Below are 57,303 nucleotides of genomic sequence, written 5' to 3' on the forward strand. Positions count from 1 at the left end.
GGACCTGCCCCGCCGGGCAGGTCCTCGGCGCGTTCGCGGCCCCTCAGCCCCCGTACGGCGCGACCACGCGCTCCCCGCCGCGCCAGACCTCGTGGACGAGCGGCACCCCCGGCCGGTAGGAGAGGTGGACATGGCTGGGCGCGTCGAGCACCACCAGGTCGGCGCGGGCGCCGGGGGCGATCCGCCCGACGTCCTCGCGCCGCAGCGCGGCCGCGCCGCCCGCGGTGGCGGACCAGAGCGCCTCATCGGGGGTCATGCCCATGTCGCGGACGGCGAGGGCGATGCAGAACGGCAGCGAGGAGGTGAACGAGGAGCCGGGATTGCAGTCGGTGGAGAGCGCGACGGTGGCCCCGGCGTCCAGCAGCCGGCGGGCGTCGGGCCAGGCGGCCCGGGTGGAGAACTCGGCCCCCGGCAGCAGCGTGGCGACGGTGGCCGACTGGGCGAGCGCGTCGACGTCGGCGTCCGTGAGATGCGTGCAGTGGTCGGCGGACGCGGCGTCGAGCTCCACGGCGAGCTGCACCCCGGGCCCGTGGCCGAGCTGGTTGGCGTGCACCCGGGGGTGGAGCCCCCGGGCCCGGCCCGCGGTCAGGATCTCCCGGGCCTGGTCCCCGTCGAACGCGCCCCGCTCGCAGAAGACGTCGATCCACCGGGCGTACGGGGCGCAGGCGTCGAGCATCGGTCCGGTGACCAGGGCGACGTACCCGGCCGGGTCGTCGGCGTGGTCCGGGGGCACGATGTGCGCGCCGAGGAAGGTGACCTCGTCGGTGTGTCGGGCCGCGATGCGCAGCGCGCGGGCCTCGTCCTCGACGGTGAGGCCGTAGCCGGACTTGGTCTCGAAGGTGGTGGTGCCCTGGCGCAGCGCCTCCGCGAGGTAGCGGGCGACGTTGGCGTCGAGCGCCTCGTCGGTGGCGGCGCGGGTGGCGGCGACGGTGGTCCTGATCCCGCCCGCGCTGTAGGGCCGGCCGGACATCCGGGCGTGGAACTCCCGGGTGCGGTCGCCCGCGAAGACCAGATGGGAGTGGGAGTCGACGAAGCCCGGGATCACGGCCCGGCCGCCGGCGTCGACGGCGTTGTCAGTGGCGGGTGCTTTGCTTGACTCACCGGTCCAGACGACGCGGTCGCCCTCGATGACGACGGCCGCGTCCCGGATCGGCGCCAGGGGGGAATCACCGCCGAGGGAGGGGTCGTTGGTGATGAGTTCCGAGATGTGGGTGAGGGCGGTCGTCGTCATCGGGGGTCTGCTCTCCTTGCGGACGGTCGGCGGGGCCGGACGGCTGCTCAGCGGTGCAGGGCCGCGACGGCCTCCGCGAGTGCCCGGGGGACGTCGGGGACCAGCACGTGCCGTCCGTCGCGCACGAGGTGGCGCCCCCCGACCACGGTGTGGCGCACATCGGCTGCGGAGGCGGCGAATACGGCCGCTTCGGGTGCCAGCCGGGGCGCCGGTCCAGCCGTTCTGACGGAGTCCATGGCCACGGTGACCAGATCGGCGGGGGCGCCCGGTTCGAGGACGCCCGCGTCGGGCCGGCCGAGCGCGGCGTGGCCGCCGGCGGTGGCCGCGCGCAGCAGGGCGGCGGCGGTCCAGTGGCCGCGGGTCCGGGTGCGCAGGCGTTCGTTCAGCTCCATCGCGCGGGCCTCCTCGAAGAGGTCGATCACGGCGTGGCTGTCGCTGCCCAGCGAGAGCGGGGAGCCCGCGCCCTGGAGGGCGGTGGCGGGGCCGATGCCGTCGGCGAGGTCCCGTTCGGTCGTCGGGCACATGCAGGTGCCGGTGCCCGAGGAGCCGATGAGCGCGATGTCCTCGGGGGTGAGATGCGTGTTGTGGACACCGGTGGTGCGCGGTCCGAGGACCCCGTGGTCGGCGAGGAGCCGGGCGGGGGTGCGGCCGTGGGCGGCGAGGCATGCCTCGTTCTCCGCGGTCTGCTCGGAGAGGTGGACGTGGAGGGGGGCCTGCCGTTCCTCGGCCCAGGCGGCGACGGTGGCGAGCTGGTCGGCGGGGACCGCCCGCACGGAGTGCACGGCGGCGCCGATCAGGGTGTGGTCGTCGCCCTTGAGGAGCGAGGCGCGCTCCGCCCATGCCTCGGCGGTCCCGTCGGAGAAGCGCCGCTGGTGCGCGTCGGGTTCGAGGTGGGCGGAGGGCCGGGGGCCGAAGCCGGCGGAGAGGTAGGCGGTGTCGAGCAGGGTGATGCGGATGCCGGCCGCGCGGGCGGCGGCGATCAGCGCCTCGCCCATCGCGTTCGGGTTGTCGTAGGGGGTGCCGCCCGGCGCGTGGTGCAGATAGTGGAATTCGCCGACGGCGGTGATGCCCGCGAGCGCCATCTCGGCGTACACCGCGCGGGCCAGTGCGTAGTACGTGTCGGGGCTGAGCCGGGACGCGATCCCGTACATGGTCTCGCGCCAGGTCCAGAAGGTGCCGGAGCCGACCTGGACGGTGGAGCGCAGGGCGCGGTGGAAGGCGTGCGAATGGGTGTTGGCGAGGCCCGGCAGGGTGAGACCGCGCAGCGCGGTGGCGCCGGGCGGCGGCGTGGCGACGCCGGTGCGCACACCGGCGATCCGGCCGCCGGCCACCTCCAGGAGGACGTCCGGTTCGGCATGGGTGCCGAGCCATGCCTGGGAGAGCCAGTACGTCTCGGTGACGGGCCTGGCCGTCGGGTGGGTCGTCAGCGGCACGCGAGACCTTCCAGTACGTCGGCGAGTGCGGTGACCCCGGCGGCGCAGTCGTCCTCGTCGGCGTGCTCGGCCGGTGAGTGCGAGATCCCGGTGGGGTTCCGTACGAACAGCATGGCGGTAGGGACCGAAGCGGACAAAATACCCGCGTCGTGTCCGGCGCCGGTGGAGAGGACGGGGATGCCGCGCCCGGTGTCCCGGGCGGCGGAGCCCTGGAGGAGGGCGCCGATCTCGTCCCGCAGCGCGTGGCCGAAGGCGATCTCCGGGGTGAAGGACTCGCGGACGACGTCGAGGTCGACGCCGGTCCGGGCGGCGTGCTCCCGGGCGGCCTCCTCGATCGCGGCGACGACGGTGTCCAGGGTGTCCCGGTCGGCGGCGCGGGAGTCGAGCCAGCCGCGCACGAGGGAGGGGATGGCGTTGACGCCGTTGGGTTCGACGGCGACCTTGCCGAAGGTGGCGACGGCGCCGGCCAGTTCGGCCTCCCGGCGGGCGGCGAGGACGGTCTCGGCGTACGTGAGCATGGGGTCGCGGCGGTCGGCCAGACGGGTGGTGCCCGCGTGGTTGGCCTCGCCCCGGAAGTCGAACCGCCAGCGGCCGTGCGGCCAGATCGCGGAGGCGATGCCGACCGGGTCGCCGGTGAGGTCGAGGGCGCGCCCCTGCTCGACGTGGAGTTCGACGAACGCGCCGATGCGGGCGAGCCGTTCGGGGTCGGGGCCGAGGGCGCCGGGGTCGTGTCCGGCGGCCTCCATGGCCTGCGGCAGGGTGACGCCGTCGGCGTCGCGCAGCCGGTGGGCGGCCTCGACGGTCAGCTGCCCGGCGGTCAGCCGGGAGCCGACGCAGGCAAGACCGAACCGGGCCCCCTCCTCGTCACCGAAGTTGGTGATCGCCAGCGGCCGGACGAACTCCGCTCCCCTGCGGCGGAGTTCGTCCAGCGCGGCGAAGGAGGACACCACGCCGAGCGGCCCGTCGAAGGCGCCGCCGTCGGGCACGGAGTCCAGATGCGAGCCGGTGACGACGGCGCCGGTGGCCAGCGGGTCGCCGAGCCAGGCCCACTGGTTGCCGTTGCGGTCGGTCTCGACGGCGAGCCCGCGGGCCTCGGCCTGCGCGCGGAACCAGGCCCGGCAGTCGGTGTCGGCGGAGGTCCAGGCGTAGCGCCGGTAGCCGCCGCTGTCCTTGTCCCGGCCGAGGGGGGCCAGCTCGCGCCACATCTCCTGGAAGGAGGCGGGGGCGTACGGGACGGGGGCCGCCCCGCCGTCCGCCCGTGCGGAGCGCGTCACGCCGTGGCCTCCGCCGCCCGGTCCCCGTCCTCCGCCATCGGGACGCGGACGCCCTTCTCGGCGGCGACGGACTCCGCGATGTCGTAGCCGGCGTCGACGTGCCGGATGACGCCCATGCCGGGGTCGTTGGTCAGGACCCGCCGGATCTTCTCGCCGGCGAGCTTCGTGCCGTCGGCGACCGTCACCTGCCCGGCGTGGATCGAGCGGCCCATGCCGACGCCGCCGCCGTGGTGGAGGGAGACCCAGGAGGCGCCGGAGGCGACGTTGACCATGGCGTTGAGCAGCGGCCAGTCCGCGATGGCGTCGGAGCCGTCGCGCATGGCCTCGGTCTCGCGGTACGGGGAGGCGACGGAGCCGCAGTCCAGGTGGTCGCGGCCGATCGCCAGCGGGGCGGCCAGTTCGCCGCTCGCCACCATGTCGTTGAAGCGTTCGCCGGCCCGGTCGCGTTCGCCGTAGCCGAGCCAGCAGATGCGGGCGGGCAGCCCCTGGAAGCGGACGCGCTCGCCGGCCATCGTGATCCAGCGGTGCAGGGACTCGTTCTCCGGGAAGAGGTCGAGGATCGCCTTGTCCGTCTTGTGGATGTCCGACGCCTCGCCGGACAGGGCCGCCCAGCGGAAGGGGCCCTTGCCCTCGCAGAACAGGGGCCGGATGTACGCGGGCACGAAGCCGGGGAAGTCGAAGGCGCGGTCGTATCCGGCGAGCCGGGCCTCGCCGCGGATGGAGTTGCCGTAGTCGAAGACCTCGGCCCCGGCGTCCATGAAGCCGACCATCGCCTCCACGTGGCGGGCCATGGACTCCCGGGCGCGCAGGGTGAAGTCGGCGGGCTTCTCGGCCGCGTAGGAGGCCATGTCGTCGAAGTCGACGCCGACGGGGAGGTAGGCCAGCGGATCGTGGGCGCTGGTCTGGTCGGTGACGATGTCGACCGGGGCGCCCTCGGCGAGCAGCCGGGGCAGCAGTTCGGCCGCGTTGCCGAGCAGGCCGATGGAGAGCGGGCGGCGGGCGTCGCGCGCCTCGACGGCGAGCTGGAGGGCGTGCTCCGGGGAGTCGGCGCGGACGTCCAGGTAGCGGTGCTCGATGCGGCGCTCGATGGCGCGCGGGTCGCAGTCGATACAGATCGCGACGCCGTCGTTCATCGTCACGGCGAGCGGCTGGGCGCCGCCCATGCCGCCGAGCCCGGCGGTGAGCGTGATGGTGCCGGCCAGGGTGCCGCCGAACTTCTTCGCGGCGACGGCGGCGAAGGTCTCGTAGGTGCCCTGGAGGATGCCCTGGGTCCCGATGTAGATCCACGAACCGGCGGTCATCTGGCCGTACATGGTGAGGCCGAGCGCCTCCAGGCGGCGGAACTCCTCCCAGTTCGCCCAGTCCCCGACCAGGTTGGAGTTGGCGATGAGCACCCGGGGCGCCCACTCGTGGGTCTGCATGACGCCGACCGGCCGCCCGGACTGCACGAGCATCGTCTCGTCCTGCTTGAGCGTGCGCAGCGTGCGGACCATGGCGTCGAAGGAGCGCCAGTCGCGGGCGGCCTTGCCCGTGCCGCCGTAGACGACGAGCTTGTCGGGGTGCTCGGCGACCTCGGGGTCGAGGTTGTTCTGGAGCATCCGCAGTGCGGCTTCCTGCTGCCATCCCAGGGCGCTCAGTTCCGTACCGCGCGGTGCCCGTACGGGGCGGGGTCCTGACATGGCGGTGCCTCCTCGCGACTGTGAATTCCGTATTCACATCTTGGGTGGCTGAATAGATCCAGTCAACAGGGCGGGGCGGGCGGTCCTGGGGCATCCCGTGGGCGGGACAGGGCGGGGCATTCTCCACGACCTCGCGCATGTACCGATGGAAAATGCCAGAAGCCCCACCTGGAGTGAGCACGTTGCGTAACCTCGGGCTCACAGCCGCACGCAGCGTCGGAGGGGAGTCGGGCGTGCCCGGAATCGACGAGTGCCTGCTCGATGTCATGAGACTGCCCGGTGCCCGGGGCGCCGCCGTGGTCGACTGGACGAGCGGTCTCGCCCTCGGCACCATCGGTGACGCGCCCCACGGCGATCACGAGGCCACCGCCGCGGAGACCGCGGAGGTGGCACGGATGGCGGCCGAGCAGCCCGCCTTCGCCCTCGGCTCGTCCGGCACGACGGACCCCCCGCAGGACCCGGCGGCCCCGCCCGTCGAGGACGTCATCGTCACCGCCCGCTCCGGCTACCACATCCTCCGTTTCGTGGAGACGGACTTCGACAGCAGCGTCTTCCTCCACCTCTGGCTGGACCGCGCGGAAGGCAATCTGGCCCTGGCCCGCATCCGGCTCGGCGAGATGGCCGAGCGGCTGGTCCTGGCATGAGAGCGACCGCCCCCGCCCCGGCCGGTGTCCTCTCCCCGATGCTCCAGCGCCTCGCCGCCGAACGCGCCACCGGCGCCCTGATGCGCGACCGCGGCACCCTCTACCTGGCAGACGGCCAGGTCGTGCACGCCGAGTCCCCGGCCACCCCCGGCATCGACGTCCTGCTCACCCGCGGCGGTTCACTGCGCCGCGAGGGCTGGTGGGACGCGGTCGCCGAGGCCGGCGCCGGACAGCGGGTCGGCCGCCATCTCGTGGACAGCGGCCGGGTGCCGGGCGGGGCGCTGGAGCTGTGCCACCTGGGAGCGCTGTACGACGCGGCGTTCTTCGCCCTCGCCCCGACCAGGACCCCGGCCCGCTTCCGGTACGGGGTCGCCCACTGGATCGGCCCGGTGCGCCCCGTGCCCGTGGAGGCCGTCCAGCGCGAAACGCTCCGGCGACGGGAACTGCTGGACCGCATCTGGCCGGAGGCCGTCACCGACAGCGCCCCGCTGACCCGGACGGGCCACCCGGCCGACACCCCCGTGCCACCCCGCCAGCGCCGCGTCCTTGACCGCGTGGACGGCGTGCGCACCGCCACCGACATCGCCCAGGAGCTCGGCCGGTCCGCGTTCCACATCCTGGTGGACCTGCGCCGGCTCGCGGCGGCCGGACTCGTCGCCGCCGTGACCGGGCCCGCCGGACCGCACGCCTCCGCCCGGGTCGCGCTCCCCGAGGTCACGCCCGACCCCGACATCGCTCTGCTGCGCCGGCTCCGAGACGCATTGGAGGCCCTGTGATACGCGCGCTCAGACAGCGTGCCGGGAGGAGACAGCTGATGGTGCCCGAGGCCGAAGTCCAGGACGTCCTGGCCGAACTCCAGCGGTTACGGGCCCGCGTCCCGCTCCTCTCGGGCGCCCTGGCGGCCAGTACCGACGGCCTCGTCCTGGCGCACGACACCCCCGGCGTGGAGGCGGAGGGCGTCGCCGCCCTCACCGCGGCCGCCCTCGGCGTCGCGATCCGGATGACGGAGGCGACCGGCCGCGGCGGCTTCCGCGAACTGCTCGTCCGCGGCGAGTCCGGCTACATCGCGACGTACGCGGCGGGATCGCAGGCCGTCCTCACCCTGCTCGCCGAGGACCGCATCAACGTCGGCCGGCTCCATCTGGAGGGCCGCAGATCGGGCGCCCGGATCGGCGCCCTCGTCGACACCGCCCTGGACCGCGCGCCGCAGCCCGCCGCCGGGCACCGGCCCCCGCAGCCCCGTACCGCACCCCAGCAGCCCGGCGCCCTGCCGCACCGCCCGACATGACCCCCGCGCACCCCCCGCAGCCGTCCGGCACGCCCCAGAAACGGAACCGGTCCTCCCGACCGGTCAGGGAAAGGAAACGAGCAAGCATGGCGAACACCGAAGCGTCACTGAAGGAAGCGATGTCGTCCATCGAGGGCACCACCGGTGTCGCCCTCGTCGACTACACGAGCGGCATGGCGCTGGGCACCCTCGGCGGCGGCAAGGACTTCAACCTGGAGGTCGCCGCCGCGGGCAACACCGATGTCGTCCGGGCCAAGCTGCGGACCATGGAGCACCTGGGCATCAAGGACGAGATCGAGGACATCCTGATCACCCTGGGCACCCAGTACCACCTGATCCGGCTCCTCAAGTCCCGCGGCAACAACGGCCTGTTCCTCTACCTGGTGCTGGACGCGGGGCGGGCCAACCTGGCGATGGCCCGCCACCAGCTGAAGAAGATCGAGGCCGATCTGGAGGTCTGAGCGGGGCGCGCCCCCTGCCCGGCGGGTGGTCCGGGGTCCCGGACCCCGCCGGCCCGGGGGCCCTCACTCGACGAACAGCCCCCGCGCCGCCGCCGTCGCGTCGAACTCCTCCAGCCTCGCCTGCGCGTCCGGCAGGTCGTCGCACATGGCCTCCAGCAGCACCCGCCCGAGCAGCATCGGCGCGCAGGCGGTGTCGAAGGCGAGGCCCGTGCCGACGGCGGCCGGAATCAGCAGATCGCTGTGGGCGGCCACGGGGGCGAACGCCGAGTCGGCCACGGACACCACCGTGAGCCCCTGCCCGCGCGCGTGGGCGAGGGCATCGACGGCCTCGCGGGGATGGCGGGGCAGCGCGAAGCAGATCAGGGCGGTGGCCCCGGCCCGCCGGCCCGCGTCGATCCGGTCGTGCAGCATGCTGCCGCCCTCGTCGAGCACCCGGACGTCGGGGTGGACCTTGGCCGCGAAGTACCCGAAGCCCCGGGCCTGCGAGGAGGCCGCGCGCAGCCCGAGGACGAGGAGCGGCCGGGAGGCGGCCAGCAGCCGGCCGGCCCGTTCGACGGGTCCGGGGTCGGCGAGCAGATCGGCGAGGTGGCGCAGGTTCTCGATCTCGCCGAGCACGGCCTGCTGGTATGCGTTGGGGGTGTCGGCGGCGTCCTGGTCCGGGTCGTCGGCCGGTCCGGCGGGGGCGTACGCGCGCAGGTGGCGGCGGAGCGCCGGGTAGCCGTCGAAGCCGAGGGCGACGGCGAAACGGGTGACGGAGGGCTGGCTGACCCCGGCCAGCTCGGCCAGTTCGACGCTGGAGAGGAAGGGGGCGTCCCCGGCCCGGCGCACCATGGAATGGGCGATGCGCCGCTGGGTGGGTGTGAGCCGGCGCCCCTCGAACAGCTGCTGCAACCGCGCGCCCGCGCTGCTCCCGCTCATCCTGTCCCCTCGCTGGATCCCGGGGCCGAGAACCGGCACCGCCGGATCCATTCAGCCAGCCGGTCGTCTGCATGTCCATATGCAGCCGGGCGGGCCGGGCCTCCGCACCCGCCTCCCGGCCCCCGGAAACCGGGGGGTTAGCCCCACTGACGCGACCGCCCCCGCTTCGTACGGTGGTCAGCATGGACGCACCCGACACCGAGCTCAAGAAGGAGCTCAACGCCACCCTCCGGGCCCGCGGGGAGCTGGGGGACGAGTACGAGTCCGCGCTCGTCGACTCCTTCCTGGAGAAGGTCGAGCAGCGGCTCGACACCACGCTCGACCGACGGGTCCGGCGCCATCTCGCGGAGCAGCGGGTCGCCGTGGCCCGCGGGGCGCGCGCCCCGGAGTCGCCGCTGGGCCACTTCGGCGAGCGCTACGGACTGGCGATCATCTCGCTGGTCCTGGCGATCCCGCTGTCCGCCATCGCCGTGGCGAACGCGGGCATCGGCGGGCTGCTCGTCGCCTGGTCCGGCATCGTCGGGGTGAACGCCTTCCAGGCGGCCGGCAGCGGCGGGCTGTTCCGGAACAACCGGGAGCGGCGGCGGGCGGCGTCCGACTGGGAGGAGTGAGCCGGGAGCGCGCGAGGCGGCACGGTCTCAGGCCTGCCGGGTCGGCAGGACGACCAGCTGGCGCAGGTTGACGTGGCGGGCCCGGCTGGTGGTGTACGCGATCAGGTCGGCGATCTCCTCACCGGACAGTCCCCCCAGGGCGTCGAACATGCCGCCGAGCGCCCCGCTGAGCCGCGGGTTGTCGATGTGGTCGCCGAGTTCGGTGGCCGTCAGACCCGGTTCGATGTTGGTGACGCGCACGTCGCGGGGGCCGAGTTCGGCGCGCAGCGAGGCCGAGAGGTGGGTGAGCGCGGCCTTGGTGGCGCCGTAGACCGCGTAGTCGGGGAAGACGACGTGGGCGCCGATCGACGAGATGTTGACGAGGTCGGCGGTGCGGCCCTCGGCGGCGGCCGCGAGCAGGTCGGCGGTGAAGGCCCGGGTGATCCGCAGGGCCCCGGTCACATTGGTGTCGATCATCCGCTGCCATTCGTCGGCCCGGCCCGCGTCGAGCGGGTTCGGCAGCATCACCCCGGCCGCGTTGACGACGAGGTCGACCGGGCCGAGTCCGGTGCGTACGCGGGCGGCGGCGGCGTCCACGGAGGTCTGGTCGGTGACGTCGGCGGGGACGGCGAGCGCCCGGCCGCCGTCGGCGGTGATCCGGGCGGCCAGTTCCTCCAGCCGCTCGGCGCGGCGGGCCAGCAGGGCCACCCGCACTCCGTGGGCGGCGAGCAGCCGGGCGGTCGCCCCGCCCATGCCGCTGGCGGCTCCGGTGACGACGGCGGTGCGGTCCGCGAGCGTGGCGTACGACATGGTGGGTGCTCCTCCGGCCGGTTCCCCCGGGGCGCATCCCCGGGGCCGGTGACCACTCTGGGGCGGGGCGCGGGGGCTACCCAGGGGTGCGTCCTTCCTGGGTCCGGCAGTACCAGGCTCGGCGGGCGCCGCTCTTCTACGATCGACCGCATGGACGGCGATCTGGGGGACTTCCTCCGCTCACGGCGTGCCCGCATCCGGCCCGAGGACGTGGGGCTGAGCTCCTACGGCCGGCGGCGCGTCCCCGGGCTGCGCCGGGAGGAGGTGGCGCAGCTGGCCGGGGTGAGCGTCGACTACTACATCCGGCTGGAGCAGGGGCGCGGCCCCAGCGTCTCGGACGCGGTGCTCGACGCGATCGCCCGGGTGCTGGGCCTGGACGAGACGGAGCACGCGTATCTGCGCACGGTGGCCCGTCCGGCGTCCCGGGTCGGCGCGGCGGCCCCGGCACGGCGGGTGCGGTCGGGGGTGCGGCTGCTGCTGGACGCGTTGGAGGGGGCGCCCGCCTTCGTGCTGGGGCGCCGGCTGGACGTGCTGGCGTGGAACGCGCTCGGGGACGCCCTGAACGGTTTCTCCCGGATGGCGCCGGACGAACGGAACATGCCGCGCCAGGCGTTCCTGGACCCGGGGGCGCGCGCGCTGTACCCGGACTGGCCGGCCGTGGCGGCGGAGACGGTGGCCCATCTGCGGCTGGACGCCGGGCTGCACCCGGACGACAAGGTGCTGGCGACCCTGATCGGCGAGCTGTCGATGCGGAGCGAGGACTTCCGCCGGCTGTGGGCGGACCACGGGGTCAAGGCGAAGACGCACGGCGTGAAGCGGATCGCCCATCCGGTCGTGGGCGAGCTGACCCTGCCCTACGAGACGCTCGCGCTGCCGGGAGACCCCGGGCAGTCGCTGGTGGTCTACACCCCGGAGCCCGGTTCCGCGACGGCGGAGCGGATCGCCCTGCTCGCGAGCTGGGCCGCGCCGGACGGGGAGTCCCGGCGGAGGAACGTCCGGGGGGACGGCACGGGGAACGGCAGCGGGGGCGGCAGGGAAGGCGGCGCGGGGAGCGGCCGGTAAGGCGGCGCGGAGAGCGCCGGGGAAGGCGGCGCGGGGAGCGGCCGGTAGGGCGGCACGGGGCGGCCGGTAAGGCGGCCCTGAGAGCGCCCGGGATCGGCGCGCGTAGATGTGTCGCGGGGACCGCCGCACCCCCGGTTTCCCAGGGGGCGGGACGACGGCGGTCCCCGCGAGGGACGCGGTCCGGGTCAGGGCCGGTCGCGCGTCCGGGCGACGGTGGAGGTCCGGGAGCCGCTCCGTAGTCCGGTGTCGCCGTATCGGTGCCGGCGGTTCTCCCCCGCCGACATCCACCACTGTGCCCGAGCCGTGTTAAGCGGGTGCTGCGTGGACGTGTCGCGCTCGTACCGTTTCCGGAAAGACCGCCATCACGGGGGACGGGACCGGACGGCCCCGCCCCCGTGGCGCCGGGCGGCTGCTACGCGCCGTCCTTGGCGGTGTCCTTGGCGAGGAAGGCCAGCAGGTCCTGGCGGCTGACGACGCCCTTGGGCTTGCCCTCCACCAGGACGATCGCCGCGTCGGCCGCGCCCGTACCGCCGAGCACCGCCATCAGGTCCTCGACCGGTTCGCCGGAGCCGACCTGCGGCAGCGGCGGCGACATGTGCTTCTCCAGGGGGTCGGAGAGCGAGGCGCGCTGGGCGAAGAGCGCGTTGAGCAGTTCGCGCTCGACGACCGAGCCGATGACCTCGGCGGCCATCACGTCCGGGTGGCCGGCGCCGGGCTTCACGATCGGCATCTGCGAGACGCCGTACTCGCGCAGCACGTCGATGGCCTCGCCGACGGTCTCCTCCGGGTGCATGTGGACGAGGGTGGGGATCGGCCCCTCCTTGTGGTTCAGGACGTCCGCGACCCGGGCCGAGGGGCCGGTGTCCTCCAGGAAGCCGTAGTCGGCCATCCACTCGTCGTTGAAGATCTTCGAGAGGTAGCCGCGTCCGCTGTCCGGGAGGAGGACGACGACCACGTCGTCGGGGCCGAGCCGCTTGGCGACCTCCAGGGCGCCCACGACCGCCATGCCGCAGGAGCCGCCGACGAGCAGTCCCTCCTCCTTGGCGAGGCGGCGGGTCATCTGGAAGGAGTCCTTGTCGGACACCGCGACGATCTCGTCGGTGACCGTGCGGTCGTAGGCCGTCGGCCAGAAGTCCTCGCCGACGCCCTCGACCAGGTACGGGCGTCCGGAGCCGCCGGAGTAGACGGAGCCCTCCGGGTCGGCGCCGATCACCTGGACGGCACCGTCGCTGACCTCCTTCAGATAGCGGCCGGTGCCGCTGATGGTGCCGCCGGTGCCGACGCCCGCGACGAAGTGGGTGATCCTCCCCTCCGTCTGCTCCCACAGCTCCGGACCGGTGGTCTCGTAGTGGGAGCGGGGGTTGTTCGGGTTCGAGTACTGGTCGGGCTTCCAGGCACCGGGCGTCTCACGGACCAGCCGGTCGGAGACGTTGTAGTACGAGTCCGGGTGCTCCGGGTCGACCGCCGTGGGGCAGACGACGACCTCGGCGCCGTAGGCGCGCAGCACATTGATCTTGTCCGTGGACACCTTGTCCGGGCAGACGAAGATGCACTTGTAGCCCTTCTGCTGCGCGACGATCGCCAGGCCGACGCCCGTGTTGCCGCTGGTGGGCTCGACGATCGTGCCGCCGGGCCGCAGCTCGCCGCTCTGCTCGGCGGCCTCGATCATGCGCAGGGCGATGCGGTCCTTGACCGAGCCGCCGGGGTTGAAGTACTCGACCTTGGCCAGGACCGTCGCCTGGATGCCGGCCGTGACGCTGCGCAGCCTCACCAGCGGGGTATTGCCTACGAGACTGATCATCGAATCGTGGTATCGCACCGTGTCACTCCGGGGTCTCCGAGATGGTGCGGCCAGCGTATGCGCACCGGCACCGGATTGGGCGACGCGATTGAACGACGGTCGGTTGGGGGCAGGTAGCACTGTGTACGGCGGTACGGCGACGAGGAGGTGGACCGGACTGTGTCGAGGGCACGGGTGGCACGGCGGATCGCGGCGGGCGCGGCCTACGGCGGTGGCAGCATCGGGCTGCTGGGCGCAGCGGCCGCAGGCGTCTTGCTGGCGGAGGTCCAGCTGGCGAAGCGGCAGGTGGGCGGCGGTATCGCCCCGGTCCCGCCGAGCGCGGACGGGCGGTACGGAGTGGCGTTCGCCGGTCCGGCGGAGCCCTTGCGGTTCGGACTCCTCGGGGACTCCACGGCGGCCGGGCAGGGGGTGCGGCGAGCCGGGCAGACCCCGGGGGCGCTGCTCGCCTCGGGGCTGGCCGCGGTGTCCGAGCGCCCGGTGGACCTGCGCAACGTGGCACAGCCGGGGGCCCGCTCGGACGATCTGGAGCGGCAGGTCTCGCTGCTGCTGGCGGACCCGGCCCGTACCCCGGACGTCTGCGTGATCATGATCGGGGCGAACGACGTGACGCACCGGATGCCCGCGACCCAGTCGGTGCGCTGTCTGACGACGGCGGTTCGGCGGCTGCGCACGGCGGGCGCGGAGGTCGTCGTGGGCACCTGCCCGGACCTGGGCACGATCGAGCCGGTCTACCAGCCGCTGCGGTGGCTGGCCCGCCGGGCGAGCCGGCAGCTGGCGGCGGCGCAGACGATCGGCGCCGTGGAGCAGGGCGGGCGGACGGTGTCGCTGGGCGATCTGCTGGGACCGGAGTTCGAGGCGAACCCCAGGGAGCTGTTCGGCCCGGACAACTACCACCCGTCGGCCGAGGGGTACGCGACCGCGTCGATGGCGGTCCTGCCGACGCTGTGCGCGGCGCTCGGGCTGTGGCCGGAGTCCGATCATCTGGACGGGGCGCGCCGCGAGGACATGCTGCCGGTGGCCAAGGCGGCCTCGCAGGCGGCCATGGAGGCCGGTACGGAGGTCACCGGGGCGCGGGCGCCGTGGGCGCTGCTCAAGCACCGCAGACGGCGGCGGCTGCCCGCGGCCACGGAGCCGCATCCGCACGAGGAGCCGCGGAAGGCGGAGGGCGGTTCGACCCGCGTGGAGCGGCACTCCGGGACCGGCACGGACGCCTCGCCCCGGCACGCGTGAGGGGACCGGAGCCCCGCGCCGGCCGGGCCCCGGGGCGCCCCGGCGCCGAACTGAGCGGTTGCTTAGAAAAGAGTCGGGCATCACATGCCGCGTCGGGTGACCTCGGCAGTACGTCCGGGTAACTTCCAGAGCAGTCCTGCCTGACAGCCTTCCAGCCCTCATGGAGCCGCGTGATGCCCGAAGCCGTGATCGTCTCTGCTGCCCGTTCGCCCATCGGCCGGGCCTTCAAGGGTTCGCTGAAGGACCTGCGGGCGGACGACCTGACCGCCACGATCATCCAGACCGCCCTCGCCAAGGTCCCGGAGCTGGACCCCGAGGACATCGACGACCTGATGCTCGGCTGCGGCCTGCCCGGTGGCGAGCAGGGCAACAACCTGGGCCGCATCATCGCGGTGCAGATGGGGATGGACCATCTTCCCGGCTGCACGGTCACCCGCTACTGCTCCTCGTCGCTCCAGACGAGCCGCATGGCGCTGCACGCGATCAAGGCGGGCGAGGGCGACGTCTTCATCTCGGCCGGCGTCGAGATGGTGTCCCGCTTCGTGAAGGGCAACTCCGACAGCCTGCCGGACACGCACAACCCGCTCTTCGCCGAGGCCGAGGCCCGCACCGCGGCCCGTGCCGAGGAGTCGGGCGCGAGCTGGCACGACCCGCGCGAGGACGGGCTGGTCCCGGACGCGTACATCGCGATGGGCCAGACCGCGGAGAACCTGGCGCGGCTCAAGGGCGTCACCCGCCAGGACATGGACGAGTTCGGCGTACGGTCGCAGAACCTCGCCGAGGAAGCCCTGAAGAACGGCTTCTGGGAGCGGGAGATCACCCCGGTCACCACCCCCGACGGCACCGTCGTCTCCAAGGACGACGGCCCGCGCGCGGGCGTGACGCTGGAGGGCGTGCAGGGCCTCAAGCCGGTCTTCCGCCCCGACGGCCTGGTCACCGCGGGCAACTGCTGCCCGCTCAACGACGGCGCCGCCGCCCTCGTCATCATGTCCGACACCAAGGCGCGCGAGCTGGGCCTGACCCCGCTGGCCCGGATCGTCTCCACCGGCGTCTCGGGCCTCTCCCCCGAGATCATGGGGTACGGACCGGTCGAGGCGAGCAAGCAGGCGCTGAAGCGGGCCGGGCTGACGATCGACGACATCGACCTGGCCGAGATCAACGAGGCGTTCGCCGCCCAGGTGATCCCCTCCTACCGCGACCTCGGGCTGCCGCTGGAGAAGGTCAACGTCAACGGCGGCGCGATCGCCGTCGGGCACCCCTTCGGCATGACCGGCGCCCGGATCACCGGCACGCTGATCAACAGCCTCCAGTTCCACGACAAGCAGTTCGGCCTGGAGACCATGTGCGTCGGTGGCGGCCAGGGCATGGCGATGGTGATCGAGCGCCTGAGCTGAGCGAACGCCGCACGGACCGGGCCGGGGCCGCGCACCCGGCCGGGATGGCCGGTTCCGAGCCCCGTCCGTGACCGAATCTCCCCCAGGATGTGACCTATCTCCTGGGGGAGAGCCATTTCCGCAGGTCACACCAGGAACAGGGGTAGACCCCGGGCACAAAGACCTGTCCAATTCGTGACGTAATGCACTGACACATGGTGCCGGTAGAGCACAAGCTGATGTAGGAAGTCGGGGGATCGATTGAAACCGGGAGTATGTCAGTGAGCGCCATGCCTCTTGCCCTGTTGCTGACCACCGCCGCTGCCACGGCCGTGGGCGCTGCCGCGCTGCACGCCGCTCACGGGCTGCGCCGCCAGGTGGCCGCCCTCCGCCGGGAGCTGGCCGACGGCCACGCCCGTACCGCTGCCGTACCCGCCCAGAACCGTCATGACACCACCTCGGCCTCCGCCGCCGAGATCCGCGCGGCCGTCGCCGAGGCGCTGGCCGAGGAGCGGGAGCGCGAGCTGGCCGAGGCCCGTGCCTTCTGGGCGACGCAGGAGGCACGCGACGCCGCCGACGCCCCGTCCCTGCTGGGCGGCCTGGCCGGGCTCGGGGAGGACGCCCCCTTCTTCATGCCGCGCCAGAGCGATCTGGCCGGGCTGGACTCCCTGGACCTGGACGCCACCGAGGCCCTTGAGGAGCTGACGGAGCTGGCCGGGCTGACGGACCTGCCCGACATGGCCGACCTCCCGGAGACCGCCGAGTTCGCCGAGGACTCCCCCGAGCTGGCGGCGGCCCGCCGCCGCCACCCCTCGCACCCGGACTTCGTCCCGGTGCAGACGCCCGTCGTCACCGACCACGAGCGCACCGTGAACCGGCTGGAAGAGCTGGCCGACAGCCGGACCGAGCTGTCCGACGTCCGCCCCGGCCCGCTGGGCACGCTCGACGTCTACGTGTTCGCGGACGGCACCACGCTCTGTATGACCCCCGGCCACCGCGAGACGGCCGAGCAGCTGGCCGCGTCGCTGCGGGCCGGTGAGCACCCGGTGCTGCTGGGCGGGTCCGGCGTCTCCGGCGCCTACGCGCTGACCTTCTCCTGCGGCAAGGAGAACGTCTACATACTGGCCGACCGCGTCATAGCGAGCTTCTAGCCCGCGACGACCGGTCTCCGGCCCCACCGGGGCACAGCGGCCCTCACCGGCCGCCGCCGGGACACCGCGGGGCGCACCCGCGGACCGGCAGCACCACGACCGCACCCGCGCCGGCCTCAGGCGAACGCCCGGCCGGCCGCCTCCTCCACGTAGCGCACGGCCTCGTCCAGCTCCTCGGACGGGGCCGTTTCCAGTGCCGCGGCCAGATCCCGGCCCGCGACGGCGAGCTGGTCCCCGACGGCGAAGATCCCGGCGTCCGGCATGATCCGGGGCTCCCGGCCGGGCTCCTCGGCCCGCTGGGCCCGCACGGCCAGCTCCCGGGCGGCGGCCAGTCCCCCGGCGGCCGCTCCCCGCTGGAGCCTGCTCTGCGGGGCGGCGCGCAGCCGGTCGGCGAATCGGTCCACGGCGATGATCAGGGGCGTCGTATCGAGCACCCCGCGACCCTACGCGCCCGCACGCGCCCCGGGCCAACGGCCGGAGCCCGCGCGCGTGCGCCCGTGGCCGCGCCCGCGCACGACGACGGCCCGCGGGCTCCTGCCGGAGTCCACGGGCCGTATGCGTCAGGTCGCGCGCCGGGACGGCGCGCCGCCTCAGTCGTCGCCGCTGAGGATGGAGAGCAGGCGCAGCATCTCCAGGTAGATCCACACCAGGGTCATGGTGAGGCCGAAGGCGGCCAGCCAGGACTCCTCGCGCGGAGCGCCGTACGCGATGCCGTCCTCGACCTGCTTGAAGTCCAGCGCCAGGAAGCAGGCGCCGAGGATGATGCCGATGACGCCGAAGAGAATGCCGAGGCCGCCGCTGCGGAAGCCCAGGCCGTCGCCGCCGCCGAACACGGCGAACAGCAGGTTGACCACCATGAGGAGCATGAAGCCCATCGCGGCGGCCATCACGAAGCCGTAGAACCGGCGGGTGACGCGGATCCAGCGCATCTTGTACGCCAGCAGCACACCGGCGAAGACGCACATGGTGCCGAGCACCGCCTGCATCACGACGCCCGGTCCGATGTACGTGCTGACCGCGCTGGAGATGACGCCGAGGAAGACGCCCTCGAACGCCGCGTACGCCACGATCAGCGCCGGGACCGGGGTCCGCTTGAAGGACTGGACGAGCGACAGCACGAAGGCGATCAGCGCGGCGCCGATCGCGATGCCGTACGACTTGCCGAGGTTCGCCTCGTCGACGGGCAGCAGCGCCCACGCCAGGGCGGCGCCGAGCACGACCGTGCCCAGCGTGATCGCCGTGCGCGTCACCACGTCGTCGATCGTCATCGCGCCGGTACGGGCCGGCGCCGGGGCGCCCGTCTGCGCGTAGGGGTTGGTGGCGTACGGGTTCGGGGCGGTGCCCTGCGCGTACGGGTTGGCACCCGCTGCGGGGGCCCCGGCCTGCGGCGCCGTGTTGAAGCCCGCGTAACTGTTGTCGCGGCTGAAGCCCCGTCGCGAGAAGACCGGGTTGCTGCTCCTCATCTCACTCCTCCATGGCCACCCAGCGTGGCCTTCCCACAAGAGTAATGGGTAGGCAAAGCATTCTCCCTAGTGCCAGGGGAGGATCTTTCAGGAACCCGCGGACGCCTCGGCCAGTCGCTCGAAGGTCTCGTCGAGGACCGCTCGGCGCTCCTCCTTGTACCCGTCGGACGGTTCCAGGTCGTCGATGGTGCGCTCCCAGACGTCCATGAAGGTCTTCTGCCAGGAACGGACGAGGGCGGGCTGCGGAAGGGTGACCCCGGCCCAGCCCTGCCGGTGCAGGAGGAGGAGCAGTTCCAGGTCGCAGGGGACGCTCACCCCGCCGTACTCGTCGGGTTCCAGCTCGACCGGGTCGCCGTTCATCGTCTCGGTGATGCCGGCGACCAGCCGGGCGACGAGGTCGCCGAGGTGGTCGGCCGCCGTGTCGCTGTCGAAGTTGCCCGCGCCCCAGGTGCCCACGGTCCGCCTCCTTCGTGTGTGCCGTCCGTTCACGACCATGACAGCAGGCCGCACTGACAGTGGCGGGGGGACGGTTCAGCGGAAGAGGTTCTGGGGGAAGTCCGTGAGGAACATCAGCAGCACGAGCCCCATCAGCACCACGGAGAACGCCCCCTCCGCCAGGGCGGCGCGGGGGCTGCCCGCGAGGGTGGCCGTGCGGTGGGGGTCGGCGGGGTCGTAGCGGACGGTGACCCGGGCGCCCTCGACGTAGCGCTTGTTCCCGCCGTCCTGGAACTCGACCCACTGGCCGTCGCGCGCGGTGAACGCGAAGACGTGCCAGGCCCGCCGGTCGCCCGAGGAGCCCGTCGCGGTCGTGCGCTCCTGGACCCGGACGCAGCGGGCCGGGGCGGTCACGCCGGAGCGCGCGCCGCGCACCTGCCGGACGGTCCGGCCCAGGGACCGGACCGCCACCGCGGCGACGACCGCGGCGATGACGAGCGAGGAGTCCATGAGCACCTTCTAACCGTTGCGCAGCCTGTCGACGAGGAATCCCACCGCACACCCAACCACCAGGACCACCAACTGCACCAGGAAGGTGAGGACGGTGAGGTCCCCGCCCTGGGAGAGGAAGACCAGCAGCTGGAGCGCGACGGCCGGGGTGAACGCCGCGAACCAGTGCCGTACCCGCGACTCCCGCGAGGCCCCCTGGTGGAGGGCGGCCGCGGCCCAGACGCCCAGCGCCACACAGGCCGCGGTCGGCAGGTGGAGGAGCAGGACGGTGCGGACCGGCGAGTCCATCGTGGAGACGTCGTCGCCCGTGATGACGTCCCAGACGAGCACCGCGAGGGCGACCTCGGTCACCAGCGTCACCACGATGCCGCCGGCCCACGGCAGCATGAGGTTGAGGAACCGCGGCCGGTCGTCGCCGGAGGCGGGCGCGGATCCGTACCCGCGGTGGTGTACGTCGTATCGGGACATGGGGCTGCCTCTTCGTCGTCGCCCGGTGCGCGGGAGCTACTTGACCTGGATGCTGTCGACGATCTTCGTCCGGTCCGCGTCGGTGAGCTTGCCCTCCTGGGCGTCGATGCGGACGGAGTAGATCTTTCCTGCGGAGTCGACGCCCGTGATGACCACGCCGTCGACCTTGGCGCCCTTGGGGGGCGACTGCGGCAGCCCCGTACCGGTGTAGGTGAAGTCGATGCGCTTGGCGCCCTCGGCCCCCTCGATGCCGGCGTCCTTTGTGGCCTTCACCTCGGTGGACGCCATCAGCAGCGCCCGGCCGACCGAGGCCGCGTCGTCGCCGGTGGCGGCGTCGGCGAAGCCGCTCTGGATGGTCACCTTCACCGTCGCCCGGTCGCCCTCGGTGCGCAGGGCCGCCGCGTCGTTGAGCTTGCCGCGCTCGGCCGCCGACTGCTCGGTGAGGTCGGCGGGGTAGGCCAGGGACACCGTGGGGCCGGTGAGCTTCTTCCAGTCGGCGGGCGCGGCCGGAGCGGCCCCGTCCGAGGACTTCTCGCCACCGCAGCCGGCCAGTACGAGCCCGGCGCCGAGGACGGCGGTCGTGACGGCGACGGCCCGCACCGCCCGCCGGACGGAAAGCTTGGTCATGATCACGTCTCCTTGTACCGGTGGATCACTTGGCACAGTAGCTGTACGGGAAGAAGGAGCGCTGACCGTTGGACGGGGCCCCCAGGAACTCGGCCTTCGTCAGGTTCTTCTCGGACTCGGAGCTGGTGTAGGCCCCGTTGATGCCCGCTATCTCCAGGTTGATGTCGAGCCCGATCTCCTCGGAGGAGGAGGAACCGTCGTACTCCTGCTTGCTGACCTGGCCGTGGTTGAACGCGTAGTGGCCGAAGGGGTCGCCCGGGCCGGGGTCCTTGGTGGGGACCGGGGTGCCGGTGAAGAGGTAGGTGAAGGCGCTGTTCATGCCCTGGCCGGAGAAGAGCTGCTGCTTGATGGCGTCGGACTCGGCCTGGCTCAGGTTCTTGTCGTCCAGCGGGACGGTGGTGGTGACGACCTGGGTGGTCGTGCCGCCGCCCTTCTCGTTGCCGTTGATGTCGCCCTTGAGACCGGCGTTGGCCTCGGCCTTGCCCTCCAGGGTGCGCGTCATCGTGATGCTCTTCAGCTTGCCGGTCTTGCTGTCGACGGTCACGGTGATGGCACCGGCCGCCGAACCGGCGGCCTCCGCGCCCGCCTTGGCCGGACCGGCCTCGCCCTTCGCGTAGGCGCCGCCGCTGACCTTGGCCTGGTAGGTGTACGCGTCGGTGTTGTTGATGTGGTTCTGCGTCAGCGTGACCTCGGAGGACTGGGAGATCTTGACGCCGGCCTCGATGGTGGCGCCGGGCTTGGGCGCCGGGGTCGTCGTGCCGTCGGGGTTGGTGGTGTCGGGGGTGTTCATGCCCTTGCCGAACTGGAGACCGGCCTGGGCGGCGGCTTCGAGGCCGATCTTCTGGGTGGTGATGTGCTTGTTGCCGAGCTTGTCCTCGATGTTCTGCTTGAGGCGGCTCTCCTTGGCCTTGGGCCCCTTGCCGAACCAGCTGGCGACCTCGGTGGAACCGCCGATGATCGGGCTGAGGTTGGAGAGCTTGTTGAGCCGGCTGAGCTTCTTGTACTCCTGGAGGTCCTTGCGGAACTGGTCCGCCTCCTCCTGGGAGTCGAAGATCCAGGTGTCGCCCGTGGTGACCGTGAGACCGGCGGCCAGCTCGACCTTGTCCTTGCCGACGTCACCGATCTTGATGCCGCCCTTGGGCTTCTCGGTGCCCTTGACGGAGCCGGCGTCGGTGAAGGTGAGCGAGACCTGCTCGTCGTTCTCGTCGACCTTGCCGTCCTTGTTGACGTCGGTCTTCGCCTTGAGGGTCGTCTCCTCGAAGCCGAACTCGCCGCCGAACTCGATCCCGAGCGTCTCGAAGGACACCCCGAACTTGCCGCCCTCGGTCCCGGCCTTGGTCACCGTGGCGCAGGTCAGCGGCTCGAACGCGGCGTTGGGATCGCCGCCCGCGTCGCCCCCGGTGCCGCTGGAGCAGCCTCCGCCACCGCCCCATACGGACGAGATCGCGCAGGAGAACCGGGAGCTGACCCGGCCGCCGAGGTCGGTCACCAGGAGGGCGCCCACGATGGCCACGGCCACCAGGACCATGCCCACGTACTCCAGGGCCGTGCCGCCCCTGTCGTCCCATGCTCCGCGCGAGGACATGAGCCCCCGACACCTCGTCCGTGGCATGTTGTCCGTCCTCCCCGATGGCCTTAGGGCTCGGAGGTTACGAGAGGAACAGCCGTGCGGACACGGGCCCGTGGGCCCAAATGCGGTGGCTCATTCCGGACGTTCCGCCGGGGAAGCCGTGGGCCCAGTGGGTCCAGGGGTCCCGGAGCGGTCACGGCGGGGGCCGCGGCAGGGGTGCGGAGGGGGCTACGGGGCGCGGCGTACGGCGAGGACCGCCAGGTCGTCCTGCTGCTCGCCCCCGGTGAACGCGCGCATGTCGTCGACGAGCGAACCGGCCAGCCGGCCCGCGGTGATGTCGTCCCGCCCGCGGAGCCGTTCCTCCAGCGGGTAGAAGTCCCCGCCGGGCGACCGGGCCTCGGTCAGCCCGTCGGTGCAGAGCAGCAGCGTGGCGCCGGCCGGGAAGTCGAACCACGCGACCGTACGGGGTTGGTCGACCAGGGACGCCAGGCCCAGGGGGACGTGCTCCTCGCCCTCGCCGAGGGCGGTGACGGCGCCCTCGTGCAGCAGATAGGGCGGGATGTGGCCGCAGCCGACGACCTGGGTCCCGGTCTCCGCGCCCACGGCCAGGACCAGAGCGGTGACGAACCGTTCGGGCTCTCCCCGCTGTCCGGCGTAGTCGTTGTGCCGCACGACCGCCGCCTCCAGCGCGTCGACGAGCGCGGTCACGGTCGGCTCGCGGTGCGCGGCCTCCCGGAAGGCCCCCACCACGTCGATGGCCATGCCGATGGCGGCCAGCCCCTTGCCCTGGACGTCCCCGATGAGGACCCGGCTGCCCCACGGGGTGGCCACCACGTCGTAGATGTCGCCGCCGACCAGCTTGTCCTCCTGGAGGGGCTCGTACACGCCGTCCACCAGGACCTCGTCGGTGAGGACCGGCAGCGGACGCAGGATCTGCCGCTGCATCGCCGCCGCGGTCGACCGCAGCCGCACCAGGGCGCTCTCGCGCGTGATGCGCACCCGCGCCCCGTAGACCGCGAGCACGCCGAAGCCGATGGCGAACAGCGTCAGGATCACCCGGTCCAGGACCGGTTCGCCGGGCTGGATGACCACGGGCGCGATGACGACGAGGCTCACCCAGGCGGACACGATCGCCGTCTGCCGGGGGCTGCACAGCGCCGCCGCGAACGCCGGGAGGAAGACCAGCAGACCCAGCAGCAGCACCGCCGTACCGGTCAGCAGCCCGAGGACGACCACCACGGCCGTCGCCGCCAGGGTCGCCAGGACGACGGCGCGGGTGGCGGGGGTACGGATGCCGTTCATCTCGTCGCCCTCCGCGCCGCGCGCCGGGGACATCGCTGCGCGCAGCGGGCGGAACATCGCGGACTTCCTCCAACGGCGGTGCGGGGCGCGTGGGCGTGCCGCACGCGGGCGGGGTCGATCCTGCATTCCCGTGGAGGAGTCGCGGGGAGGCTGGCCGTCGCCCCGGGGTAAGTACCGCCGTACGGGTGGCTCCGCGACGCCGGAACGGAGGGGGGCGCGCCGTCGGCGGCGAGCGCGGTGGTGCCCGGAGCCGGACTTGAACCGGCACGCCCCCGAGGGGCAGCGAGGTTTAAGCTCGCCGTGTCTGCGTTCCACCATCCGGGCCTGGCGCGCGGCTCCGCGTTGGCACATGACCCTATCCGGGGGCTCTCCTCCGACAGGCGAACACTGGCGCGATGTTGTCTTATTTTATTGATCGCTTGAGGGTCCGTCAGCACACGCGGAAGGCATAGTCACACGCCTGGGCGGGGTGGCGGGTGCGGGAGGCCCGTATCCGAATTGACGGAAAGTCGCCGCACCCGCACAGCGGTTTCGCCAGGGGCGCGCCACCGATCGCCAGGGGCGCGCCACCCCCGGGCCGGCTACTCCTTCGCGACGGTGTCGTTGACGCACCGCAGGACGGGCCGCGCGCCCAGGGCACGGGGGTCCGCGAGGCGGGCTCCTGTGATCATGAACACGGTGGTCTCGCCGGGGAGCAGGGTGACGAGCATGCGGTCGACTGCGGCGGCCGGGTCGAGGCGGTCGGGGAAGAGGGACAGGTCCTTCAGGAGGGTGCGGGCGGTCACCTCGACGCGGTAGGCGGGCGGTCCGTCGCCGTCACCGTGCTCGGTGACCGTGACGTCGTACCGGGGCGGTTCCAGGGCGAGACGGGTGTCCTCGTCGAAGTAGCCGACGGTCCGGGTGTCGCCGAGGCGGGCGGTCAGAAGTTCGGCGGCCGGGTCGGCCGGGGCGGCCACGGACGGCGGCAGCGGGACGCGGGTGACGCCCCGGGCGGCCGTGGTGACGGTCTCGGTGTGCTCGGTCAGGGGCGTGCCGTCCAGGGCGTGGCGGGTCAGCCGCAGGGTGCCCGTCCAGGGGTCCGGGGCGTCGTTCACCAGATGCGCGGCGCCGTCGCGGATCACGATCAGGCGGTCCGCGTACACCTCCCGCAGGGCGTACCACAGCGGCTTGCGGCGGCCGTCGCCGTCCACGGCGGCCCAGGAGACGACGGGCCAGCAGTCGTTGAGCTGCCAGACGACCGTGCCCATGCAGTACGGGGTGTGGGAGCGGAAGTGGCGGATGCCGAAGGCGACGGCGCGGGCCTGGTTGAGCTGGGTGAGCCAGTGCCAGTCGTCGAAGTCGTCGCCGGGCAGCGGCAGGTGGTCGCCCAGTCCGCGCAGCAGTTTGGCATTGCCGTCGTCGGCCTTCTGGTGGTGGGCCAGCAGCGGGGCGTCGGGGGTGAGCGGGCCGCTGACGGCGCGGCGGAGCGTGGCGTGGGCGGGCGGTCCCTGGAAGCCGAACTCGGCGACGAAGCGCGGCACCCGGTCCGCGTAGGCCCGGTAGTCGGCGCGGTTCCACACGTCCCAGATGTGGATGGTGCCGTGGGCCGGGTCCTGCGGGTGGAGGTCCTCGGTGCCGGAGTAGGGCGAGCCGGGCCAGTAGGGGCGGGTGGGGTCGGTCGCGGCGACGATCGAGGGCAGCAGCTCGTGGTAGTAGCCGTGGCCCCAGGTGCGCTCGCCCAGCTCCTCGCGCCAGCCCCAGTCGGCGTGCCCCTCCAGGTTCTCGTTGTTGCCGCACCACAGCACGAGGGAGGGGTGCGGGGCGAGGCGGACGACGTTCTCCCGGGCCTCGGCCGCCACCTCGTCCCACAGCGGCTGCTCCTCGGGGTAGGCCGCGCAGGCGAACGGGAAGTCCTGCCAGACCAGGAGGCCCTTCTCGTCGCAGAGGGCGTAGAAGTCGTCGCTCTCGTAGAGGCCGCCGCCCCAGACCCGGACCAGGTTGACGCCGGCGGCGACCGCCTGGTCGAGCCGGGCGGAGAGCCGTTCGCGGGTGACCCGGGTGGGGAAACAGTCCTCGGGGATCCAGTTGACGCCGCGTACGAAGACGTCCTCGCCGTTCACCGCGATCCGGAACGCGTCCTCGTCCAGGGTGACGGAGCGGAAGCCCGTGCGGAGCGTGCGGACGTCGTCGCCGACGCGGACCGTCACGTCGTACATCGGCTGCGCGCCGTGGCTGTGCGGCCACCAGACCTCGGCCCGGGGGACGGAGAGGGCGACCGTGACGCGGTGCTCGTCGCCGGTGGTGGTGAAGGCGGCTTCCTCACCTGCCACCGCGACCTCGCCCGACAGTGGTCCGAGGCCGTCGTGGTCCAGCTCCAGCTCGGCGGTCAGCCTCGGCACCCCGGCCTCGTCGAGGTCCGGCAGCAGCGTCACCGAGGCGATGCGCGGACCGCTCCAGGTCTCCAGCGCGACCGGGCGCCAGATGCCGGAGGTGACCAGGGTGGGGCCCCAGTCCCAGCCGAAGTTGCACGCCATCTTGCGGATGAAGGCGTACGGCTCCGCGTACGCCCCGGGCCGGTCGCCGAGCCGTTCGCGCAGTTCCTCGGCGTAGGTGTAGGGGGCGGTGAAGCGGACGACGAGGGTGTTGGCGCCCTCGCGCAGCAGCGGGCCGACGGGGAAGCGGTAGGAGCGGTGCTGATTGGCGGTGCGGCCGATCTCGGTGCCGTTGAGCAGAACGGTGGCGACGGTGTCGAGCCCGTCGAAGCACAGGGCGGCGTGGTCGTGCCCGTCCGGGGTCCAGTCGAAGACGGTGCGGTACGTCCAGTCGGTGCGGCCGGTCCAGCCGAGCCGGGTCTCGTTGTCGTCCAGGTACGGATCGTCGATGAGCCCGGCCGCGAGCAGATCGGTGTGGACGCAGCCGGGCACGGTGGCGGGGAGTCCCCCGGCGGGCAGGTCCACGGGCACGGGGGTGTCGGCGCTCAGCGTCCAGCCGTCGTGCAGGGGGAAATGACGAAGGGTCACGCGGCGGTCCTTCCGCAGTCGGGGAGGTGGCGAGGGGTCACGCGGCGGTCCTTCCGCAGTCGGGGAGCTGGGCGCAGGCGACGAAGTGGTCCGGCTCGGTCTCGTACAGCGCGTCCCCGGGGGCGCCGCCCTCGTGGACAGCGCAGGCGGTCACCGGCTCGGGCGGGTCCCACGGGGTGTTGAGGCGCGGTACGGCGGCGAGCAGGGAGCGGGTGTACGGGTGGGAGGGGTTGCCGAAGACCTTTTGGGTGTCGCCGCGTTCGACGACCCGGCCGCGCCGCAGCACGACGGTCTTCTCCGCGAGGTAGGTGCCGAGCGCGAGGTCGTGGGTGATGTAGAGGACGCCGAGGCCGCGTTCCTTGAGGACGGCGAGCAGGTTGAGCACGTCGATGCGGGTGGAGGCGTCGAGCATGCTGGTGATCTCGTCCGCGACGAGGAAGCTCAGGTCGAGCAGCAGGGCGCGGGCGATGAGGAGCCGTTGCAGCTGGCCGCCGCTGAGCTGGTGCGGGTAGCGGCCGAGGACCTGGCCGGGGTCCAGCCGTACGTCCCGGACGGCCTTCTCGACCCGGTCGGCCCACTCCTTGTCGGGGACGCCCGGGTGGTAGGCGCGGCGGACCATGTCGAAGACGCGGTCGGCGCGGAAGACCGGGTTGTAGCAGGAGAAGGGGTCCTGGAAGACGCCCTGGACGCGGCGGTAGAAGTCCTTGCCGGGGCGGACCGGCCGGCCGTCCAGGGTGAGGGTGCCGGAGGTGACCCCGGTCAGTCCGAGGATCATCCGGCCGATGGTGGACTTCCCGCTGCCGCTCTCCCCGATGAGGGAGACGACCTCGCCGGGGGCGGCGGTGAAGGACACCCGGTCCACGGCGGTGACGGAGCCGCCGCCGAACGCCCCGGCGCGGTAGGTCTTGGTGACGTGGTCGAGGCTCAGCATCAGGCCTTCCAGCATGCGACGGAGTGGCGGGGGGCGATCTCCACGACCGGGGGTTCCTCGGCGCACCGCTCGTCGGCGAGCGGGCAGCGGTCGCGGAAGCGGCAGCCGGGCGGGGGGTTCAGCAGGGAGGGCGGGGCGCCCGCGATGCCCTTGAGGGGCTTGTCCGCGTACCGGGCGCCGACCTCGGGCAGCGAGCCGAGCAGCAGTTTGGTGTACGGGTGGCGGGGCGCGGTCGTCAGCGTCCTCGTGGGCGCCTTCTCGGCGAGCCTGCCCGCGTACATGACCATGATGGAGTCCGCGATGTGCGAGGTCAGCCCGAGGTCGTGGGTCACGAAGATCATGCTGGTGACCAGGCCCTTGTCGCGCAGTCCGGTGAGCGCGCCGACGACGGCCCGCTGGGTGGAGACGTCGAGCGCGGAGGTCACCTCGTCCGCGATGAGGACGGAGGGGTCGAGGAGCGTGGAGATCACCATGACGGTGCGCTGCTTCATGCCGCCGGACAGCTCGATCGGATAGCGGTCCAGGACGTCGTGGTCCAGGCCCACCAGGTCGAGCCTGCGGTGCAGTTCGGCGGTGTCGACGGAGGCGCCGCGCGAGGCGAGCAGTTCGCGGATCATCCGGCCGATGCGGCGGGTCGGGTTGAGCGCGCTCATGGAGTACTGCGGGACGAGCGATATCCGGTGGAAGCGGAAGGCGTTCATGGCGCGGTCGTCGGCCACCGGCACGTCGTCGCCGTCCAGGGTGACGGTGCCGCCCGCGTGGCGCATCCGGCCGTCGAGGCGGATCAGCGACTTGCCCAGCGTGCTCTTGCCGCAGCCGGACTCGCCGGCCAGGCCCAGGATCTCCCCGTCGGCCAGGTCGAAGGAGACGCCGTCCAGGGCCCGGACCTCGCCGCGCAGGGTGCGGTAGTGGACCCGGAGGTCGGTCACGTTCAGGGTCATGGGGTCACGCCTCCCGCAGCTTCGGGTTGAAGACCTCGTCGAGGCCGACGTTGGCGATGTACAGCGCGCCGACGATCGCGGTGATCCCGGCGCCGGGCGGGACGAACCACCACCACATGCCGAGCTGGAGCGCACTCCACTGCTGGGCGCTCTGGAGCATCATCCCCAGCGAGACGCCCTCGGTGGGGCCGAGGCCGATGAAGTCGAGCGAGGAGGCGATCAGCACCGAGCCGCCGAAGAGCAGGATGAACATCATGAAGAGGTAGGAGCTCATGTTGGGCGCGATCTCGCGGAAGACGATGCGCCAGGTGCCGCTGCCGCTGAGCCGGGCGAGGTCCACGAACTCCCGGGTGCGCAGCGAGAAGGTCTGGGCGCGGATCGCGCGCGCCGCCCAGGGCCAGGAGGTGAGCCCGATGAACAGGCCCTGCACGGCGACCGAGCGGACGCCCAGATAGGCGTTGATGATCAGCAGCACGGCGAGGGCGGGCAGCACCAGGACCACGTTGGTGAGCATGTTGAGGATCTCGTCGACGGCCCCGCCCCGGTAGCCGGCCAGGAAGCCGACGAGCATGGCGATGACGGCGGCGATGGCCCCGCCGACGACGCCGACGAGGAACGTGGCGCGCAGCCCGTGCACGAACTGGGCGTACACGTCCTGGCCGAAGGTGGTGGTGCCCATCCAGTACGTGGAGTCGGGCGGCGCGGCCTGCGGGCCCACGTATTCGTTCGGGTCGGCGTTGTCGAGCAGCGGCGGGCCGATGATGCCGATGAGCAGGAGCAGCACGACGACGGTGAACCCGATGATCAGTTTGGGGTTGCGGACCGCGTAGTGCAGCGTCTCCCGGCCGGGGCGGGCGGCTCCGCCGCCCGGGGCCGCGGGTGCGGTGGCCGGTTCGGTGGCCGGTTCGGGCGCGGTGCTCATGACTGGCCTCCTGCCATGCCCGTACGGGTGCGGGGGTCGACGACGACGTACACGATGTCGATGAGGAAGTTGGCGATCAGGACGCCGATGACGATGAACAGGAAGGCGCCCTGGAGCAGGAAGAAGTCCTGGTTCTGGATGGCGGCCAGGATCAGCGAGCCGAGCCCCGGATAGGCGAAGACGATCTCGGTGACCAGGGCCCCGGCCACCAGGACGCCCAGTTGGAGGGCGAGTCCGGTGATCTGGGGCAGGACGGCGTTGCGGAAGGCGTAGCGGCGGATGAGCCGCTGGGGGGCGCCGAGGGCCGAGAGGTAGGAGGAGTAGTCCGACTCCAGCTCATAGATGATCATGTTGCGCATGCCGATGGCCCAGCCGCCGAGCGCGACCAGGAAGAGCGAGAGGAACGGCAGCACCCAGTGCTGGAAGAGGTCGGTGGCGAAGGCGAAGGACCAGCTGGGCTGGATGTCGAGGCTGTAGCCGCCGGAGAGCGGGAACCAGCCCGCCTTGGAGCCCAGCGCCCAGGCGAGGATGACCGCGATCCACATGTAGGGCATGGCGGTGAGCAGATAGCCGGCCGGGAGCACGGTGTTGTCGAGCACCTTGCGGCGGGCGGCCAGCGCCCCGGCCCAGTTGCCGACGAACCAGCTCAGCAGCACCGCCGGGATCATCAGCCCCAGCGTGTACGGCAGGGCGTCGAGCAGCACGTCGGCGACGGGCTTGGGGAACACCCAGATGGACAGCCCGAAGTCGCCCTGGAGCAGGGAGCCCCAGAAGTGCAGGTACTGCTGCCAGACGGGCTCGTCGAAGCCGAAGAGGTCGTTGTAGTAGGAGCGCATGGCCTCGACGGCCTCGGGCTGCGAGACCCGGGCGCGGGCCACCATCGCGGCGACCGGGTCGCCGGGCATGAAGCGCGGGATCATCCAGTTGACGGTGACGGCGACGACGAACGTCAGCGCGTAGATGAGAAGTTTGCGGGCGAAGTAGCGGCGCAAGGGGGCTCCCCGGGGAGAGCCCCACCGGTGCGGTCGGCGGGGCGTGGCCGCCGGCCGCCCGGCGGGGCGGGCGTGGGCGCGGAGCGGGCGGCACGGTCCGGCCGCTCCGGGACCGGGCGGCGTACGGCTCCGGCGTACGCCACCCGGTCCAGTGCCGGGCGGCGCGCGGTGGTCCGTGCGCCGCCCGGTCTCAGAACGGCCGGATCACTTGGCGGGCTTGAGCTGGGTCAGCGCTTCGAAGCCGCCCATCTCCAGCCAGTTCCGCCACAGGGCCGGTGCGTGCTTGGGCGCGCCCGGGGCGTCCGAGGGCCAGTTCGTCCAGGTCCCGGTGGTGGACTGGGCCCAGAGGCCGTTGTACCAGAGGGGGATGACCGGCATCTCCTTCAGCTGGATGGCCTGGATCCGGGAGATGACCTTCTTCATGCCCTCGATGTCGTCGGTCTTCACCCCGCCGAGCTCCTGGACGAGCTTCCATGCCTCGGGGTTCTCGTACCGGCCGAAGTTCACCGTGTTCTGCTGCTTCTGCACGGGCAGCTGGAACATGTACTCGTAGTACGTCCACGGGGTGCTGGAGAGCTGGCGTTCGTTGTTCACGACCAGGTCGAAGTCGCCCTTGCCGCGCTGTTCGTTGAGGGCGTTGGCGTCCGGGAACTCCGTGGTGATCTTGATTCCGGCGGCCTTGGCGGAGGAGGCGATGACCTTGGCGGCCTCCATCCAGTCGGTCCAGCCGGTGGGCACGGCGAGCTTCAGGCTGATCTTCGAGCCGTCCGTGTTCTCCACGAAGCCGTCGCCGTCGGTGTCCTTGTAGCCGCCGTCGAAGAGGATGCGCTTGGCCTCGTCGGTGTCGAAGGTGAAGCCTTCGCGGGCCACCAGGTCCTGGTCGACGAAGGCGTCCCACTGCGGGAGCAGTCCGGTCGGGTTCGCGGCCTTGACCAGTTCCCCGTAGACGCCCTTGACGATCTTGCCGGTGTCGACGGAGGCGGCGAGCGCCCGGCGGAAGACCGCGTCGTCCATCGGCTTCTTGGTGGTGTTGGGCACCAGCCAGGCGGTGTTGGCGGAGAGCATGTAGGGCGGCTCGTCGTAGTACGAGACGACCTTCTTGCTCTTGATCAGCGAGGAGGCGCCGGGCAGGAAGTTGTTGCTGAGGTCGAGCTGGTTCTGGCCGAGCTGGCCGATGACGACCTCGTTGCTCGGGTTGGAGACGTCGACGATGTAGCGGGGCGCGGGCTTCATGGAGAGCGCCTTGACGCCCCACCAGTCGTCGCGCCGCTGCCAGACGACCCGGTCCTGGGTGTGGCTCTTGAGGGTGTACGCGCCGGTGCCGACGGGCTTGTCGTTGACGCCGTCGAGGATCTCCTTCTCCGAGCGCTTGCCCCAGATGTGCTCGGGGACGATCGGCTGCCCGTAGAGGGTGAAGTCCCACTCCTGGTAGCGGGCCTCCTTGAAGGTGAAGCGGACGGTCGTGGCGTCCACCGCCTCGGCGTCGGAGAGCCAGCTCCACAGGGTGTGGAAGGAGGATGCCTCGATCTTGCCGATGCCGTACGAGTACGCCACGTCCTGGGCGGTCAGCGGCTTGCCGTCGGACCAGGTGATGCCGGACCGCAGCGTGACCTCGTAGGTCTTGTCCCCGGTCCAGGAGCCCGACTCGGCGAGCCAGGGCGTGAGCTTGCCCTCGTTGGGGTCGAAGTGGAACAGCGTCTCGTAGACCAGGCCCTTGGTGCCGGTGGCGTGGTCCCAGTTGTGGAGCGGGTTGTAGTTGGCCGGCGGCCCCCACTGCGTACCGGTGGTGTAGAGCGTCTCGTTGCGCGGGAGCGCACCGCCCCCGCCGCCACCCGTGCCGCCGGAGCCGCCCCCGGAGGAGCCGCCTCCCGTGCACGCGGTGGCGGCGAGTCCGATCACGGCGAACGCGACGGCGATCCGTCCGCGGAATCCCGTGCCCATGGTCCCTCCTTCTCCCCGCCGTCCCTGCCGAGCGGAGCTGCTGAACCGGGTAAGTGCCGTGAAGCTAAGGCCGCCGCGGAGGGCTGTCAAGATGGAGGGAGCGCTCCCATTTCTTTGATTCCAGGGGAAGTTGGACGATCACGCGTCCGGGAAGCACACTCCTGGACGGGAGTGCGTCTGGCTAGGATGCGCAGGGACAACGAACCGGTTAAGCGAGGTCGCATGCCCAGACACCGCCCCACGATCGCCGACATAGCGCGCCGCGCCGGGGTCTCCAAGGTCGCGGTGTCCTACGCCCTCAACGACCGGCCGGGGGTCTCTCCCGCGACCCGCGCCGCCATCAAGGCCATCGCCCAGGAGATCGGCTGGCAGCCCAACAGCGCGGCCCGCGCCCTGACCGGCGCGCGCGCCGACGCGGTCGGGCTCGCGCTCTGCCGGCCCGCCCGGCTGCTCGGCGTGGAGCCCTTCTTCATGGAGCTGATCAGCGGGATCGAGAGCGAGCTGGCCCCGCGCGGCCGGGCCCTGCTCCTCCAGGTCGTCGACGGTCCGGAGCAGGAGCTGGAGGTCTGCCGCCGCTGGTGGGGCGAGGGCCGGGTGGACGGGGTGTTCCTCGCCGATCTGCGCGCGGACGACCCCCGCGTCGCGGGCGTCGCCGGGCTGGGCCTGCCGGCCGTGGTGATCGGGCACCCCTCGGCGGCCGGCCCGCTGCCCGCCGTCTGGTCCGACGACCACACGGCGGTCCGGGACACCGTCACCTACCTCGCCGCGCTGGGCCACCGCTCGGTCGCCCGGGTCGCGGGCCTCCCCGGGCTCAACCACACCGAGCTGCGCGACCGGGCCCAGCGCGAGATCTGCGCCGAGCTGGGACTCGGCGCCCCGGTGATCGTCCACACCGACTACTCCGGCGAGGAGGGCGCGCACGCCACCCGGCGGCTGATCGCCTCGGCGCGGCGGCCGACCGCCGTCATCTACGACAACGACATCATGGCCGTGGCCGGGCTCTCCGTCGCCCAGGAGATGGGCCTCGACGTCCCCCGCGACCTCTCCCTGGTCGCCTGGGACGACTCCCAGCTCTCCCGGGTGGTCCGGCCGCCGCTGACCGCGCTCGGCCGCGACATCCCGGCGTACGGCGGCCATGCCGCGCGCACCCTGCTGACCCTGATCGACGAGGGCGCGGCGGAGGGCTACGAGGACGCGGCGGCCCGGCTGGTGCCGCGCGGGTCGACCGCCCCGCCGAGGTAGGGCGACGGCCCCGAGTGCCTGGCGTCGCCGAGCGGGCGGGGCCTCTCGTCCCGCCCGCTGGGGACACCCCGGTGCGCGGAGCCGTCCGCCCGTGCGGGGACGTCCGATGTCATACCGCAGACGTACGCCGGACCCCGGCGGTGCGACTCAGGACTGCCCCGGGAACGGGCATCGGGAGTGACGACCGGCCGCCGGACGGCCGAGACGATGGTGAGGTGCCCCTGCCCCGGACCACCGCCGCCCGGCGGGTCCGGCGCGCGGCCCCCGTCCCGTACGCGAACCGACCCTGGAGTCTCCCGTGACCACCCTGTCCACCGCTCACCGCGTCACTACGGTGGCCGCCCGTGCCACGGAACTGTCGAAGGTCTACGGAGAGGGCGAGACCAAGGTCACCGCCCTGGACCGGGTCACCATCGACTTCCCGCAGGGCGAGTTCACCGCGATCATGGGGCCCTCGGGCTCCGGCAAGTCCACGCTGATGCACTGCGTGGCGGGCCTGGACACCTTCAGCTCCGGTTCGGTGCGCATCGGTGACACGGAGCTGGGCTCGCTCAAGGACAAGCAGCTCACGCAGTTGCGCCGGGACAAGATCGGCTTCATCTTCCAGGCGTTCAACCTGCTGCCGACGCTCTCGGCGCTGGAGAACATCACGCTGCCGATGGACATCGCGGGCCGCAAGCCGGACCAGGAGTGGCTGCGCGGGGTCATCGACATGGTGGGCCTCGCCGACCGGCTGAAGCACCGCCCGACCGAGCTGTCCGGCGGCCAGCAGCAGCGCGTCGCGGTCGCCCGCGCCCTGGCCTCCCGGCCCGAGATCATCTTCGGCGACGAGCCGACCGGGAACCTGGACTCCCGCTCCGGCGCCGAGGTCCTGGGCTTCCTGCGCAACTCGGTGCGCGAACTGGGCCAGACCGTGGTGATGGTGACCCACGACCCGGCGGCCGCCTCCTACGCGGACCGGGTCGTCTTCCTGGCCGACGGGGCGATCGTCGACCAGATGCCGCACCCCACCGCCGACAAGGTGCTGGACCGGATGAAGGCGTTCGACACCAAGGGCCGCACCAGCTGAGCCCGGGGCCCGCCGGGTCCGCTCGCCACCACAGGACCCCGGCCCCCGCCGACCGCCCACCCCCACCGGCCCACTCCTCCCGGGACTGACAGAGATGCTCCGTACCGCCCTGCGCAATGTGCTCGCGCACAAGGCCAGGCTGCTGATGACGATCCTCGCCGTGATGCTCGGCGTCGCCTTCGTCTCCGGCACCCTGGTCTTCACCGACACCCTCGGCCACGCCTTCCGCAACCAATCGGCCAAGAGCTACGACGACGTCGCCGTGGCCGTCACCACGCACGCCGACCGGCTCGACCCCAAGTCCACCGGCATCGACGCCGCCACCCTGAAGCGGATCCAGGACCTGGACGGCGTGAAGAACGCCGCCGGCCGGGTCTCCGGCTTCGCCGGGGTCGCCGACCCCCAGGGCAAGCTGATCGGCAACGGCTGGTCCAACACCGGGGCCAACTTCGCCCCCGGCACGGACGGCGAGGACACCCAGTACACCTTCACCGACGGCACCGGGCCCACCGCCGCCGGGCGGATCGCCCTGGACGAGGACACCGCGAGGAAGGGCGAGTACGAGGTCGGGGACACGGTCCGGGTCGCCACCAACGGGCCGGTGAAGGAGTACACCCTGTCCGGGGTCTTCACCACCGAGGACGGCGCGGTCAACGCCGGCGGCAGCCTGGTCCTCTTCGACACCGCGACCGCCCAGAAGCTGTTCCTGCGCCCCGGCGAGTTCCAGGACGTCGCCGTCTCCGCCGCCCCCGGCACCTCCGACCAGCACCTCCTGGCCGCCGTGGAGCCGCTGCTGCCCAAGGACGCCGAGGCGAAGACCGGCAAGGCGCTCGCCGACGAACAGGCGGAGCGGATCGAGGCCGGGCTGAGCAACCTCAACAAGCTGCTGCTGGCCTTCGCCGGCGTCGCGCTCTTCGTCGGCGTCTTCCTGATCGCCAACACCTTCACCATGCTGGTCGCCCAGCGCACCAAGGAACTGGCCCTGATGCGCGCCGTCGGCGCCTCGCGCCGCCAGGTCAAGCGCTCGGTGCTCCTGGAGGCGGCCGTGGTCGGCCTGATCGCCTCCGTCGTCGGCTTCGCGCTGGGCCTGGGCCTCGCCACCGCGCTGCGCTCCGCGATGAGCCTGATCGGCGGGAAGATCCCGGCCGGACCGCTCGTGGTCGCCCCGGTCACCGTCCTCGCCGCCTTCGGCGTCGGCGTCGTGATCACCGTCCTCGCCGCCTGGCTGCCGGCCCGCCGGGCCGCGAAGATCCCCCCGGTCGCGGCGATGAACAGCCTGCACGCGGTGGCGACGGTGAAGTCCCTCGTCCTGCGGAACTCCATCGGCGCCTTCCTCACCCTGGCCGGCGGCGCGGCGGTCGTGGGCGGCGCGGCGCGGTCCGGTTCGGACGGGCAGCTCCTCATCGCGGGCGGCGCCTTCCTCGCGCTGATCGGCGTCATCGTCCTGATCCCGCTGCTCTCCCGCCCGGTGATCGCCCTGGTGCGCCCCGCCCTGCGCCGGCTGTTCGGCGTCTCGGGCAAGCTGGCCGCGCAGAACGCGGTCCGCAACCCCCGCCGCACCGGCGCCACCGCCTCCGCGCTGGCCATCGGCCTCACGCTGGTGACGGGCATCTCGGTGCTCGGCGTCACCCTCGGCCGGGCGGTCGACAAGGTGACCACCGACAACATCCGCGCCGACTACATGATCTCGATGGCCAGCGGCGACGCCCTCGACGAGTCGGCGCTCACCGCCCTGGAGAAGGCCGACGGCGTCACCGCGGTCTCCCCGCAGCAGGCCCTGTGGCTGACGGTGGACGGCCGGGGCGTCTCCGCCTCGGGCGTCACCCCGGGCGCGGTGGAGAAGGTCCTCGCCGTGGACGCCGTGGCGGGTTCGCTGGACTCCCTCGGCCGGGGCGAGATCGCCGTCTCCGACAAGACCGCGGCCTCGCGCGGCTGGAAGACCGGGGACACCGTCACCGTCACCTACCAGGACGACAGCAAGGGCCGTCTGAAGGTCGGCGCGCTCTTCACGGACAACGAGTTCCTGTCGCCGGTCCTGGTCCCCCGCGACATCGTGGCCCCGCACGAGGGCCGGGCGGACATCCGCGAGATCTGGGTGAAGACGGACGGCGGGGCGAGCGACGCCCGGGAGCAGGCCCTGGTGGACGCGCTGGGCGACAACCCCGGCATGAGCGTGATGGACCGCCAGGACATCCGGGACATGTTCGGCGGCTCCGTCAACCTCGCGATGAACATCATGTACGGCCTGCTGGCCATGGCCCTGCTGATCGCGGTGCTCGGGGTCGTCAACACACTGGCCATGTCGGTGTTCGAGCGGCAGCAGGAGATCGGCATGCTGCGGGCGATCGGCCTGGACCGGCGCCGGGTGAAGCGGATGATCCGGCTGGAGGCGGTGGTCATCTCGCTGTTCGGCGCGGTGGTCGGCATCGGGCTGGGACTCTTCCTCGGCTGGGCGATCGGGCAGACGATCGCCCAGGAGATCCCCGAGTACGTCCTGGTCGTGCCGTGGGGCCGGATCGCGGTCTTCCTGCTGCTGGCCGGTCTGGTCGGGGTGCTGGCCGCGCTCTGGCCGGCCCGCAGCGCCGCGAAGCTGAACATGCTGACGGCGATCAAGACGGAGTAGCCGTAGCCGCACCCGTGACGGCGAAGGGGCCGGTGTCCGCGTCGGCGGACACCGGCCCCTTCGCCGCGGGCGGGCTCAGGCGCTCGCGTCGGCCGTCCACGTCCGGGCACGCAGCGGCATCCGGGAGGCGCCGTCCTCCTCCGGGCGGACCGCCAGGATCTGGTTCACCCCGATCTTGTTGTGCTCGAAGGAGAGCGCGGAGGCGGCCATGTAGAGCCGCCAGACCCGGGCCCGGCCGGGCGAGGTCATCCGCACCGCGCGCGGCCAGTCCGCCTCCAGGTTGGCCACCCACCGGCGGAGCGTCAGGGCGTAGTGCTCGCGCAGCGCTTCGACGTCGCGCGCCTCGAAGCCGGCCTCCTCCAGGGTGGCGAGGGTGCGGCCGAGCGGGGCGAGTTCGCCGTCGGGGAAGACGTAGGCGTCGATGAACTCGTCCACCTGGTAGGCGGCTTCGTCCTTCTCGGGGCGGCGGCCGATCTGGTGGTTGAGCAGCCGTCCGCCGGGCTTCAGGAGGGCGTACAGATCGTCGGCGTACTCGCGGTAGCGGACCGCGCCGACGTGTTCGGCCATGCCGATCGAGGAGATCGCGTCGTACGGGCCGTCGCGGACGTCCCGGTAGTCCTGGACCCGGATCTCGATGCGGTCGGTCAGGCCCTCCTCCGCGATGCGCTTGCGGGCGAAGGCGGCCTGCTCGACGGAGAGGGTGACCCCGGTGACCCGGGCGCCGTACTCACGGGCGGCGTGGATCGCCATGGAGCCCCAGCCGCAGCCGACGTCCAGCAGCCGGTCGCCCTCCTTCAGCGCGAGCTTGCGGCAGACCAGGTCCAGCTTGGCGCGCTGGGCCTCCTCCAGGGTTCCGCCGTCCTCCCAGTAGGCGCAGGAGTAGACCATGGACGGGCCGAGGACCAGGGCGTAGAAGTCGTTGCCGACGTCGTAGTGGTGGCTGATGGCCGCCTTGTCGCGGCGCTTGCTGTGCCGGGTGCCGGCCCGGCCGCGGACCTCCTCGGGCGGCGGCGGGGGCGGGGGCCAGGGCCCGGCCAGCCGCAGCATCTGCCGGGCGGCGGCGCGCACCTTCGGATCGCGTACGGGGTGGACCCGCTTCTCGGGATCGATGCCGCGCTCCCAGATCAGACCGGCCATCAGGTCCAGGGCCTCGTAGAGGTCGCCCTCGATGTCGAGTTCGCCGGCCACCCAGGCGCGGGCCAGACCCAGCTCCCCCGGCTTCCACAGCAGTCGGCGCAGCGCGCGGCGGTTCCTGATGACGAGGACGGGGGCACCGGGCGGTCCCGATTCGCTGCCGTCCCAGGCCCGGACGCGGACCGGCAGGGGGGCGCCCAGCAGTTCCTGGGCGAGAGAGGTCAGCCGCAACGCGGCGTCGGCCATGGCGCACACCTCCGTGATGGTGTTTCCCTACGCGCGGGCGCGCCCGCGCGCGTCCGCGCCCCGCCCCGGCGCCCGCTGCGCCGCGACGAGGTACACCCCCCACAACAGTCTCGGGCGGCCGGGCCATCCCGCTACCGCGCAAGGGAACGGCAAAATCCTTGTAGGGGACACACATCCCGGGGCGGCGGGGCTCGGGCGGCCCCCGGTCCCGCCGGGTCCGGATACGCCGAAGGGGCCGTCCGCACCACGGATGGCGGACGGCCCCTTCGGGCGTCGTGCGACGTGCGGCCGGGGATCCGGGGATCCGCCGGTCAGGGCGTCAGGATGCCTTGGCCTTCTCGCCGGCCGGCTGGGCGGCGGCAGCGGGGGCCGGGGCGGGCTTGGCGGCCTCGTAGAACTCCTCGCGCGGAGTCTCCATGGCGCCGAGCGAGACGACCTCGCGCTTGAGGAACATCGCCAGCGTCCAGTCGGCGAAGATCCGGATCTTGCGGTTCCAGGTCGGCATGGCCAGACCGTGGTAGCCGCGGTGCATGTACCAGGCGAGACGGCCCTTGAGCTTGATCTTCATCTTGCCCATGACGATCATCGCGACGCCCTTGTGCAGGCCCAGACCGGCCACCGCGCCCTTGTTGGCGTGGCTGTAGTCGGCCTGCGGGAAGCCGCGCATCCCGGAGATCACGTTGTCGCCGAGGACCTTGGCCTGGCGCAGCGCGTGCTGGGCGTTGGGCGGGCACCAGGCGTTGGGGTTGCCGGCCTTGCGGCCGATCACGTCCGGAACCTGGGCGTTGTCGCCCGCGGCCCAGATGTAGTCGGTGCCCTGCACCTGGAGCTTCTCGCTGGTGTCCACGTGGCCGCGCGGGCCGAGCGGCAGACCGAAGCGGGCGAGCGCCGGGTTCGGCTTCACACCGGCGGTCCACACGATGGTGTTGGAGTCGACCTCCAGGCCGTTCTTCAGCACCACGTGGCCGTCGACGCAGGAGTCCATGGAGGTCGAGAGGAAGACCTCGACACCGCGGGACTCCAGGTGCTCCCGGCCCCAGGTGCCCAGCTTCGGGCCGACCTCGGGAAGGATCTTGTCGGCGGCGTCGACGAGGATGAAGCGCATGTCCTCGCGCTTCACGTTCGTGTAGTACTTCGCCGCGTCGCGGGCCATGTCCTCGACCTCGCCGATGGTCTCCGCGCCGGCGAAGCCGCCGCCCACGAAGACGAACGTCAGCGCCTTGCGGCGGACGTCCTCGTCGGTCGTCGAGTCGGCCTTGTCCAGCTGTTCGAGGACGTGGTTGCGCAGGCCGATGGCCTCCTCGATGCCCTTCATGCCGATGCCCTGCTCGGCGAGGCCGGGGATCGGGAAGGTGCGGGAGACGGCGCCGAGCGCGATGACCAGGTAGTCGAAGGGCAGCTCGTAGGACTCGCCGACGAGCGGCGCGACCGTGGCGACCTTGCGGTCCTGGTCAATGGTCGTGACGCGGCCGGTGAGGACCTCGGCCTTGGGCAGGACGCGTCGCAGCGGGACGACGACATGCCGAGGCGAGATGCTGCCGGCAGCAGCTTCGGGGAGGAAGGGCTGGTAGGTCATGTACGACCGGGGGTCGACGACCGTGACGGTCGCCTCGCCGTAGCGCATCTTCTTGAGGATGCGCCGAGCTGCGTACAGGCCTACGTACCCACCGCCTACTACGAGGATCCTGGGACGCTCCGTGGTGCTCATGCCATCGAGTATCCACCCCCCTCGGGGGGCATGCTCGTGAGCCCCTTCACAAGGATGTGGCCCCCATCTGCTACACTCCGCGGCCCACGTGACCCAGGTCATGACCGTACGGGGGAACCACCGCACCCCGGTGAACGTTGTTCACCGCCTGTGAGCTGGCCCTTGATTCGCGCCCCCGGCTGGACCACACCCACCGGCGGCCCGCCCCCGCAGCCCCCGGAACCCCGCCATGTCCGGCCGGAGTGACCCGGCCCACTCGCCCCGGACCCCGTTCGGAGCAGAAGTGCGCTCCAAGCACCCCCATTCCTTGTGAAGAACTTCACGAAGTTCGTCGCGCGCTGCCTCCGAAGAGCCCCCGCGCATGCTTCGGAAGTCTCAAAGGTGCAGGCCAAAGTGCGTATGAGCGCGCGTGCGCCGCGTGGGGTCGTGAAGGTGGGCGACCGGCGGGACGTCTGTGGCCGGCAACACGCCCCGCGCCGCCCCTCAGCGCACCTCAGCGGGCCGCGGAGAACGCGATGCCGTCCAGGATGTCGTGCTCGCTGACGACGACCTCGTGGGCGCCCGTCCGCTCCATGACGGCGAGCAGGATCAGGGCGCCGGAGATGATCACGTCGACCCGGCCCGGGTGCATGGCGCCGATCGCCGCGCGTTCGGCGTGGGTGGAGGCGAGGAGCCGTGCGGCGATCTCGCGGACCCGCTCCACGGGGACGCGGGAGTGGTGGATGGCCTCGGAGTCGTACTCCTCCAGGCCCAGCGCGATCGCGGCGACGGTGGTGACCGTGCCGGCCAGGCCGACGAGGGTGCCGGCCGAGGCGAGCGGCACGGTCTCGGCGACCAGGTCCAGCGCCGCCGCGACGTCCGCCCGGATCGCGTCGGCCTGCGCGGCCGTCGGCGGGTCGGTGACCACGCCGTCGTGGACGAGATGGCGCTCGGTCATCCGGACGCAGCCGATGTCCACGGAGCGGGCCGCGCGCACCTCGTCGTCGCCGACGACGAACTCGGTGGAGCCGCCGCCGATGTCCACGACCAGATAGGGCCGCGCCAGGTCGTCGCGCCCGGCCAGCTCCCGGGTGGCCCCGTCGAAGGAGAACGCGGCCTCCTGGTCGCCGCTGATCACCTCGGGCTCGACGCCGAGGATCGCGTGGATCCCCTGGACGAACTCGTCCCGGTTCTCCGCGTCCCGGGAGGCGGAGGTGGCGACGAAGCGGACCCGCTCGGCGCCGTGCTCCTTGATCACGTCCGCGTACCGGCGGCAGGCGGCGAAGGTGCGCTCCAGCGCCTCCGGGGCGAGCCGGCCGGTCCGGTCGACGCCCTGGCCGAGCCGGACGATCTCCATCCGGCGGTCGAGCTCGACGAGCCCGCCGGTGGCGGGGTCGGCGTCGGCGACCAGCAGGCGGATCGAGTTGGTCCCGCAGTCGATGGCGGCTACACGCGTCATGAACTCAAGCCTCTCCGGCGCATCGTGTGGTGTCTCAGGCCTCGTCCGGCGTCCCGCAGGGCGTCACGCACGGCCCCTTGCGCCACCACTCCGGCAGCATGGCGATCGCCTCGTCGCCGAGCGGGTTCACCCCGGGCCCGGCCGCCAGCGAGTGCCCCACGAGCACGTGCAGGCACTTCACCCGGTCCGGCATGCCGCCGGCGCTCGGGAAGCCCTCCAGGACCTCGATGGCGTCGCGGCGGGCGAGGTAGTCCTCGTGCGCGGCGCGGTAGGCGGCGGCCAGCTCGGGGTCCGTGGCGAGGCGCTCGGTCATCTCCTTCATCACCCCGTTCGCCTCCAGGGTGCCGATCGCGGAGGCCGCGCGCGGGCAGGTGAGGTAGTACGTCGTCGGGAACGGCGTACCGTCCTCCAGCCGGGGCTGGGTCTCCACCACGTCCGGGTTGCCGCACGGGCACCGGTGCGCGATGGCGCGCAGCCCGCGCGGCGGGCGCCCCAGCTGCTGCTGGAAGGCGGCGATGTCCGCCTCGGTGGGCGGGGTGGACTCGGTCTGGGGAGGGGGCGTTTCCATGCCTGCCTAGGGTTCTGATCGGACTGCTCGCACTGCGGGTCGCGCAGCGGTACAGCGGTGGAGCGGTACAGGGGGGTGCGGCTCAGCCTCGGTCGGCGCTGTCCACGCCGTCCCACAGGTTGGAGTGCCACGGCCGGCCGGACTCGTCCGGTGTGCCGTCGCGCTCCCGCGCCGCGTCCGGGTCGACCACGGTGAAGCCGGTCTCCCCGGGAAGAAGGTAATGCAGGTGCTCGCGGGCCAGCCGCCGGATGTAGGCGTCGTCCTGGAGCCGGGCCTTCTCGTCGCGCAACTGCTCGGTCCGCGTCTCGGCCTCCTGCGCCAGCCGCTCCTGCTCGGCGATCTCGTCGCGCTGCGAGACGTACTGCCGCATCGGATAGGCGAGGGCGACGACCAGCGAGCAGACCACCAGGGCCAGGAAGGCGGCCCGGCCGGTGAGCCGGGAGCGGCGGGCCTGGCGGCGGTTCTGGGAGCGGTAGACGCGGGCCGCGGTCTGCTCGCCGAGCAACCGCAGCCGGGTCGCGGTGGAGAACCGGTCCCGGTCCTTCGCGGCCATGTCTCCGCCTCCCCATTACGCACGTCCGTCCCCGCACACGGTACGGGACCGAGTGCGGGGACGGACGGAGGCCGGGTCGGTTGCCCGGACCGGGTCAGCCCTTGAAGCGCGGGAACGCCGAGCGGCCGGCGTACACGGCGGCGTCGTCGAGGATCTCCTCGATGCGCAGCAGCTGGTTGTACTTGGCGACGCGGTCCGAGCGGGCCGGGGCGCCGGTCTTGATCTGGCCGCAGTTCACGGCGACGGCGAGGTCCGCGATGGTGACGTCCTCGGTCTCGCCGGAGCGGTGCGACATCATGCACTTGAAGCCGTTGCGCTGGGCCAGCTCGACGGCGTCCAGGGTCTCGGTCAGCGAACCGATCTGGTTGACCTTGACGAGCAGGGCGTTGGCGGAGCCCTCCTCGATGCCGCGGGCCAGGCGCTCCGGGTTGGTGACGAAGAGGTCGTCACCGACGATCTGCACCTTGCTGCCGAGCTTGTCGGTGATGACCTTCCAGCCGGCCCAGTCGTCCTCGTACAGCGGGTCCTCGATGGAGACCAGCGGGTACGCGGAGACCAGCTCCTCGTAGTACTCGGTCATCTCGGCGGCCGAGCGGGACTTGCCCTCGAACTCGTACTTCCCGTCCTTGTAGAACTCCGAGGCGGCGACGTCGAGCGCGAGCGCGATGTCCTTGCCCGGGGCGTAGCCGGCCTCCTTGATGGCCTCGACGATGAGGTCGAGGGCGGCGCGGTTGGACTCCAGGTTCGGCGCGAAGCCGCCCTCGTCGCCGAGACCGGTGGACAGGCCCTTGGTCTTCAGGACCTTCTTCAGGGTGTGGTAGACCTCGGCACCCCAGCGCAGCGCCTCGGAGAAGGACTCCGCGCCGATCGGGGCGATCATGAACTCCTGGATGTCCACGTTGGAGTCCGCGTGCGAACCGCCGTTGAGGATGTTCATCATCGGAACGGGCAGCAGGTGCGCGTTCGGGCCGCCGAGGTAGCGGAAGAGCGGCAGGTCCGAGGCCTCGGAGGCGGCGTGGGCCACGGCGAGCGAGACGCCGAGGATGGCGTTGGCGCCGAGCGAGCCCTTGTTCTCGGTGGCGTCCAGGTCGAACATCGCCTGGTCGATCAGGCGCTGCTCGGTGGCGTCGTAGCCGACGAGCTCCGGGCCGATCTGCTCGATGACGGCGAGGACGGCCTTCTCGACGCCCTTGCCCTGGTAGCGGTTGGGGTCTCCGTCACGAAGCTCGATGGCCTCGAAGGCACCGGTGGAGGCGCCGGACGGAACGGCGGCACGGCCGGTGGAGCCGTCGTCGAGGCCGACCTCGACCTCGACCGTGGGGTTTCCGCGGGAGTCGAGGATTTCCCGGGCTACGACGACGTCGATGGACGGCACGAGGCATCTCCTTCTGGGATATGACGCTTGGGGTGCGGGGCCACGTGGGCCTTGCGACACGAGCCTAACCGGCCCGGCGGCCTGCGTCGGCCGACCGCCCGACCCCTGGGACGAAAAAGGACCCAAGCGCGGGCACAGCGGGATGAAAGGGAAGAAATCTACTGACGGGTAACGACAACAGTTGAACGGTCCCCGGCCCGAACGAGCGGACCCCGGCCCGGCGCGCACGGGGGGAGGGTGCGCACCGGGCCGGGGTGTCCGGAGCCGTCGACGAGGAGGGGTCGCGACTACTTCGTCAGGTGGAGCTGCTGACCCGGGTAGATCAGGTCGGCGTCCTTGACGATGTCCTTGTTCAGCTCGAAGAGGCGCTGCCAGCCGCCCTCGACGCCGTGGTCGGCGGCGATCTTGCTCAGCGAGTCGCCGGTGACGACCTTGTACTCGCCGTCGCCCTTGGCGACCTTCGCGCCGGTCGGGGTGGTCACGGTCTTCGCGGCCTTCTTCGGCTCGCTCTTCGCCGGGGCGGGGGTGCGCTCCGAGCGGTTGGTGGCCGGGGCCTCGGTGCGCTCGGCCTGCTTCTGCGGCGCGGCCTCCTGCTTGGGGGCCTGCTCCGTCGTGGCGGCGGAGGAGCCGGTGTCGACGCCCGGGTCGACGCCGTCGTTGGTCAGGTTGCCGGCGCCGGCGCAGGCCCAGGCGCCCGGACCCTGGAGGGCGAGCAGCTTCTCGGCGGTGGCGATCTGCTGGGCCTTGGTGGCCAGGTCGGCGCGGGGGGCGTACTGGGTACCGCCGGCGGCGGCCCAGCTGGACTGGGAGAACTGGAGGCCGCCGTAGTAGCCGTTGCCGGTGTTGATGGACCAGTTGCCACCGGACTCGCACTGGGCGACGGCGTCCCACGTGGCCACCGAGGCGGCGGAGGCGCCGGTCGCGCCCATCAGCGGAACGGCGACGGCGGCACCGGCGACGCCGGCGAGCGTGGCGATCCGGACGGCCTTGGAGGGGCGGCGGTGCTTGTTGGCCTTGCGGTTGAGCAGCATCGAGACTTCTCCTCACCGACGCCTGCGAGGTGAGCTGTCGGGTTCGGGCCTGTGAGTTGCCCGGTCGCACGTCCTAGCACGCGACTTCACCCCAAGCCGGTCCCGGCGTCCTTCGACGTCCGGGTCCGGCGCCTACCTGGGTCCCCCGCTCCTGCCTACGGCGCTTTCGCGTCTGTTCCCTTCGACCGACGGCAGGATTCGGCGTGACGGTCGACGGGGCCCGCGGTGCGAGCGGTTCAGACCGTAAACACACCCAACCCCGACATTCAAAGAAGGACATACCGGAAAAACATCCCGTACTTGCATCTGACAAACCCACATTTGCGCAGGTCGGAACGGATGCGACGGGACCTCCCGGACACAACACGCCAGTTCACGCAAAGAGACCTATGTCTCACTTGGTCGAAAGTGGGACATAGGCCTCTGAACTACCCCGGAATCCGGGGCATTTTCAGCCGGTGATCCGGGCCGGACTCACCCGGTCGGCGCACCCAGGTCAAGGCTCTGGCCAGGCAGGATCAGGTCCGGGTCGGAGCCGATCTCGTCCTTGTTGGTCTCGTAGAGCGCCGTCCAGCCGCCGGGCAGCTTCTGCGCCTGGGCGATCGCCCACAGGTTGTCGCCGGGCCGGACGGTGTACGCGCCGTCGGCGGCCGGGTCCCCCGCGTCGCGCGCCCCGGACTCGCCGCGCGAGGCGTGCCGCCCCGCGTCGCGGTCCTCGCGGCCGGACTGCCGGGTCTCCTCGGGTGCGGGGGCGCCCCGGTGCTTGCCGCCCCGGTCGGCGCTCCCGGCCCGCCGCTCGTCGCCCGGCGCGGCGTCGGAGGCGTCCGCCCCCGAGGCGTCCCGCGCGTCCCCGGCCGAGGGCGTGGAGGCGGAGGGAGAGGCGTCCGGCTTGGCGTGCTTGCCGCGCGAGGCGTCCGCGCCCCGCTCGTCCGCGCCGCCCTTCGCGTCCCCGGCGTCCTTGCCGTCCGCGGTCGCGTCGTCCGGGGCCCCGGCCTCCGCCGAGGGGTCGGCGGACGGATCGGCGGAGGGCTCGTCGGACGGCACGCCGCCCGGGTCCACCCCCGGCAGCCCGGCGTCCGTCGCGAGCCCGGAGATCACCGCGCAGCTGGGCCACGCCATCGGCCCCCGGTCGGCCAGCACCTTCTCGGCGACGGCGATCTGCTGCGAGCGGCTGGCGAGGTCGGCGCGCTCGGCGTAGGACTCGCCGCCGTACGCCTTCCACAGCTCCGGGGAGAACTGGAGGCCGCCGTAGGAGCCGTTGCCGAGGTCGGCGCTCCACATCCCGCCGCTCTCGCACTCGGCCACCCGGTCCCAGGTCGAGGCGTCCGCCGCGTGGGCGCCCGCGGCGCCGAGCAGCGGGATCGCGAGGGCCGAGCCGGTCACGCCTGCGGCGACGACGATGGCGGGAGCCTGTCGGGGACGACGGTGCCTGCCGTTCGCGGAGCCCATGGGGATGCCTTCCGTGTGACGGGTGGGTCGAACGGTGAACCTAGCGGGACTCGAACGGATGTCACAAGTCGATGCAGCGCAGATCACGCCGACATCACAGAGTTGACAGAAAGTCACCTTCCGCCCGTGCCCGCTTCCGGACCGAACTCGACCGGAAGGGTGCGCAGTCCGCGCATGATCAGCCCACCGCGCCAGCGCAAATCGGCCGATTCCCCGGCAAGCCGGAGGTCCGGAAGACGTTTCAGCAGGGTGGCGAGGGCCGTCTGGCCCTCCAGCCGGGCGAGCGGGGCCCCGAGGCAGTAGTGGATGCCGTGTCCGTATCCCAGGTGCGGGTTGTCACGCCGTGCGAGGTCCAGCGTGTCCGGACCCGCGAAGCGCTCCGGGTCCCGGTCGGCGGCGGCCAGCACCACGAGCACCGGATCGCCCTCGGCCACCCGCTGCCCGCCGATGGTCAGCGCCTCGGTGGCGTACCGCCAGGTCGCCAGCTCCACCGGCCCGTCGTACCGCAGCAGTTCCTCGATCCCGGTCGCCAGCAGCTCCGTCTCCCCCGCCTCCAGCGAACGCTGGAGGCGGGAGCGCTGCTCCGGATGGCCGAGCAGGGTGTGGACCCCGTTCCCGATCAGGTTCACGGTCGTCTCGAAACCCGCGAACAGCAGGATGAAGGCCATCGCGGCGGCCTCGTTCTCCGTCAGGTGCTCGCCGTGGTCGCTCGCCCGGATGAGCCCCGAGATCAGATCGTCGCCCGGGTCCTCGCGCTTGCGGTGGATCAGTTCCAGGAGGTAGTTCCGCATCTTCTTCACGGAGCGCGCCACCCCGCCGCGCGGGCCGCCGCCGTGGCGGATCATCATCCCCGCCCAGTCCCGGAAGTCGTCCTGGTCCTCGCCCGGCACCCCGAGCAGATCGCAGATGGCGTAGATGGGGAGCGGGAAGGCGAACTCGTGGATGAGGTCCGCTTCCCCCTTCGCGGCGAAGCCGTCGATCAGCCGGTCCGTCAGCTCCTGGACGCGGGGCGCGAACGCGGCGACCCGGCGCGGGGTGAACGCCTTGGAGACGAGCCGGCGCAGCCGCGTGTGGTCGGGCGGGTCGATGTTCAGCAGATGCGTCATCAGCTCCGCCTTGCGCTCCCCCGGGATGCCCGTCTTCCCCTTGGCCCGCGCGGACCCGGCGTGGTGGGCCGGGTTCTTGGAGAGCCGGGCGTCGGCGAGCGCCTGCCGGGCGTCCGCGTACCGCGTCACCAGCCATGCCTCGACCCCGCTGGGCAGGGTGGTGCGGTGCACGGGGCTGTGCGTGCGCAGCCAGGCGTAGGCGGGGTACGGATCGGTCGCGAACTCCCAGGTGAAGAGCTCGGGCGCGGGCGGGACGGCGGCGCCGGACCCGCCGTGGGCGGGGCAGCCGGCCGGGGCGTGGGCGGGGTGGTCGTTCACCCCCCGACGTTATCCGCTGCCCCGGGCGGGGGCTCCGGGGCCTCGGCGGCCCCTACTCCGCGCTGTCCGTGCTCTCCGCGCCGTCCACGCCCTCCGCGGCCCGGATGGCGTCCCGGTAGGCGCGGGCCGCGGCGCGCAGGGCGGCCTCCGGGTCGACGCCCTCCTCCTGGGCGCGGACGGCCAGGGCGAGCAGCCGGTAGCCGATGGCGGCGCCGTCCCCGCCCTCGGGGAGGGGGACGTCGAGTCCGGCCGTACGCACGCGGCTCGCGAGCTTCGCGGCGAGGGCCAGGCCGGGCTGGCCGAGCGGCACCCCGTCGGTGACGGAGGCGCGCCGCTTCTCGACGGCCTTGGTGCGCAGCCAGTGCGCGTGGACGTCCTCGGGGGTCTCGGCGGTGGCGTCGCCGAAGACGTGCGGGTGGCGGTGGATCAGCTTCTCGATGAGCGTGCCGGCGACGTCGTCCACGGAGAACGGCTCCTCGCCGCTTCCCGGAATGCCCTCCTCCGCGATCCGGGCGTGGAAGACGACCTGGAGGAGCACGTCCCCCAGCTCCTCGCGGAGTTCCTCGCGGGTGCCGTCCTCGATCGCCTCGACGAGTTCGTACGCCTCCTCGATCGCGTACTTGGCGAGGCCCTGGTGGGTCTTCCGCGAGGTCCAGGGGCACTCGCGGCGGATCCGGTCCATGATCTGGACGAGATCGAGGAGCCGGGCGCCGGGCAGATCGTACGAACCGGGCAGCAGCTCCAGCTCCGGCATCCGCACCCGGCCCGAACCGGCCAGCCGGGCCAGTCCGTCGGTCAGCGGCCCCTCGCCCTCCCCGCCGGTGAGGACCACCACGGTGTGCCCGCCCGCGCAGGCGTCCACCAGCTCCTCGGCGCCGGGAACGCCGGGGGCGACGGTGATCCCGGCCTCGCGCAGATACGGCAGCTGGGCGCCCGCGTCCTGGGCGCAGTGCACCCGGCCGGCCGCGTGCAGGGCCTGCCAGGCGGGCCAGGACAGCAGTCCGGGCGCGACACGGTGGCTGGCGGTGAGCAGGACGATGCGGCCGGGATCTTCAGCGTTCACAGGGCGGAATCTACCCCGGCCGCCGCAGGAGCGGCGGCCCCAGGCTCCGGCCCGCGCACAGGCCCGAGGCCCCGGCCTCGGCGCGGGCTCAGGCCCCGGCTTCCGCGGCCGGCTTCTCCGCCGCGGTGACCTGCTTGATCCACGGGGCCTTGTAGTCGGCGAGCTGGATCTGCTGGTTGTTCCAGGTGCCGAAGCGCGGGTTGACGTCGACCTCGAGCGCCTTCGACGCCTCGCTCAGCGCCTCGCCCAGGATCTTGGTGCCCTCGGGCGTCGTCGGGTCGGCGCCGAGCGCCTGGCCGAGCTTGGTCAGCTGGATCTGCTCCCGGAGGAAGGCGTCGATCTGGTCGGGGGCGATCCACCGCTCCTGGAGCACGGCGGCGCGCAGCCCGTCCTCCCCCTGGTACTGGGCCGCCGCCGAGGCGCGCATCTGCTGCACCTCGGCACGCGTCACCGTCACCCCCGCGTCGGCGGAGGCCCTGTCCAGGATCCGGTCCAGGATCAGCCCGTGCAGCTTGGCGCGGGCGAGCTGCCCCGACTGGTCGCTGATCTGCGCCGACTGCTTCGACGCGTCCTGCGCCTTGCGCACATCGGCCACCTGGCCCTGCACGGTGGCCACCGTGATCCGGTCCCCGCCGACGACGGCCGCGGCGCCGGGGTGGGCCTGGCTGCCGCAGGCGGTGAGGACCGGCGCTGCGACGAGCAGGGCGGCGGAGACGGTGAGCGCGGTGCGACGACGGCGGTGCAAAGGAGCCTCCCGAGGAGATTGTGCGGCGGTGCACAAAGCCTTGCGGTGATCGATGTTAGGGAGTGGAACCGGTCCGGGCCACTGATTCGACCAACGATTCGGGAGGAGTTGGGGATGTGGCCGGGGACCGCCGGACTCAGCCCACCGGTTCCGGCCGTTTCCGGGACGGGGCGTCCGGCCGCAGCATGATCGTGCGCGAGACGACGAACGTGAGGGGGATGGCGGCCGCGGCGGCCACCAGCGGGGCGTAGCGGTCGCTGAATCCGGCCAGGTCGACCAGGAGGTAGACGCCGCCGGTGGTGATGACGAAGTTGGCGGCGTTGGTGAGGGGGAAGAGGAGGAACTTCCGCCAGGTGGGCCGGGTGCGGTAGGTGAAGTACGCGTTCAGGAAGAACGAGCCGACCATGCTCAGCGCGAAGGCGAGCACGTGCGCGGCGAGGTACGGCAGCCCGTGCAGCAGGAGCAGGTAGCAGCCGTAGTACGTCCCCGTGTTCACGACGCCCACGAGGGCGAACCGGGCGATCTGTGCCGTGAGGCTCATCGGCGGGCGAACTCCCGGGGCTCCGGCTCCCGGTCCGGCCGGTGCCCGGGGGCGTTGGTGGCCTTCACGAGGAAGTGCGGGCGGCGCTTCACCTCGTAGTAGATGCGCCCCACGTACTCGCCGACCACCCCGACCATCACCATCTGGACACCGGCGAGGGCGGTGACGGCGACGAGGAGGGTGACGTATCCGGGGGTGTCGACGCCCTGCACGAGGGCGACGCCGACGATCCACGCCGCGTACGCGAAGGCGAGCGACACCAGCAGCAGCCCGAGGTAGAGCGCGGCGCGCAGCGGCTTGTTGTTGAAGGAGAGCAGTCCGTCGAGTCCGTAGTTCAGCAGCTTGCCGAAGGTCCAGGCCGAGCGCCCCTGTTCGCGTACGGCGTTCTCGTAGCTGAACGTCGTCGTCGGGAAGCCGACCCAGGCGAACAGCCCCTTCGAGAAGCGGTTGTACTCGGTCAGCTCCAGCACCGCGTCCGCCGCCCGGCGCGACAGCAGCCGGAAGTCCCCGACCCCGTCGACCAGTTCCACGTCCACCAGCCGGTTGATGAGCCAGTAGTACGCACGGGCCGTGAGCGTCCGCGTCACCCGGTCGCCCGTGCGGGTGCGGCGGGCGATCACCTGGTCGTAGCCCCGCGCGTGCTCCTGGACCATCTTCCCGATCAGCTCCGGCGGATGCTGGAGATCGGCGTCCATGATCACCACCGCGTCCCCGTCGGCATGCCGCAGCCCTGCCAGCATCGCCGCCTCCTTGCCGAAGTTCCGGCTGAACGAGACGTATCGCGCCCGGGGGTCGGCGGCCGCCAGTTCCTGGAGGATCGGCAGCGTGCGGTCCGCGCTCCCGTCGTCCACGTACACGAGCTGGAAGGCATGCCCCAGGCGGGTCATCTCGTCCGTCACGCGCTCGTGGAAGCGTTCGAGGATCTCTTCCTCGTTGAAGCAGGGCACCACCAGAGAGATCAGCACACCCGTACACCACCCGGTCCACGTGTCGCGGGCGGATGGTCCGCGTGGCGCGGGGGCGACGGTTGGGTGAACGGGGCCGGGTGGCGACGATCTACGGCAAGTCGGGGCTGGTGCAGCCGGCATGACCACGGACACACCCGGGCGCGGGTCCCGGAACGTTCCGGAACCCGCGCCCGTCGTGGTGGTGATGCCGGGGGGCCACGGGCCCCGGTGCGAAACGCCCGGCCGGACGGGTCCGGCCGGGCGTTCGCGGCTTCTCATCGGGCCCGGCGCACCAGTGGTGTCCGGGCCGTGGGTGGCCTACCCGGCCTGCTCCTCCTCCTGGCCGGCGTCGAGGGTCTCCAGGATTTCGAGGACGAGGCCCACCGCTCCGGGATCACCCTCGCGCGTCAGCTCCCGCTTCAGCACGGGAATCCCGCCACGGACGGCTTCACGGCACTCGGCCTCCAGGAACGGCCTGTCGAGCGCGGTCTCGCTGCTGTCGGACTCGCCCGAGACCAGGCCGAGGAGCAGGTCCAGCACGGCCAGTCTCGCCGGGTCGGAGAGGTCCTCCTCCCGGAGTGCGGCGACGAGCATCGAGGCGACCGGGACGGCGGCCTCGAACAGCATCCCGCCCGACTCGATGTCATCGGCCAGGTCGACCGCGTCGGCCTCCTCCTCGGTCCTCGCCGCGACCAGCGTGGCGAAGCTGTACGGAACGTGGCGCGCGCCCCGGCCGCAGCCGCAGCGCATCGACGGCCAGGGGTGCCGGGCCGCCTCGTCGCGCCAGCCGCCCGGCGCCGCCCCGGACGGAGCGTCACCGGTCGGCCACCCCGTACCGCCGAGCCGGGTGCTCGACAGGGGGCGGCCGCCCGTGCGGTTCCAGACGGCGGCCGTCCCGCCGGCGTCGATGCCGACGACGTGTTCTCCGTCGGCGCTGAACCCGACCGATCGCACCCATCCGCCGAGGCCCTCGCAGCGCGCCACCGGCGCACCGGTGGCAGCGTCCCACAGGCGCACCACCTGGTCCATGCCACCGGTCGCGACCAGGAGGCCGTCCGGGCTCGCGGCACCGGCGAGAACCGAGTCCCGGTGCCCGTCCAGTGCCACGGGCGCGGTGGCGTGCGGCGCGGCGCCCAGCTCCCAGATCCGTACCGCTCCGCCGCGCCCGCCGACCATCAGCCGGTCGCCGCGCGCCGTGACGGCCATGGCCGCGGGCCAGGGGCCCCGGTCGTCGAGCACCGCCGCCTGTCTCCCGGTCTCGGTGTCCCAGATCTGGATGCGCCCGCCGTGGGTGCCCGTGACGAGATGGCGGCCGTCCGGGTGCCAGGTGAGTGCTCTGACCGTCTTCCCGAAGCCGTCGGAGGCTTCACCGACGGTGAGCTCCGCGAGGACGTCGCAGCTCCGGGCGTCCCGGACGCGGACGACGCCGTCCGCGCCGCCGGAGGCCAGCCTGGTCCCGCACCGGGTCCAGGCGAGCGATCCCACGGCACCCGCGTGACCGGTGAACGACCGCTCGGGCCGGACACCCCCGTCCTCGGAGCCGAACAGCCGGAGCCGCACGGAGCCGGTGCGGTCGCCGGCCGCGAGCCATCGCCCGTCGGGGGACCAGGCCAGTGCCTCGACCGCAGTCCCCCACGGGGCCGGTTCGCCCGTGGACGCGCCGTTCGCCGCGTCCCACACCCGGCAGTGCCCGGAGCTGTCGGCCCCGGCGGCCAGCCCGTTGACCGGGTTCCGGTCCAGGGCTTTGAACAGGGGGAAGGACACTCCCGGAGGGAAGGCCGAAGGATCCGATGCCGACATCATGTCCACGAACCCTACCTGTCGTCGGAATTCCGAACGCATGCTCACCACCTGCTCGATTCCGGGAACTGCTCGGGCTCGAAATCCTCCCGGCACCTGTTGCACACAGGGACTTCCTTGTACTCGAACGGCTTGCGAACGGTCACCCTGAGCGGTTCGGTGAAGATCACGTGCGAGGAGTCTCCCCCGAGCGCGTTGACCACATTTCCCTCGGCGCAGTATCCGCCGCCCGAACAGGCGACCGCGATGTCTCCCGTCTTGGTGTTGACGCCGGCACTCCACGCCCGCTTGAGCGGCTGTGTCACTCCGCCCGTCTGGTTGGCCGCCATGGTTTCGCGGAGAGCGACGCGGGCGTCGTTCAGCCGGCCCGCCGGGGTCCAGCCCCCCTCGGGTGCGGGGAACTTCTTGATGATCGGCACCGTTCCCGCGTTTCCGCGCGTGCTGGGCGCACGGGACGGACCGAAGGAGGTCGGGCACGCGTCCGCGTCGGTGTTGTGCACCAGCACCGAGGTGTCGCCGTCGTCGCCGGCGCCCACGTGGTACGTGTGCAGCCCCTCGACGCTCAGGTCGTAGGTGACGGCTTCGCCGGTGTACGCCGTGACGTCGATGATCACGGTCGGGCGGCCGGAGTCGGTCTGGAGCTTCTGGCCGGCCTTGAGGTCGGCGGCCTGGGTCCAGGCGTCCTTGGTGGCCTCGTAGAACTGGTGGTGCTCGGTGGTGTGGATCGTCTGCGGGCCGGACTTCGTGGCCACGGTGACGTCCACGAAGGCGCGGTCCGTCGCGGTGACGACGACCGCCTTGACCTTGTGCTTCTCCTTCTTCTTCTTGCCGGGTTCGGCGGTCAGGACGTAGTCGCCGACCTTGATCTCGGAGATCGGCTTGGTGGTGGTGTTGGCCAGGACCACGGGGGTGGCCCCGGTGAAGCTGTGCGGGGTGCAGCCCTTGCGGCCGAACTTGCTGGCCGCGGCCCCGAACACGCCGCCGGTGACCGCGCCCACGGCCGTGGCCTTGGCCGCGCCGGAGACGCTGCATCCCTCTTCGCTGGTCACGCACGAGACGCCGTAGCCGACGGCGCCTTCGGCGGCTCCGCCGGCGGCGCCCATGGCGGCGCCGTTGAGGGCCTTGCCGCCGACGCCGGACAGGAGGCGGCCGACCGCGCCGGAGGCCGCTCCGCCGGCCGCGCCGCCGAGGGCGCCGGTGACGGCTCCGATGCCGACGGCGGTGACGAAGCCGCCGAGGGACTTGGGTCCGTCGCTCATCGCGTAGCCGACCGCGTTGGCGGCGGCTCCGGCGAGGGCGCCGCAGCCGATGACGCCGACGCCGCCGGTCGCGGCGGTGCAGCCGGCGAAGACGACGACGCCGGTGGCGACCGAGGCGATGGTGGAGGCGTGCTGCTTGACGAAGTTGGCGGTGGCCTTGGCCGCCTTCCCGACGGCCTTGCCGACCTTCTTGGCGGCCTTCACCACCTTCTTCGCCACGCTCTTGACGGCCTTGGCGGCCTTTCTCACCGTCTTCTTGACGGTTTTGACGACCTTGTGGACGTACTTCTTGACGCGCTTATAGGTGCGTTTGACGTATCTCTTGACCCTCTTGACGCTGTCGGCGACATAGTGGACGGCCTTGCGCACCACGCGCTTGGCCTTCTTGACGACCTTCTTGACCGCCTTCTTGATTTTCTTGGCGGCCTTCTTGACCTTCTTCGCGACCTTCTTGATGGCCTTCTTGGTCTTCTTCCAGGCCGACTTGACGGTCTTCTTGACCTTCTTCTTGACCTTCTTGATGGCCTTGTCGACGAAGCTCGGCCAGTGGCCGGTCGGGTCGGTGGCCGTCATCGGGTTCTGGTCGGCGTAGGCGTACCGGTTGCCGGCGACGGAGGCCGGGATCGGGTTCATGCCCACGGTGTCGCGGCTGTTGAACTGGCCGGTCTCCGGTGAGTACCAGCGCGCCGCCATGTTGACCTTGGCGGTCTCCGGGTCCGTCCACCCCGACTGGTAGCCGAGGTGGCCGACCATGCCGGTGGACTGCTCGACCTTCCCGAACGGGGAGTACGTGGTCGAGCCGGTGAGCGCCTCGCCGTCCGCGGTGAACTGGCCGATCACGTCGTCGTGGATGTCGGTCAGCGCCAGGACGGAGCCCATGGCGGTCCTGATGCCGAGGAGCGATCCGTCGACGTTGCGGCTGTAGGAGCTGCCGCCGTCGGAGGCCACGTCGTTGCCGGCCCCGCTGTAGGCGAAGTCGTACACCGAGGAGCCGTCGGGGTCCGTGGCCTTCAGCGTGCGGTCCAGGCCGTCGTAGGTGTAGGTGCGCTCGCCCTCGTTGATGACGCGGTTGAAGGCGTCGGCCTTCACCGCGGTCTGCACGCCTCCCTCGTCGGTGACGGAACTCATCGTGCCGCGCGCGGTGTACGTGTACGTGCTGTGCCCGTCCGAGGTGAGCCGGTTGCGGGCGTCGTACGTGTAGGTGTCACCGCCCACGCGGGTCCGGTTGCCGGAGGCGTCGTAGCCGTAGTTCTCGGTCGTGCTCCCGTTGTTCCAGGACGTCAGGCGGTTCGCCCAGTCGTAGGTGTACGTGTTGGTGCTCGCCCCGGCGACCCCGGTCGTCGTCTTCGACGTCTCGTTGCCGTTGAGGTCGTAGCCGTAGGTGACCGACGCCAGGGTCTTGCCGGTCGGCGAGGTCAGCTTGTCCGTGGTGAGCTGGCCCAGGGAGTCGTACGAGAAGTCCCGCCTGCCCTTGCCCTGCCCGTACTCGATCGAGGTGACGTTGGACTCGGTGTCGTAGCCGTACGTCATCGACGTACCCGTCGCCCCGTCCACGGCCGTCCTGAGGCGCCCGGCCGTGTCGTACCCGAAGGTCGAGGTGCCCGAGGCGTCCTTGCGGGAGGTCATCGCGCCGTTGCCGTCGTAGGCGAAGGACGAGGACCCCGACGGGCCGCTGGTGGTAAGGAGCAGTCCGCGGTCGTCGTAGGTGAAGGTGTTCTTCTCCTCGCCGGCCCCGGCCACCGAGGTGAGCTGGTCGTCGTTGTCGTAGGTGTAGGTGTGGTCGGTGGTCTCCGCCTCCGCGCCCGTGCCGTGCTGGCGCACCAGCCGGCCCCGGTCGTCGTACTCGTTGGTGACGGTGACCCCGCCCGGGGAGCGCTGCTCGGCGGGCCGTCCGGCCTTGTCGTAGACCATCGTGAACGTGCGGTCCGCGAGGTCGGGATGGGCCGGGGTGGCCGGTTCGATCGTCTTCTCGGGCATGCCCCACGTGTTGTACGTGGTGAGGAAGGCGTTGCCCCGGCCGTCGGTGAAGCGCGTGCGGTTGCCCGCCGCGTCGTAACCGAAGGTCGTGGTGATCGACTCGGTCGCCGAGACCGGTTCGACGGCCTTGGTGATCAGACCGGTCGCGTCGGTGGTCAGCGTGGTGGTGTGGCCCCGGAAGTCGGTGACCGAGGTGGGGTTGCCCGCCCGGTCGTAGGTGGAGCTGCTGGTGCGCAGCACCGTGCCCGTGGCGTCCAGGTCCTTGGTCGCGGTCAGCTGGCCGAAGCCGTCGTAGGTGTTGACGGTGCTGGTGCCGTCCGCGTCCACCGAGCTGAGCGGCCGGCCGGCCATGTCGTAGGTGAAGCGGCTGGTCGCGCCCGCGGCGTCGGTCACCTCCGTCGTCTCACCGAGGACGTTGTACTTGTAGGACTCGCTCACGCCGGTCGGGCTGACCGTGCGGGAGAGTTCACCTCCGGGGGCCTTGTACTCGTTGATCGAGGTGTACGCCCGCTCGGTGGGCTGGCGCACGATGTCGGTGTCCGTGACCGGACGGCCGAGGTAGTCCCAGGTGGTCTCCTGGCGGGCGCCGCCGGGCCGGGTGGCCGACAGCTGGTCGCCGTTGGGGGTGTAGGTGTACCGGGTGGTGGCGCCGCCGGGCTCCGTGACCGAGGCCAGGTCCCCGAGCTGGGTGTAGCCGTACGTGGTGCGCTTGCCCAGCGGGTCGACCTCGGCGGTGACCTGGCCGAGCTCGTTGTACTCGTTCCAGGCGGTGGCCGTGATCGGGGCGGTGGCCCCCGGCGGGGTGTAGTTCGGCATCGTCGTCGAGGACTCCTGGCCCTCGGCGTCGTACGCGGTCGTGACGACGTTGCCCAGCGGGTCGGAGGTCTCGGTCTCCTCGCCGAAGGTGTTGTACCCCGTCATCGACACCGGCCGGACCGTGACGGGGGTGCCGCCCCCGGTCTCGCTGCTGACCGCCGGCTCGGTGACGCTGGTCTGCTGACCGGCCTCGTCGTAGCCGTAGTCGGTGGTGGCTCCGTTCTCGTCGGTCATGGCCAGCGGCAGTCC

The 57,303-nt window shown here is 72.3% G+C and carries 48 protein-coding genes, 1 tRNA gene and 1 riboswitch (1 of these 50 only partly in view); of the genes, 12 read left to right on the top strand and 37 right to left on the bottom strand.

Annotated features, from left to right (window positions below; translation table 11 throughout):
• Positions 1 to 43: 43 nt before the first annotated feature.
• From hutI to hutU, 4 genes are all read right to left on the bottom strand, one after another.
• Positions 44 to 1,231 (bottom strand): imidazolonepropionase, encoded by a 1,188-nt coding sequence (gene hutI / locus ACWCXC_RS06575; protein ID WP_450887026.1) that lies wholly within the window; start codon positions 1,229 to 1,231, stop codon positions 44 to 46.
• 47 nt (positions 1,232 to 1,278) lie between these two features.
• A complete protein-coding gene (locus ACWCXC_RS06580; RefSeq protein ID WP_450887028.1) occupies positions 1,279 to 2,664 on the bottom strand; it encodes a formimidoylglutamate deiminase in 1,386 nt (461 codons plus the stop codon).
• Positions 2,655 to 3,869 carry an allantoate amidohydrolase gene (locus tag ACWCXC_RS06585; protein WP_450887262.1) on the bottom strand — a complete coding sequence of 405 codons (1,215 nt, stop codon included), beginning with the start codon at positions 3,867 to 3,869 and terminating at the stop codon, positions 2,655 to 2,657. The genes ACWCXC_RS06580 and ACWCXC_RS06585 overlap by 10 nt, the downstream gene beginning before the upstream one ends.
• A gap of 65 nt (positions 3,870 to 3,934) precedes the next feature.
• The gene (gene hutU, locus ACWCXC_RS06590) at positions 3,935 to 5,617 is read right to left on the bottom strand and encodes a urocanate hydratase (RefSeq protein WP_450887030.1); all 1,683 of its coding nucleotides are present in this window, start codon (positions 5,615 to 5,617) and stop codon (positions 3,935 to 3,937) included.
• Between the two features lie 233 nt (positions 5,618 to 5,850).
• Here hutU and ACWCXC_RS06595 point away from each other — a divergent pair, with 233 nt between their 5' ends.
• From ACWCXC_RS06595 to ACWCXC_RS06610, 4 genes are all read left to right on the top strand, one after another.
• Positions 5,851 to 6,261, top strand: coding sequence for a hypothetical protein (locus ACWCXC_RS06595; RefSeq protein ID WP_450683395.1), 411 nt, complete (start codon positions 5,851 to 5,853; stop codon positions 6,259 to 6,261).
• Complete coding sequence (locus tag ACWCXC_RS06600) at positions 6,258 to 7,037, top strand: transcriptional regulator (RefSeq protein ID WP_450683394.1); 780 nt, start codon at positions 6,258 to 6,260, stop codon at positions 7,035 to 7,037. The genes ACWCXC_RS06595 and ACWCXC_RS06600 overlap by 4 nt, the downstream gene beginning before the upstream one ends.
• Positions 7,038 to 7,075: 38 nt before the next feature.
• Positions 7,076 to 7,549, top strand: a complete 474-nt coding sequence (locus ACWCXC_RS06605) for a roadblock/LC7 domain-containing protein (protein WP_450683393.1) — start codon at positions 7,076 to 7,078, stop codon at positions 7,547 to 7,549.
• Between the two features lie 86 nt (positions 7,550 to 7,635).
• Entirely contained in the window at positions 7,636 to 8,010 is a 375-nt protein-coding gene (locus ACWCXC_RS06610; RefSeq protein ID WP_450683392.1) for a hypothetical protein, read from the top strand.
• A 63-nt stretch (positions 8,011 to 8,073) separates the two neighbouring features.
• Here ACWCXC_RS06610 and ACWCXC_RS06615 read toward each other — a convergent pair whose 3' ends face one another.
• Positions 8,074 to 8,928, bottom strand: a complete 855-nt coding sequence (locus tag ACWCXC_RS06615) for a MurR/RpiR family transcriptional regulator (protein WP_450683391.1) — start codon at positions 8,926 to 8,928, stop codon at positions 8,074 to 8,076.
• 182 nt (positions 8,929 to 9,110) lie between these two features.
• Here ACWCXC_RS06615 and ACWCXC_RS06620 point away from each other — a divergent pair, with 182 nt between their 5' ends.
• Entirely contained in the window at positions 9,111 to 9,539 is a 429-nt protein-coding gene (locus tag ACWCXC_RS06620) for a hypothetical protein (RefSeq protein ID WP_450683390.1), read from the top strand.
• Positions 9,540 to 9,566: 27 nt separating this feature from the next.
• Here ACWCXC_RS06620 and ACWCXC_RS06625 read toward each other — a convergent pair whose 3' ends face one another.
• The gene (locus ACWCXC_RS06625) at positions 9,567 to 10,328 is read right to left on the bottom strand and encodes an SDR family oxidoreductase (protein ID WP_450887034.1); all 762 of its coding nucleotides are present in this window, start codon (positions 10,326 to 10,328) and stop codon (positions 9,567 to 9,569) included.
• Positions 10,329 to 10,478: 150 nt separating this feature from the next.
• On the opposite strand from ACWCXC_RS06625, the gene ACWCXC_RS06630 reads away from it, so the two are divergent.
• A complete protein-coding gene (locus ACWCXC_RS06630; RefSeq protein ID WP_450887036.1) occupies positions 10,479 to 11,390 on the top strand; it encodes a helix-turn-helix transcriptional regulator in 912 nt (303 codons plus the stop codon).
• A gap of 412 nt (positions 11,391 to 11,802) precedes the next feature.
• On the opposite strand, the gene ACWCXC_RS06635 is transcribed toward ACWCXC_RS06630, so the two are convergent.
• Positions 11,803 to 13,209, bottom strand: a complete 1,407-nt coding sequence (locus tag ACWCXC_RS06635; RefSeq protein ID WP_450683387.1) for a cystathionine beta-synthase — start codon at positions 13,207 to 13,209, stop codon at positions 11,803 to 11,805.
• 156 nt (positions 13,210 to 13,365) lie between these two features.
• Between ACWCXC_RS06635 and ACWCXC_RS06640 the strand changes: the two genes are divergently transcribed.
• The 3 genes from ACWCXC_RS06640 to ACWCXC_RS06650 all read left to right on the top strand — a co-directional run bounded on the left by ACWCXC_RS06640 (position 13,366) and on the right by ACWCXC_RS06650 (position 16,945).
• Complete coding sequence (locus tag ACWCXC_RS06640; RefSeq protein ID WP_450683439.1) at positions 13,366 to 14,421, top strand: SGNH/GDSL hydrolase family protein; 1,056 nt, start codon at positions 13,366 to 13,368, stop codon at positions 14,419 to 14,421.
• A gap of 173 nt (positions 14,422 to 14,594) precedes the next feature.
• Complete coding sequence (locus tag ACWCXC_RS06645; protein WP_450683386.1) at positions 14,595 to 15,815, top strand: acetyl-CoA C-acetyltransferase; 1,221 nt, start codon at positions 14,595 to 14,597, stop codon at positions 15,813 to 15,815.
• A gap of 284 nt (positions 15,816 to 16,099) precedes the next feature.
• Positions 16,100 to 16,945 (top strand): hypothetical protein, encoded by an 846-nt coding sequence (locus ACWCXC_RS06650; RefSeq protein ID WP_450683438.1) that lies wholly within the window; start codon positions 16,100 to 16,102, stop codon positions 16,943 to 16,945.
• Between the two features lie 116 nt (positions 16,946 to 17,061).
• Here the strand turns inward: ACWCXC_RS06650 and ACWCXC_RS06655 are convergent, their stop codons facing one another.
• From ACWCXC_RS06655 to ACWCXC_RS06725, 15 genes are all read right to left on the bottom strand, one after another.
• Complete coding sequence (locus ACWCXC_RS06655; protein ID WP_450683385.1) at positions 17,062 to 17,379, bottom strand: hypothetical protein; 318 nt, start codon at positions 17,377 to 17,379, stop codon at positions 17,062 to 17,064.
• A 156-nt stretch (positions 17,380 to 17,535) separates the two neighbouring features.
• Positions 17,536 to 18,408, bottom strand: a complete 873-nt coding sequence (locus ACWCXC_RS06660) for a Bax inhibitor-1/YccA family protein (RefSeq protein ID WP_450683384.1) — start codon at positions 18,406 to 18,408, stop codon at positions 17,536 to 17,538.
• An 87-nt stretch (positions 18,409 to 18,495) separates the two neighbouring features.
• Complete coding sequence (locus tag ACWCXC_RS06665; protein WP_450887039.1) at positions 18,496 to 18,864, bottom strand: DUF4259 domain-containing protein; 369 nt, start codon at positions 18,862 to 18,864, stop codon at positions 18,496 to 18,498.
• Between the two features lie 75 nt (positions 18,865 to 18,939).
• Positions 18,940 to 19,353 carry a DUF3592 domain-containing protein gene (locus ACWCXC_RS06670; protein ID WP_450683382.1) on the bottom strand — a complete coding sequence of 138 codons (414 nt, stop codon included), beginning with the start codon at positions 19,351 to 19,353 and terminating at the stop codon, positions 18,940 to 18,942.
• A 9-nt stretch (positions 19,354 to 19,362) separates the two neighbouring features.
• Positions 19,363 to 19,821 (bottom strand): hypothetical protein, encoded by a 459-nt coding sequence (locus ACWCXC_RS06675; protein WP_450887042.1) that lies wholly within the window; start codon positions 19,819 to 19,821, stop codon positions 19,363 to 19,365.
• A 36-nt stretch (positions 19,822 to 19,857) separates the two neighbouring features.
• Positions 19,858 to 20,448, bottom strand: a complete 591-nt coding sequence (locus ACWCXC_RS06680) for a hypothetical protein (RefSeq protein WP_450683380.1) — start codon at positions 20,446 to 20,448, stop codon at positions 19,858 to 19,860.
• 25 nt (positions 20,449 to 20,473) lie between these two features.
• Positions 20,474 to 22,033, bottom strand: coding sequence for a hypothetical protein (locus tag ACWCXC_RS06685; protein ID WP_450683379.1), 1,560 nt, complete (start codon positions 22,031 to 22,033; stop codon positions 20,474 to 20,476).
• A 213-nt stretch (positions 22,034 to 22,246) separates the two neighbouring features.
• Entirely contained in the window at positions 22,247 to 23,377 is a 1,131-nt protein-coding gene (locus ACWCXC_RS06690; protein ID WP_450683378.1) for a PP2C family protein-serine/threonine phosphatase, read from the bottom strand.
• Positions 23,378 to 23,558: 181 nt separating this feature from the next.
• Positions 23,559 to 23,644: transfer RNA gene (locus ACWCXC_RS06695), tRNA-Leu, on the bottom strand.
• A gap of 257 nt (positions 23,645 to 23,901) precedes the next feature.
• Complete coding sequence (locus ACWCXC_RS06700; protein WP_450887045.1) at positions 23,902 to 26,319, bottom strand: glycosyl hydrolase 2 galactose-binding domain-containing protein; 2,418 nt, start codon at positions 26,317 to 26,319, stop codon at positions 23,902 to 23,904.
• 37 nt (positions 26,320 to 26,356) lie between these two features.
• Entirely contained in the window at positions 26,357 to 27,265 is a 909-nt protein-coding gene (locus ACWCXC_RS06705) for an ATP-binding cassette domain-containing protein (protein WP_450683376.1), read from the bottom strand.
• Complete coding sequence (locus ACWCXC_RS06710; protein WP_450683375.1) at positions 27,250 to 28,191, bottom strand: ABC transporter ATP-binding protein; 942 nt, start codon at positions 28,189 to 28,191, stop codon at positions 27,250 to 27,252. The genes ACWCXC_RS06705 and ACWCXC_RS06710 overlap by 16 nt, the downstream gene beginning before the upstream one ends.
• Before the next feature lie 4 nt (positions 28,192 to 28,195).
• The gene (locus ACWCXC_RS06715; protein WP_450887047.1) at positions 28,196 to 29,113 is read right to left on the bottom strand and encodes an ABC transporter permease; all 918 of its coding nucleotides are present in this window, start codon (positions 29,111 to 29,113) and stop codon (positions 28,196 to 28,198) included.
• Positions 29,110 to 30,105, bottom strand: coding sequence for an ABC transporter permease (locus ACWCXC_RS06720; RefSeq protein ID WP_450683373.1), 996 nt, complete (start codon positions 30,103 to 30,105; stop codon positions 29,110 to 29,112). The genes ACWCXC_RS06715 and ACWCXC_RS06720 overlap by 4 nt, the downstream gene beginning before the upstream one ends.
• A gap of 204 nt (positions 30,106 to 30,309) precedes the next feature.
• Positions 30,310 to 32,046, bottom strand: coding sequence for an ABC transporter substrate-binding protein (locus ACWCXC_RS06725; RefSeq protein ID WP_450684210.1), 1,737 nt, complete (start codon positions 32,044 to 32,046; stop codon positions 30,310 to 30,312).
• 222 nt (positions 32,047 to 32,268) lie between these two features.
• Here ACWCXC_RS06725 and ACWCXC_RS06730 point away from each other — a divergent pair, with 222 nt between their 5' ends.
• The 3 genes from ACWCXC_RS06730 (at position 32,269) to ACWCXC_RS06740 (ending at position 36,980) form a co-directional block, all read left to right on the top strand.
• The gene (locus ACWCXC_RS06730; RefSeq protein ID WP_450684209.1) at positions 32,269 to 33,288 is read left to right on the top strand and encodes a LacI family DNA-binding transcriptional regulator; all 1,020 of its coding nucleotides are present in this window, start codon (positions 32,269 to 32,271) and stop codon (positions 33,286 to 33,288) included.
• A gap of 298 nt (positions 33,289 to 33,586) precedes the next feature.
• Positions 33,587 to 34,357, top strand: a complete 771-nt coding sequence (locus ACWCXC_RS06735; RefSeq protein ID WP_450887051.1) for an ABC transporter ATP-binding protein — start codon at positions 33,587 to 33,589, stop codon at positions 34,355 to 34,357.
• Positions 34,358 to 34,451: 94 nt separating this feature from the next.
• The gene (locus ACWCXC_RS06740; protein ID WP_450887053.1) at positions 34,452 to 36,980 is read left to right on the top strand and encodes an ABC transporter permease; all 2,529 of its coding nucleotides are present in this window, start codon (positions 34,452 to 34,454) and stop codon (positions 36,978 to 36,980) included.
• Positions 36,981 to 37,055: 75 nt separating this feature from the next.
• Here ACWCXC_RS06740 and ACWCXC_RS06745 read toward each other — a convergent pair whose 3' ends face one another.
• The 15 genes from ACWCXC_RS06745 to ACWCXC_RS06815 form a co-directional block, all read right to left on the bottom strand.
• On the bottom strand, positions 37,056 to 38,360 hold the full coding sequence (locus tag ACWCXC_RS06745) for a class I SAM-dependent methyltransferase (RefSeq protein ID WP_450887055.1): 1,305 nt from the start codon (positions 38,358 to 38,360) through the stop codon (positions 37,056 to 37,058).
• A gap of 319 nt (positions 38,361 to 38,679) precedes the next feature.
• On the bottom strand, positions 38,680 to 40,068 hold the full coding sequence (locus tag ACWCXC_RS06750; RefSeq protein WP_450887057.1) for an NAD(P)/FAD-dependent oxidoreductase: 1,389 nt from the start codon (positions 40,066 to 40,068) through the stop codon (positions 38,680 to 38,682).
• A 493-nt stretch (positions 40,069 to 40,561) separates the two neighbouring features.
• Positions 40,562 to 41,506, bottom strand: coding sequence for a Ppx/GppA phosphatase family protein (locus tag ACWCXC_RS06755; RefSeq protein WP_450887059.1), 945 nt, complete (start codon positions 41,504 to 41,506; stop codon positions 40,562 to 40,564).
• A 34-nt stretch (positions 41,507 to 41,540) separates the two neighbouring features.
• Positions 41,541 to 42,074, bottom strand: a complete 534-nt coding sequence (locus ACWCXC_RS06760; protein WP_450684203.1) for a DUF501 domain-containing protein — start codon at positions 42,072 to 42,074, stop codon at positions 41,541 to 41,543.
• A gap of 82 nt (positions 42,075 to 42,156) precedes the next feature.
• Positions 42,157 to 42,627 carry an FtsB family cell division protein gene (locus ACWCXC_RS06765; protein WP_450684202.1) on the bottom strand — a complete coding sequence of 157 codons (471 nt, stop codon included), beginning with the start codon at positions 42,625 to 42,627 and terminating at the stop codon, positions 42,157 to 42,159.
• 94 nt (positions 42,628 to 42,721) lie between these two features.
• Complete coding sequence (gene eno / locus ACWCXC_RS06770; protein ID WP_450684201.1) at positions 42,722 to 44,002, bottom strand: phosphopyruvate hydratase; 1,281 nt, start codon at positions 44,000 to 44,002, stop codon at positions 42,722 to 42,724.
• A 287-nt stretch (positions 44,003 to 44,289) separates the two neighbouring features.
• Positions 44,290 to 45,033 carry a transglycosylase family protein gene (locus ACWCXC_RS06775; protein ID WP_450684200.1) on the bottom strand — a complete coding sequence of 248 codons (744 nt, stop codon included), beginning with the start codon at positions 45,031 to 45,033 and terminating at the stop codon, positions 44,290 to 44,292.
• Between the two features lie 4 nt (positions 45,034 to 45,037).
• Positions 45,038 to 45,206, bottom strand: a riboswitch (cyclic di-AMP (ydaO/yuaA leader).
• A 301-nt stretch (positions 45,207 to 45,507) separates the two neighbouring features.
• Positions 45,508 to 46,482 (bottom strand): transglycosylase family protein, encoded by a 975-nt coding sequence (locus tag ACWCXC_RS06780; RefSeq protein WP_450887062.1) that lies wholly within the window; start codon positions 46,480 to 46,482, stop codon positions 45,508 to 45,510.
• A gap of 113 nt (positions 46,483 to 46,595) precedes the next feature.
• Entirely contained in the window at positions 46,596 to 47,906 is a 1,311-nt protein-coding gene (locus ACWCXC_RS06785) for a cytochrome P450 family protein (RefSeq protein WP_450684198.1), read from the bottom strand.
• 52 nt (positions 47,907 to 47,958) lie between these two features.
• On the bottom strand, positions 47,959 to 48,969 hold the full coding sequence (locus ACWCXC_RS06790; RefSeq protein ID WP_450887064.1) for a nucleoside triphosphate pyrophosphohydrolase: 1,011 nt from the start codon (positions 48,967 to 48,969) through the stop codon (positions 47,959 to 47,961).
• 88 nt (positions 48,970 to 49,057) lie between these two features.
• Positions 49,058 to 49,714: a SurA N-terminal domain-containing protein gene (locus ACWCXC_RS06795; protein ID WP_450684196.1), complete on the bottom strand. Its 657-nt coding sequence runs from the start codon at positions 49,712 to 49,714 to the stop codon at positions 49,058 to 49,060.
• Positions 49,715 to 49,850: 136 nt separating this feature from the next.
• Complete coding sequence (locus ACWCXC_RS06800; protein WP_450684195.1) at positions 49,851 to 50,255, bottom strand: GtrA family protein; 405 nt, start codon at positions 50,253 to 50,255, stop codon at positions 49,851 to 49,853.
• Entirely contained in the window at positions 50,252 to 51,220 is a 969-nt protein-coding gene (locus ACWCXC_RS06805) for a glycosyltransferase family 2 protein (protein WP_450684194.1), read from the bottom strand. Before ACWCXC_RS06805 ends, ACWCXC_RS06800 begins: the two co-directional genes overlap by 4 nt.
• Positions 51,221 to 51,520: 300 nt before the next feature.
• Positions 51,521 to 52,966 carry a WD40 repeat domain-containing protein gene (locus tag ACWCXC_RS06810; RefSeq protein ID WP_450887067.1) on the bottom strand — a complete coding sequence of 482 codons (1,446 nt, stop codon included), beginning with the start codon at positions 52,964 to 52,966 and terminating at the stop codon, positions 51,521 to 51,523.
• An 80-nt stretch (positions 52,967 to 53,046) separates the two neighbouring features.
• A protein-coding gene (locus ACWCXC_RS06815) for a LamG-like jellyroll fold domain-containing protein (RefSeq protein ID WP_450887069.1) crosses the window boundary here: on the bottom strand, positions 53,047 to 57,303 show its end. It continues 6,399 nt past the right edge of the window; only the last 4,257 of its 10,656 coding nucleotides appear in the window; the start codon falls outside the window, past its right edge; it ends in the stop codon at positions 53,047 to 53,049.

It is taken from the genome of Streptomyces sp. NPDC001515, from assembly GCF_053597115.1.

Bases quoted from the DNA above. Each gene is read 5' to 3' on its own strand.
- hutI (WP_450887026.1), bottom strand. From the start codon at position 1,231: ATGACGACGACCGCCCTCACCCACATCTCGGAACTCATCACCAACGAC.
- ACWCXC_RS06585 (WP_450887262.1), bottom strand. From the start codon at position 3,869: ATGTGGCGCGAGCTGGCCCCCCTCGGCCGGGACAAGGACAGCGGCGGC.
- hutU (WP_450887030.1), bottom strand. From the start codon at position 5,617: ATGTCAGGACCCCGCCCCGTACGGGCACCGCGCGGTACGGAACTGAGC.
- ACWCXC_RS06600 (WP_450683394.1), top strand. From the start codon at position 6,258: ATGAGAGCGACCGCCCCCGCCCCGGCCGGTGTCCTCTCCCCGATGCTC.
- ACWCXC_RS06605 (WP_450683393.1), top strand. From the start codon at position 7,076: ATGGTGCCCGAGGCCGAAGTCCAGGACGTCCTGGCCGAACTCCAGCGG.
- ACWCXC_RS06610 (WP_450683392.1), top strand. From the start codon at position 7,636: ATGGCGAACACCGAAGCGTCACTGAAGGAAGCGATGTCGTCCATCGAG.
- ACWCXC_RS06615 (WP_450683391.1), bottom strand. From the start codon at position 8,928: ATGAGCGGGAGCAGCGCGGGCGCGCGGTTGCAGCAGCTGTTCGAGGGG.
- ACWCXC_RS06620 (WP_450683390.1), top strand. From the start codon at position 9,111: ATGGACGCACCCGACACCGAGCTCAAGAAGGAGCTCAACGCCACCCTC.
- ACWCXC_RS06625 (WP_450887034.1), bottom strand. From the start codon at position 10,328: ATGTCGTACGCCACGCTCGCGGACCGCACCGCCGTCGTCACCGGAGCC.
- ACWCXC_RS06630 (WP_450887036.1), top strand. From the start codon at position 10,479: ATGGACGGCGATCTGGGGGACTTCCTCCGCTCACGGCGTGCCCGCATC.
- ACWCXC_RS06645 (WP_450683386.1), top strand. From the start codon at position 14,595: ATGCCCGAAGCCGTGATCGTCTCTGCTGCCCGTTCGCCCATCGGCCGG.
- ACWCXC_RS06660 (WP_450683384.1), bottom strand. From the start codon at position 18,408: ATGAGGAGCAGCAACCCGGTCTTCTCGCGACGGGGCTTCAGCCGCGAC.
- ACWCXC_RS06670 (WP_450683382.1), bottom strand. From the start codon at position 19,353: ATGGACTCCTCGCTCGTCATCGCCGCGGTCGTCGCCGCGGTGGCGGTC.
- ACWCXC_RS06675 (WP_450887042.1), bottom strand. From the start codon at position 19,821: ATGTCCCGATACGACGTACACCACCGCGGGTACGGATCCGCGCCCGCC.
- ACWCXC_RS06680 (WP_450683380.1), bottom strand. From the start codon at position 20,448: ATGACCAAGCTTTCCGTCCGGCGGGCGGTGCGGGCCGTCGCCGTCACG.
- ACWCXC_RS06685 (WP_450683379.1), bottom strand. From the start codon at position 22,033: ATGTCCTCGCGCGGAGCATGGGACGACAGGGGCGGCACGGCCCTGGAG.
- ACWCXC_RS06690 (WP_450683378.1), bottom strand. From the start codon at position 23,377: ATGTTCCGCCCGCTGCGCGCAGCGATGTCCCCGGCGCGCGGCGCGGAG.
- ACWCXC_RS06705 (WP_450683376.1), bottom strand. From the start codon at position 27,265: ATGCTGGAAGGCCTGATGCTGAGCCTCGACCACGTCACCAAGACCTAC.
- ACWCXC_RS06710 (WP_450683375.1), bottom strand. From the start codon at position 28,191: ATGACCCTGAACGTGACCGACCTCCGGGTCCACTACCGCACCCTGCGC.
- ACWCXC_RS06715 (WP_450887047.1), bottom strand. From the start codon at position 29,113: ATGAGCACCGCGCCCGAACCGGCCACCGAACCGGCCACCGCACCCGCG.
- ACWCXC_RS06725 (WP_450684210.1), bottom strand. From the start codon at position 32,046: ATGGGCACGGGATTCCGCGGACGGATCGCCGTCGCGTTCGCCGTGATC.
- ACWCXC_RS06730 (WP_450684209.1), top strand. From the start codon at position 32,269: ATGCCCAGACACCGCCCCACGATCGCCGACATAGCGCGCCGCGCCGGG.
- ACWCXC_RS06740 (WP_450887053.1), top strand. From the start codon at position 34,452: ATGCTCCGTACCGCCCTGCGCAATGTGCTCGCGCACAAGGCCAGGCTG.
- ACWCXC_RS06745 (WP_450887055.1), bottom strand. From the start codon at position 38,360: ATGGCCGACGCCGCGTTGCGGCTGACCTCTCTCGCCCAGGAACTGCTG.
- ACWCXC_RS06750 (WP_450887057.1), bottom strand. From the start codon at position 40,068: ATGAGCACCACGGAGCGTCCCAGGATCCTCGTAGTAGGCGGTGGGTAC.
- ACWCXC_RS06755 (WP_450887059.1), bottom strand. From the start codon at position 41,506: ATGACGCGTGTAGCCGCCATCGACTGCGGGACCAACTCGATCCGCCTG.
- ACWCXC_RS06760 (WP_450684203.1), bottom strand. From the start codon at position 42,074: ATGGAAACGCCCCCTCCCCAGACCGAGTCCACCCCGCCCACCGAGGCG.
- ACWCXC_RS06765 (WP_450684202.1), bottom strand. From the start codon at position 42,627: ATGGCCGCGAAGGACCGGGACCGGTTCTCCACCGCGACCCGGCTGCGG.
- ACWCXC_RS06775 (WP_450684200.1), bottom strand. From the start codon at position 45,033: ATGCTGCTCAACCGCAAGGCCAACAAGCACCGCCGCCCCTCCAAGGCC.
- ACWCXC_RS06780 (WP_450887062.1), bottom strand. From the start codon at position 46,482: ATGGGCTCCGCGAACGGCAGGCACCGTCGTCCCCGACAGGCTCCCGCC.
- ACWCXC_RS06800 (WP_450684195.1), bottom strand. From the start codon at position 50,255: ATGAGCCTCACGGCACAGATCGCCCGGTTCGCCCTCGTGGGCGTCGTG.